The sequence below is a fragment of the Serratia sp. JSRIV006 genome (genome assembly GCF_019968685.1).
Lineage (GTDB): Bacteria > Pseudomonadota > Gammaproteobacteria > Enterobacterales > Enterobacteriaceae > Chania > Chania fonticola_B.
This window is the reverse complement of the sequence record NZ_CP074137.1, coordinates 3,504,926-3,561,964: the sequence shown is the minus strand read 5'-3', so window position 1 is coordinate 3,561,964 and position 57,039 is coordinate 3,504,926. Positions and strand designations below refer to the sequence as shown.

The window sequence follows — 57,039 nt, the reverse complement described above, 5'->3', positions numbered from 1 at the left end:
TCGTGGTATTAACCAACGAATCACCAGGGCAGCCTAGCGCTAACTGGGATATTGAAATCATTGATAACGCCAAATTTGCCGCCGACAACGTGGAAGAAATGGCAAAAGCGATGGGCGGCAAGGGTGGGTATGTCATTTATGTCGGCAGCCTGACCGTGCCACAGCATAACCTGTGGGCAGATTTGTTTGTTAAGTACCAGAAAGCGCATTATCCGGAAATGTTTGAAGTGACTAGCCGTATGCCCGTCGCCGAGAGCATTGATGACTCACGCCGCACCACACTGGATCTGATGAAAGCGCATAGCGACCTGAAAGGGATTGTGGCCTTCGGTTCACAAGGCCCAATTGGTGCAGGCCGTGCAGTGAAAGAGAAGCGGGCGAAAAACAATGTCCACGTATTCGGCATGATGATCCCCTCTCAGGCAGCCTCGCTGATTAAAAGTGGTGATATCGCCATGGGTGTCACTTATGACCCAGGTTCTGCTGGATATGCATTGACCGCCGTTGCTGACAAAGTGCTTAAAGGTGAGAAGATCGAAACAGGCATGGAGATCCCTGGGGTGGGTAAAGCGGAAGTTGATCAGGATAAACACCTGATTCAGTTCCACAATGTACTGCGAGTTACCAAAGATAACGTGGATTCCCTGTATTAATTCCCCCGCATGACCGCAGAGCCGGATGCCTTGTCCGGCTCTGCAACCATTGCTCGCCTGGCGTAAGAGGATGTATGCAGCCATTTATTACCCTGGAAAATATCAGTAAAACCTTTTATGGCGTCAAGGCGCTGAATAAGGTGGCTATGACCCTGTTACCGGGTGAGGTACATTGCCTCGCTGGGCAGAACGGTTGTGGCAAATCAACACTGATCAAGATTATCTCCGGTGTTTACCAACCCGATAGAGATGCCGCCATTATTATTGATGGCAAAACCTATTCAACCCTGACACCTATTGAGTCTGTCCGCCTGGGGATCCAGGTCATTTATCAGGATTTATCCTTATTCCCGAATCTGACCGTGGCTGAGAATATCGCCATGAACCATTATCACCATCAGCTGTGGGTGAATAAACGTCAGATGCGTGAGACCGCCGAACGCGTCATTAACAGCATTGATGCCCACCTTAATCTGGACGAATTGGTTGAGAATTTATCCATCGCCCAGAAACAGTTAGTCGCTATCTGTCGTGCACTGGCACAAGATGCCCGCCTCATTGTGATGGATGAGCCAACCGCGTCGCTGACCCGGCAGGAAGTCAACGGCTTGCTACGGGTGGTGCATGAGCTGAAATCACGCAATATCTGTGTGGTATTTGTGAGTCACCGGTTGAGCGAAGTGCTGGAGATTTCAGACCGTATTACCGTGCTGAAAGATGGCCAGTGGGTTGGAACCTACCCTGCGGCTGAAGTGGACAACCAGCGGCTTGCCTGGCTGATGACGGATATGAAATTTGATTTTCAGGTGCTACCGCCTTACAGCGAAGCACGCCCTGTCGTGATGGCAGTGGAAGCGCTTTCCCGTGGCAATCAATATCAGGATATCTCACTGGCTTTGCATCCTGGCGAAATTGTCGCGCTGGTTGGTTTGCTCGGGTCTGGCCGCACAGAACTGTGCCTCAGTCTATTTGGTTTAACCAAACCCGAGTCGGGCAGCATTCGTATCAATGATAAGCCAATGCGGTTCGCCAGTAACCGCGATGCCATTGCCGCCGGTGTGGGCTATGTCTCGGAAGACCGGATGAGCACCGGGCTGATTATGGAGCAATCAATCCGCGACAATATCAGTGCCACGGTATTACACCGGCTTAAAAATGCCTTGCACCTGATGCGGGCCGAGCGAGTCGACACGCTGGTCGAAGACATGGTGAAACATCTGTCGATCAAAATCGGTAATAGCGACCTGCCGGTCAATACGTTATCCGGTGGAAATGCCCAGCGTATTGCCATCGCCAAATGGCTGGCAACCGACCCGCAAATACTGATCCTCGACTCGCCGACCGTTGGGGTCGACATCGCCAACAAAGCAGGCATTTATAATATTATCAATGCATTGGCGGCGCGGGGGATTGCGGTATTAATGGTTTGTGATGAGATTGATGAAGCTTACTTTAATAGCCACCGTATTCTGGTTATGCGGTCTGGGCGGCTTGTGAAGGAGTTCTTGCCGAGTAACTGCAGCGAAGCTGCCATTGCGGAGGTAGTCAATGGCTAATCCCCATGCACTCAATAAGCCTGATGTAGGCAAAACAGGATTATTTAATAAAGAGCATCTGAAACGCCATGAAGTTATGTTGGCTTTTACCCTATTGATTATTTCGACTTATCTTGCTTTCACCAGCCCAGAATTTTTGACGCTCGCCAATATTTATGACTTGATAAATAACTACGCCATGCTGACCATTTTGGCGTGCGGGTTTTTTATCGTCTTGATTTCTGGCGGTATTGACATTTCATTCCCGGCGATGACCATTATCTCGCAATATGTCATGGTGACATTCATTGCGAAGTTTGGCGGTAATTTCCCGGTGGCTTTCGCGTTGGCAGGAGGCATCGGATTGTTGCTGGGGTTGATCAATGCGCTCTTGGTTAATCGCCTGCGGGTACCGTCCATCATTATTACCATTTCCACGCTGAATATCTTCTACGGGTTGCTGCTGTATCTCAGCCGGGGTGTCTGGCTGTATACCTATCCGGAATGGTTCGAACATGGGCCAATGCTGTTCTCCTTCACCGCCGCTGACGGCTATGACTATGGCCTTTCGCTGCCCATTTTGACCTTGCTGGCGACGATTATTGTCACTGCTTTGGTGATGACACGCACCAGCATTGGCCGGCAAATTTATGCGTTGGGCGGTAATCAGGAAGCGGCATCCCGCATGGGGTTCAGCATTGTAAAGCTGCAACTGTTTGTTTATGGCTATATGGGGTTTTTATCCGGTATCGCCGGTGTGGTGCAGTCCTATACCGTCTTGACGGTGGCACCGGATTCGTTGCTCGGTTATGAACTCACCGTGCTGGCGGCGGTGGTGCTGGGCGGTACCAGTATTGTCGGTGGACGGGGGACCCTAACCGGCACTCTGCTCGGGGTGATCTTGCTGGCAATATTGCAAAATGGTCTGAATTTACTGGGTATTTCGTCGTACTGGCATAGCGTGGTGATCGGTCTGGTGATAGTCATCAGTATCAGTGTGACAGCCTGGGGCCAACGTCATAAGGTAGGGATATAACCATGTCGAAAACAACTCAACGTGATCATACCGAGCGCTGGTTGGTGGCACTGCTGGTGCTGGTGGCGGGCGTGTTCAGTGTGCTGATCCCACAGGTATTCTGGTCTGCGGCCAATTTCCAATCCATCGCCTCACAGATCCCCGTCGTGGGGATATTGACGCTGGCAATGGCGATCACCATGCTGACCGGTGGCATCAACTTATCCATTATTGCCACTGCGAACGCCAGTGCGCTGGTGATGGCCTGGGTGTGTACCCATCTTGAGCCAACGTTCAGTTCATTGATAGTGATGCTGTTGGCGGGGGGGGCGGTTGCCTTGGTGGTGGGGATCATCAATGGGGTGCTTATCTCGGTGGTTCGGGTATCCCCAATTTTGGCGACACTGGGCATCATGACCTTGCTCAAAGGGATCAATGTGCTGATCTCCAAAGGCTCGGCGATTTCTAACTTTCCGAGCTATGTACTGGCATTGGACCGCAGCTATTTTCTTGGGGTTCCAGTCCCGCTTTACCTGTTTGCCGTGGTGGCGTTGCTGCTTTGGCTTATGTTGGCCAAGACCCCGCTGGGCCGTCAGATATACCTGTCCGGCTCCAACGAGAAAGCCACCTTTTACTCTGGGATTAACACCCGCCGCACGCTGATTTGGGTTTATGTGATTTCCTCGTTACTGTGCGCCGTCGCGGCGTTGCTGATGATGTCGAAACTCAACTCGGCCAAAGCCTCCTACGGCGAGTCACTGTTGCTTATCACTATCCTGGCGACGGTATTGGGTGGGGTAAATCCTGACGGCGGATTTGGTAGGGTCTTCGGCATTGTGTTAGCGCTGTTCCTGCTGCAAATGCTGGAGAGCGGGCTAAATATCATGGGCGTCAGTAGCTATATCACCATGGCACTGTGGGGGTCGCTACTGCTGGCGTTTATCTTTGTCAAAGGTGCGAAGGTCCCGGCATTGCGTTTCTTAAGGCAGAACAAGCCGTTGTAGTGATAGTGCAAGTTCACCAAATAGGTTCGATAGCCTCAGAAGCAGCCCACTACATCACTGTATGTTGGGCGCTCCTGTTTAACCATGGCTTGCTGAACGATAGATCCGCTGGGGTCTGCCCACCTTGCCGTAAATAATCTCCGCCACTAATTGATCGTTGGCGCTAAAAAACTCCAGGTAGCGCCGAGCGGTGGTGCGGCTCAGCCCAATTTGTTGTGCCACGCTTTCTGCCGTATGACGCACCTGCGGATCTTCGAACAAATCGCGGATCTTTATCAGCGTCAGCTCATCAATGCCGGTGGGCAACGCGGCCTGATCGCCACCGCGGGCGTAGGTGTTGAACATTTCATCAATGCGGCGTTGGTTGACCCGCGCCTTGTCTTTCAGCGCTTCGCGCCGTTGGCTAAAGCGTTGCAGGGTTTGCGCCAGGCGGTCATAGGCCAGGGGTTTGATCAGGTAATCGAACACGCCATAGCGCAGCGCTTCGGCCACGGTGTCCATATCGCTGGCGGCGGTGATAAACACAATGCCACCGCCGTAGCCTTGTAGCGTCAGTTCGCGCAGTAGTTCTATGCCTTGGCCGTCTGGCAGGAAATTATCCAGCAGGATCAGATCGGGTTTGAAACGCTCGGTCATCGTGCGTGCCTGTGCCAGGGTACCCGCCAGCCAAATCTGCCGGCATCCGCCATTCTGCTTGATGAATTCCGCATGCATTTCTGCCAACGGCGTTTCATCCTCAACAATCAGAATATTTAGCCACTCCATGTTAATTCCCCGTTGCTTAATTACGTTGCTAATTAAATCTCAGCGAGATGGTTATTTAATTAAACACTATGTCGCTAATAAAAACTATAAAAATAATTAAGTAAATAAAAACCATTAAACAACTTATTTACTGCGGGTAGATTGTGAAATAGGTCAATAATCAGGGCGTTATTTGTGTTTAACATGGCGCCATTAAATACCCCGTTCGTGTTATGGACCATTTCAACTCGATGGTTTTTAAGGTTTTTATTACACCTTAATGTTAACTGTAATGGGATTTTGTATTTCAAATGTTATTGATAAGTTATTTTAGAGAGACTGACATGCTGGGCGATACCGTATTTACTCGGGTGAAAAGATCGGATCACAAAAATATAGCCTCAATTAATGCTTTTTTGCGTAGTAACGATCTGAATATTGATACCACGGTCGAGGTTTTTATCACCGTGACCCAGGGCGAGCAATTGGTTGCCTGCGGAGGTATCGCCGAAAATATTATCAAATGCGTGGCCATCAGCCCGCAAATGCGCGGTGAAGGCCTGGCGTTATCATTGGCGACCGAACTGGTGAATCTGGCCTATGAGCGCCATCACACCCAGCTGTTTATCTACACCAAAGTGCAGAATGAGACGCTGTTTCGCCAGTGTGGTTTTTATCCGATTGCCAGCGTGCCGGGCATCGTGGTGCTGATGGAAAACAGCCCGTGCCGCCTGAAGCGTTACGCCGCGCAACTGGCCAGCGAGCGCCAGCCGGGCGACACCATTGGCAGCATCGTGATGAATGCCAACCCCTTTACCCGTGGCCATCAATATCTGGTGCGGGAAGCCGCCGCCCAATGTGACTGGCTGCATCTGTTCCTGGTGAAGGAAAACACCTCACGCTTCCCGTATGAAGATCGCCGCGATCTGGTACTGAAGGGCACCGAGGGGATCACCAATTTGACGGTGCATGAGGGGTCTCAATACGTGATCTCCCGTGCCACTTTCCCTTGCTACTTCATTAAAGAGCAGGGGGTTGCCGACGACTGTTACACCGAAATCGATCTGAAAATCTTCCGCCAGTATCTGGCCCCCGCGTTGGGCATCACGCATCGATTTGTCGGCAACGAACCGTTCTGCGCCGTAACGGCGAAATACAACCGCGACATGCGTTATTGGCTGGAAACTCCGGCGCTGCCTAGCCCACCGATCGATCTGGTGGAAATTGAGCGCTTGCAGTACCAGGGCACGGCGATCTCTGCCTCCTGGGTGCGCAAGCTGCTGGCCGCGGGAGACTTCCACGCCGCAGCGCCTTTGGTGCCGAAAGACACGCTGTACTACCTGCAGGATCTGCAGGCACAGCGCCGGGCCAAGCCAGTACCGCAAGAATTTGAGTCCGCACAATCAGGTGAACAATGAAAATAATCCGAGAAGCAATGGCCGGCACGCTGGAATCCAGCGATGTCATGGTCCGTATCGCGCCAGCAGAAGGCCCGGAACACGATCTGCTGATTGCCAGCAGCGTGGAAAAACAGTTCGGCGATGCCATCCGCCACACCCTGTTGCAGGTTTTGCAGCAGTATGACGTGCCGCCGGTGCAGGTGATTGTCGACGATAAAGGCGCACTGGACTGTGTGCTGCGTGCACGGCTGGAAACCGCGCTGATGCGTGCCAGCGAAACCGCCGCACTGCCTTGGGAGGAACGCCGTGAAAACGCTGAATAAACACCGTATGCGCCGCAGCATGCTTTTCGTACCGGGGGCAAATGCCGCCATGGTCAGCAACGCTTTTATCTATCAGGCCGATGCGTTGATGTTCGATCTCGAAGACTCGGTGATCCTGCGTGAGAAAGACGCGGCCCGTCGCCTGGTGTATCACGCGCTGCAACACCCGCTGTATCAGGAAGTTGAAACCATTGTGCGCGTTAACGCCTTGGATTCGGCCTATGGCCTGGCGGATCTGCAAGCGGTGGTGCGCGGCGGGGCGGATATCGTCCGTCTGCCAAAAACCGACACCGCGCAGGACGTGGTGGATATGGAGCGTGAAATCGCCGCCATTGAACGTGCCTGTGGTCGCCCGGTCGGCAGCACTGGCCTGCTGGCGGCGATCGAGTCCGCACAGGGCATCACCAACGCGGTGGCGATTGCGCAGGGTTCCCCAAGGTTGATCGGGATTGCGCTGGGTGCCGAAGACTATGTGCGCAATCTGCGTACCGAGCGCTCCCCTGAAGGCATTGAACTGCTGTTTGCCCGTTGTTCACTGTTGCAGGCCGCCCGCTCAGCCGGGATCCAGGCGTTCGATACCGTCTATTCCGATGCCAACAACGAAGCGGGTTTCTTACAGGAAGCGGCGCTGATCAAACAGCTGGGCTTTGACGGTAAATCCCTGATTAACCCACGCCAGATCGAACTGCTGCACAACCTGTATGCACCAACCGCCAAAGAAGTGGCCCATGCCCAGCGAGTGGTCGATGCGGCAGAAGCGGCAGAAAAAGAGGGGCGCGGCGTGGTTTCGCTGAACGGCAAGATGGTCGATAGCCCGGTGATTGAACGGGCCCGTCTGGTACTGCAACGCGCAGCGCTTTCCGGCGTGCGTGAAGAACCGAACCACAGCGAGGAAGCATGATGAAACGCCAACAACGCCTGATGACCTTGAACAATCACGCCGAGATGCGGCTTTATCAGGAAGCCTCCAAGGCCAACCTGCAGGCGCGTAAACCGCGCGATATCAAACGTTGTGAGTCGCTGGAAGTGGCGATCCGCCGCAGCGGCCTGCAGGACGGCATGACCATCTCTTTCCACCACGCATTCCGTGGCGGCGATCTGGCCCTCAACCAGGTGATGGATGTGCTGGCGAAGATGGGCTTCCGCAACCTGACGCTGGCCTCCAGTTCACTGACCGATTGCCATGCGCCGCTGGTCGGCCATATCCGCAACGGGGTGGTGAGCCGTATTTATACCTCTGGCCTGCGTGGGCCGTTGGCAGATGCCATTTCGCGCGGCTTGCTGAAAGAGCCGGTGCAGGTTCACTCGCACGGTGGCCGGGTCAACCTGGTCGAGTCGGGTGAATTGCAGATCGACGTTGCCTTCCTCGGGGTGCCTACCTGCGATGAGTTCGGCAATGCCAACGGTTATACCGGCGATGCCTGCTGCGGTTCGCTCGGCTATGCCAAGGTGGATGCCGCAGCGGCCCGTAGCGTGGTGCTGCTGACCGAAGCGATCGTGCCATATCCGCATCATCCCGCCAGCCTGGCACAGGATCAGGTCGATCTGATCGTACAGTTGGAGCGAGTAGGGGATGCGGACAAAATCGGGGCCGATGCCACGCGTATGACCTCCAACCCGCGTGAGCTGCTGATTGCCCGTCGTGCTGCCGAAGTGATCGTCGATTCCGGCTACTTTACCGAAGGCTTTTCCCTCCAGACCGGCACCGGTGGCGCTTCGTTGGCCGTAACCCGCTTCTTGGAAGACAAGATGCGTGCCCGTGGCGTCCGCGCCGGTTTTGCACTGGGCGGCATCACCTCCACCATGGTGGATCTGCATGAGAAAGGCCTGATCGGCAAACTGCTGGACGTGCAGAGCTTTGACCGTGCGGCGGCCATGTCATTGGCTCGCAACCCAAACCATATTGAGATCAGCGCCAATCAGTACGCCAACTTCAGCTCCAAGGGTGCGTCGGTTGATCGCCTGGACGTGGTGGTGCTGAGCGCGCTGGAAATTGACACCGGCTTTAACGTTAACGTGCTGACCGGCTCCGACGGGGTGATCCGTGGCGCTTCCGGTGGCCACTGTGATACCGCAGCGGCGGCGCGGTTGGCGATTATTGTCGCACCGTTGGTGCGTGGCCGCATTCCTACGCTGGTTGAGCAGGTGACCACCTGCGTTACACCGGGCTCCAGCATCGACATTCTGGTGACCGACCACGGTATTGCCGTAAACCCGGCTCGCCCAGAACTGGCGCAGAGATTACGTGATGCTGGCCTGCAGGTGGTCACCATCGAATGGCTGCGTGAGCGTGCGCTGGTACTGACCGGCGAACCGAAACCGATCGCCTTTACCGACAACGTGGTGGCCGTGGTGCGCTATCGCGACGGTTCGGTGATTGACGTCGTACATCAGGTCGCGGAGTAACGCCATGGCTTACATCTCCCCCGAATTGGCCGCCAGCCGCGCCGTAAGTTTGCCCGAACTGCTTTCCAGCCGTGAATGCCGGCAGGCACGGCAACAGGCGTGGCTGGCGCGCCATCCTACCGCCACGCTGGTGGTGCTCACACTCGTGGTGCCGGGGGCGGTGAAAGACAGCCCCATGACGCGGCGCGTGTTCAATCTGGGCAGGCAGGCCTTGCAGCAGATGTATCGCCAGCAAGGCTGGCTTTGTTTGCAGCAGAAGACCCTGGCACTGCCCACTGGCTGCGAGGGCTATCTGGCGCTGCAAGCCGATGCCCGCGCGGTGAAAGAGGCCACCATCCAACTGGAAATCCAGCAGCCGATTGGCCGCCTGTGGGATATCGATGTACTGACCCCGCAAGGGAAGATCCTGTCGCGGCGTGAACTTGGTCTGCCTGAACGCAGCTGTCTGCTGTGCAATCAGCCAGCCAAGATTTGCGCCCGCCAGCAGAGCCACAGCACCGAACAACTGCTCACTGCAATGGAAAGGATGCTCAATGATGCACTCCCAGCCTGACTGGCAGCCGACGGTTACAGATCTTTCGCACAGCCAGCGCTTTGCTCGCGACGCCTATCGGGCGCTGTTGGTGGAGGTCAACCTGACGCCGAAACCGGGGTTGGTCGATCGCCACAACAACGGCGCGCATCGCGACATGGATATTGGCCATTTCTACCGTAGCTCAAGGGCGATTGGCCGGTGGCTGCCCTATTTTATCCGCCAGGGTATGGCCGACGCCGCTTTGCCCGCCGAGCAGCAGCTTGCACGCCTGCGCCCATTGGGCATGGCCTGTGAAGAACAGATGTTCCACGCCACCGGCGGCATCAACACCCATAAAGGCAGCGTGTTCTCGCTGGGGCTGTTGTGCTGCGCCTTTGGCCGCTTACAGCAACAACAACGGCAAATTGACGCCCAAAGCCTGTGTGGCGAAGTGGCCGAGATGTGCCGTGGGTTGGTTAGCCGGGAGCTGCAACGTAACAACGCGGGCCAGACGGCAGGGCAACGGTTATTTGCCGAGTTTGGCCTGAGCGGTGCCCGTGGTGAGGCTGAATCCGGCTTTCAGCGGGTGAGCGGCGGTGCGTTACCGCTGTATCACCAGAGGATCGCCAGTGGTTGTGGAGAACAGGTCGCGCTGCTGGACAGCCTGCTGTGGCTGATGGCGCATAACGATGATACCAACGTCGCCTCGCGGGGCGGCATTAAAGGGCTGCGCTGGTTACAACACTACGCCAGCCAGTTATTGGCACAGGGAGGGGCAGGTACGGCGCAAGGAATTGCCCGTTTGCGGCAGTTCGACGTTGCGTGCATCGCCCGCAATCTTAGCCCCGGCGGTAGTGCCGATTTATTGATAGTCACCTGGCTGTTGGCGCAGTTGCCGCAGGCGGGGGCTTAAAAAAATAACGAAGCCTTCAGGAGAAGTGTCCATGTCCGAAACCAAAGAGAAAATCTGGAAAGCGATCGCCCCGTTGGTGGTGCTTGCCGTCCTGTTAATGATACCCACGCCGGAGGGGATGCCACCGCAAGCCTGGCGTTACTTTGCCATCTTTGTGGCGATGATTGTCGGTATGATCCTGGAGCCGATCCCGGCCACGGCGATCAGCTTTATTGCCGTGACCGTCAGCGTGCTCAGTTCCAACTGGGTGCTGTTTGGTGCCGAAGAGCTGGCCAATCCCAGCTTTAAAGCCGGTAAAGAGGCGCTCAAATGGGGGCTGGCCGGATTCTCCAGTACCACCGTCTGGCTGGTGTTTGGGGCCTTTATCTTCGCGCTGGGCTACGAGGCCACCGGGTTAGGGCGCCGCATCGCGCTGTTCCTGGTGAAGTTCATGGGCAAACGCACCCTGACGCTAGGCTACGCGGTGGTGATCATCGATATCATGTTGGCGCCGTTTACCCCGTCCAATACCGCGCGTACCGGCGGCACCGTATTCCCGGTGGTGAAGAACCTGCCGCCGCTGTTTGATTCCTTCCCTAACGATCCTTCCTCACGCCGCATTGGTGGTTACCTGATGTGGATGATGGTGGTGGGGACCAGCATCAGTTCCTCCATGTTTGTGACCGGCGCGGCACCTAACGTGTTGGGCATCGAGTTCGTCAACAAGATTGCCGGGATCAATATCACCTGGATGCAATGGTTCCTGGCCTTCCTGCCGGTTGGGCTGTTGCTGCTGATCGTTGCTCCGTTGATTTCCTACTACCTGTATAAGCCAGGTGTAACCCACAGCAACGAAGTGGCTGGCTGGGCCAGTACGGCACTGGGGGAAATGGGTAAACTGACCCGCAAAGAATATACCTTGATCGGTCTGGTGTTACTCAGCCTGTGTCTGTGGGTGTTCGGCGGTAAAATTTTGGATGCGACCACGGTGTGCTTGCTGGCGGTATCGCTGATGCTTGCCCTGCACGTGGTCAGTTGGAAAGACATCACCAAATACTCCAGCGCCTGGAATACCCTGGTTAACCTGGCAACCTTGGTGGTGATGGCCAGCGGCCTGAGCCGTTCCGGCTTTATTGACTGGTTTGCCACCACCATGAGCACCCATCTGGACGGTTTCTCACCGAAAATGACGGTGATTCTGCTGGTGCTGGTGTTCTACTACGCGCACTACCTGTTTGCCAGCCTGTCGGCCCACACCGCGACCATGTTGCCGATGATCCTGGCGGTAGGTAAAGGCTTGCCGGGCGTGCCGATGGAACACCTTTCCATCCTGCTGGTGCTGTCTATCGGTATCATGGGGGTATTGACCCCGTATGCCACTGGCCCAGGGGTAATCATCTACGGCTGTGGCTATGTGAAGTCGAAAGACTACTGGCGTCTTGGCGGTATCCTCGGCGTGGTGTATATCGCGGCGCTGCTGTTGATCGGCTGGCCAATTCTTAGCCTGTGGTATTAAGTTAATCGGCGGCCATCCACGGATGGCCGCTGTTGCAATCCCTTCCCCCGTGACGCCCGTCACACACTTTCATGTCGAACGCCGTCATTATACAAATCCAACGTTAACTTATTCAAAATAATCATATTTAGGGAGCCTCTGCGGATGAGAAAAAAAACGTTATTACTTTGCCTGCCTTTGCTGTTCAGCGGCACCGCCTTTGCCGAGAACGACGGTTATCAACTGGAGCAGGTGCTGGTGATGAGCCGCCATAACCTGCGCGCTCCGCTGGCGAACAACGGTAGCGTGCTGGCCCAGTCCACGCCGAAAGCCTGGCCACAGTGGGATACGCCAGGTGGCTTGCTGACCACCAAGGGCGGCGTGCTGGAAGTGTATATGGGCCACTATTTCAACGCGTGGCTCAAGCAGGCGGGCATTTTGCCGCAGGAAGGTTGCCCAGCCGCTGACAGCGTTTACGTGTATGCCAACAGCCTGCAACGCACGGTAGCCACCGCGCAGTTCTTTACCAACGGCGCATTCCCAGGCTGCGACATCAGCGTGCATCATCAGGAGAAAATGGGGGAGATGGATCCAACCTTCAACCCGATTATCACCAACAGCAGCGAAACCTTTAACCAGCAGGCGTTGAGCGCCATGAATGCCGAGCTGGCATCGCTGAAGCTGGACGCCTCCTACAAACAGCTCGAGCAGATCATCGACTACAAAGATTCTCCCGCCTGCAAGATCGACAAGCAGTGCAACCTGGCCACTGAACCGAATAAAATGAGTGCGGTACCGGGGAAAGAGCCAGGCGTTTCTGGCCCGCTGAAAGTGGGTAACTCGCTGGTGGATGCCTTTATGCTGCAGTATTACGAAGGCTTCCCGATGAAAGAGGTGGCCTGGGGCAAGATTGTGACACCGCACCAGTGGCAGCAGTTGGCCAAGCTGAAAGATGGCTATCAGGATTCGCTGTTCACCTCGTCGGTCGTCGCCCAGAACGTTGCCAAACCGCTGCTGACCTACATCAACTCGGCGCTGATTAGCGAGCGCAAGGCGGATTCACCGAAGCTGACCGTGCTGGTGGGGCATGATTCCAACATCGCTTCCTTGCTGTCAGCGATGAAGTTCAAGCCGTATGCGTTGCCGAAGCAGTATGAGAAAACCCCGATTGGCGGCAAGCTGGTGTTTCAACGCTGGCATGATGGCAAGGGCGATCGCGATCTGTTGAAGATTGAGTATGTCTACCAATCCACCGAACAGTTGCGTAATGCCGAACCGCTGACGCTGAGCACCCCGCCGCAGCGCGTCACCCTGGCGCTGGAAGGCTGTCCGGTAGATAAAGACGGCTTCTGCGCCTGGAGCGACTTTGAAAAAACCATGAAGGACGTCTTGCAATAACCGTGCTGCCGGGGCGAACCGTTTCGCCCCGGCCTGCCGCGCGGTATATACTGTCTCAACGGACCCCTTGTCACGGATGAAACGTGCTCTCTTCTTTTATTCTCAATGCTGAATTATTACCGGTTGACGGTTTTGCTGGCCTGATCGCGCAGTGTCACTTCTCTGTCGCGGATTATCACGACGATCTGTTTGCTGCCGCCGGTATCGATTTCCCTGAACATGTCGCACCCGCAGTCGCCAAGCGTAAGGCGGAATATCTTGCCGGGCGCTATCTGGCGCGCTGGGTGCTGGCAGAGTTGGGCCATCAGGATTTCACTTTATTGCGCGGGGAGAAACGTGAACCGCTCTGGCCCGCCGGAATTGCCGGGGCGATCAGCCACAATAATGATACGGCGCTGTGTGCCGCTCAGCATGAGGATGGGGCAGGTGGCGTGGGCATTGATGTGGAAACGCAGATGCCATCTGTACGAGCAGAAGAGTTGTGGAGCGGCATCGTCAATGAGAACGAATGCCAGTGGTTACGCCAACGGCCACAGCCCTTTAATCTGCTGTTGACGCTGGTATTTTCCGCCAAGGAAAGCCTGTTCAAGGCGCTTTACCCGCAGGTACGCTGCTACTTTGATTTTATGGATGCGCGGATCGTCGGGTTGGATATGCAGGCGCAGACCTTTGAGCTGGAGTTGCTAACAACGTTGACGCCACGATGCCAAGCAGGCCGCCGGTTTAAAGGACGTTTCTGGCCGCGAGGTGACGCCGTAACAACGTTTATTTGTTTTTAAAATCAGCGTTTTAATACCTACGGCGTCGTAGCAGATGGCGCGCACCTTCCAGCACCAGCAACATGACCGCCAGCCAGATCGGGATATAGGTCAGCCATTGGTTGGCGTTAATGGTTTCCCCCAATAGCAGCGCGACGATCACCAGCAACACCGGTTCTACATAGCTCAGCAGGCCAAACAGGCTGAAGGGGAGCAGGCGGCTGGCAAGGATATAGCACACCAGCGCCAGAGCGCTGATAATGCCCAACAGCGGGATCTGCAAATACAGCAGCGGTTTGGCCGTCAGTGCCGCCAGCGGTTCTGAGCCACCAAGGGCAAACAGCGCGGCAACTGGCAGCATCAGCGTCAGTTCACACCACAACCCGCCTAGATGATCGGTGCCCAAGCGGCGACGCAGAATAAAGTAAACCGGATAACCTAGCGCGACGACCAGCGTTGACCAGGAAACCCCGCCCACCAGGATCAGCTCATTACCCACGCCGACCAATGCGCATAGGGCCGCCATTTTTTGCAGCACAGACAGGCGATCGCGGAAAAACACTCGCCCTGCCAACACCATGGTCAGCGGCAGCAGGAAATAGCCGAGTGAGACATCCAGCGCCATCCCGTGCAGCGGTGCCCACAGGAATAGCCACAGTTGCACGCCCAGCAGGGAAGTGGTGAGCAGCAACAACAGCACGCGTTGCGGACGCTGCCGTAGCCAGTGCAGCATCTCTTTCACCCGCGCCCAGTCGCCGGAAAACAGCATAAACAGCGTCAGAAACGGCAGCGTCAGCAGGGTGCGCCAGCCATAGATTTCCTCGCCGTCGAGTGGGGTTAGCATTGAGGTGTAGTAATACATCACGCCGAACAGCAGGGAAGCGACGACGGAAAGTATGATGCCTTTGATCACCAGCGTTCCTGATTATTAATGGAATTTCCTGCGGCTACTCTAAGGCAATTTAGCTCTAACAACAATGGATTACGCCGGACTGGACAACAACGGCCAAGCGGTTAGAATTACACCTGTGTATTTATCCAGGTAATGACGATGACAATCGATCTGTTTGAAGATGCGCTGCCGCCGCCCTGGCGTGAGGAAATCGCGCCGGGGGCGGTGGTATTGCACGGCTTTGTTCGCGATCACGGGCCGGAACTGCTAGCGGCGGTCAACGGCGTGGTGGCACAGGTGCCTTGGCGGCATATGACCACGCCGGGCGGCTTCACCATGTCGGTGGCCATGAGCTGGTGCGGCAACGGCTGGAACAGCGATAGCAATGGCTACCGCTATTCGCAACGCGATCCCGGTACTGGCAAAAGTTGGCCAGAAATCCCGGCAATTTTGCTGGCTTTGGCCGATGAAGCGGCCTTGCAGGCCGGGTTCGGTCATTACGTCCCGGACTCCTGCCTGATGAACCGCTACGATCCGGGCAGTAAGCTTTCACTGCATCAAGATAAAGACGAGCATGATTTTACGGCACCGATTGTTTCGGTATCGCTGGGGTTACCGGCCGTTTTTCAGTTTGGCGGCCTGCAACGCAGCGACAGAACGCGGCGCATCCCGCTGGCCCACGGTGATGTGGTAGTCTGGGGTGGCCCGTCGCGATTATGTTTCCACGGCATCATGCCGGTGAAAGAGGGCTATCATTCACTGGTGGGGTCACACCGCATCAATATCACCCTGCGCAAAGCGCTTTAACGCGGGTTCCTGGCCTAAACTGGCCACCAGATAATCGATAAACACTCGCAGCTTGGGGGGCAGATGCTGAGTTGGCGCATACAGCAGCCACAGATCGCCATGATAGCTGCTGAGGAAATCCCACTCTGGCAACACCTGCACAATCTCACCGCTGGCTAGCGCCTGGTGGGCGGTAAAGTAAGGCAGGCTGCCGATACCGATATGCTGTTTCACCGCATCCAACCGAACCCCGGTGTGGTTGGCGGCATAGCGACCCCGCACATTGACCGAAACCGTCTTGCCATTGCGGCGAAAACGCCAACGTGCGTCGCTGGGCGTCTCCCCCAGATAAATACAGCTATGCTCCGTCAGGTCTCGTGGGTGACGCGGCGTGCCCTGTTGGGCCAGGTAATGCGGAGTGGCGCATAGCAAATGTTCGATGGTCATCAACGGGCGGCCGATCAGGCCCGGTGACGGTCGGTCGGTGATGCGCAGCGCCAGATCGACCCGATCGTCGATCAAATCCATATAACGGTCCTCCAGCCGCAGATGGACATCCACCTGCGGATAGCGCCGTAAGAACTCTGGCATGTGAGGGTGCAGGACAAAGTGCCCGACGGCTTTCGGTACGCTGATGCTGATTGTGCCTTCCGGCTCCGAGCTGTTCTGGTCGCTGATGGTCAACACTGAGTTGGCGGCATCCAGCATGCTGCGGCAGCGCTGAAACACGGCCTCGCCTTGCTCACTCAGGCGCAGTTTGCGGGTGGTGCGGTGCAACAGCCGTACGTTCAGCGCTTGTTCCAACCTGGCAACGCTGCGGCTGGTGGCAGAAGGCGAGCTGCCTAACTGGCGGGCGGCGGCGGAGAAGCTGCCGCTTTCCACCACCTGAACAAAAACGGCCATTTCAACCAGCAGTGTGGTGGAAAGATTTGTGCTCACGGCGCAAAGGTCCATTGTAAAGAAGACGGATTATCAGCCGATTATGGCACGAATATAATAACGGCGTTAACCAGGAGAGAGCCCATGACCGAACGACTTTATTATTATCACGATGATTTGCAGCTCCAGGCTCAGGTATTGTCCTGCACGGCGCAAGAGGATGGCAGCTATGCGGTGCAGTTGGATGCCACGCTGTTTCACCCACAGGGCGGCGGGCAGCCGAGCGATAGCGGCACGATCGGCGGTGTAGCGGTATTACGTGTTGCTGCGCAGGGCGATCAACTGCTCCATTATCTGGCCGCCCCCCTGCCTTGTGGTCCGGTGACGCTGGAAATCGACGGGGAGCAACGCCACTTACATACCCGCTGGCATTCTGCCGGGCATCTGATTGGCTGGCTCGGGGAAAACCGGGGCTGGCAGCCGGTGAAAGCGCACCACTGGCCGGGGGAAGGGCGTATTACCTTTGCACCGGGTGCACAGGCAACGGAACTGCAACCAGAATATTTGCAACAACGGCTGACGGACTTGATCGCCGCCGACTTGCCACGCAGGCAGCAGGAACAGCAAGGCGTCCGTCAGGTTGGGTTTGGCGATCTGCCTGCTTATGGCTGCGGTGGCACCCATGTGCGTTCGCTGGCGGAGTTGGGCAAGGTGCAAATTACCGCCGTCAAGATCAAGAAAGGGCAGTTGATTGTGCAGTATCAGGTGGATTGATGGGGCGTACAGGCGTGCCCAGCCACGGCTTGGCGCGTTACTGCTTTTTTCATCATTAGTTAGCTAAATTAGTTCGTTCAACTCCGTGCCGTTTTGGTTTGTTATCTAACCCATAACAAACCGACATAAAGAAGGCACGGCACCCATGTTTAATTTTCCTTTCAAGACGTTAACCAGCGGACTGGCAGTGGTATTAGGCGCTGCGGCTGCGGCGAGCCCGGCCATCGCGGCGGTGCAGGGCGGCACGCTGATCTATCTGGAGCAGCAGGCCCATACCAATCTGTATCCCCCTTCAGGTGGGTTTTACCCCAACGGCGGTATCCTTAACCAGATCACCGACAAGCTGACCTACCAGAACCCAAAGACACTGGAGATCGAACCCTGGATCGCCGAGTCCTGGTCCAGCAACCCCGATAAAACGGAATATACCTTCAAACTGCGCCCCGGAGTGACCTTCTCCGACGGGACACCGCTGGATGCCAACGCGGTAGCCAAGAACTTTGATACCTACGGCTTGGGCAATAAAGCGCTGCGCTTGCCGGTTTCCGAGGTGATCAATAACTATGACCACAGTGAGGTCATCGATCCGCTGACGGTCAAATTCTATTTCAAGCGCTCGTCCCCAGGATTCCTGCAAGGTACGGCGACCATCGGTTCCGGGCTGGTGTCGCTCAGCACGCTGAACCGCCAATACGATGAACTGGGTGATGCGCGCCATATTATCGGCTCTGGCCCGTTTGTGGTGAGCGGTGAAACCTTAGGGCGGGAGGTCGATCTCAGCGTACGTCAAGACTATAGTTGGGGGCCCGCCAAGCTGCCTCAGCAAGGGCGGGCCAATCTGGATGCCATCAAGGTGATCGTCACCCCGGAAGACAGCGTGCGAATTGGCGCGTTGCAGGCCGGGCAGGCGGACTTTATTCGCCAGATCCAGGCTTACGATGAGAAGCAAACCCAAGACCAGGGTTTTACGATCTATGCCGCGCCAACCCGTGGCGTAAACGACAGCATTGCCTTCAGGCCAGACAATCCGCTGGTGGCCGATATCCGCGTGCGGCAAGCGCTGCTGCATGCCACCGACAGCAAACAGATCGTCGATACGCTGTTCTCCGCCAACTATCCACAAGCCAAATCGGTGATCGCCTCCTCGGCAGCCGGTTTTGTCGATCTCTCCGATAAATTGACCTTCGATTTGGCGAAGGCCAACCGCCTGCTAGATGACGCCGGTTGGCAAAAGGGCAGCGATGGTCTGCGCCAGAAAGACGGTAAAAAGCTGTTGTTAACGGTGTACGAGTCGCTTCCGCAGCCGCAAAACAAGGCGGTACTGCAACTGGTTTCGCAGCAATGGGGCAAGGTAGGGGCACGACTGAATATCTTGGCAGGCGATGCTGGCAGCCGGGTGGCAGATAACCTCGATCCGCAAAAGACCCCGGCTTCGGTGGTCGAAGTGGGCCGTGCCGATCCCGATGTGATTAAAAGCCAGTTTTATCCCACCAATCGTGATGGCCTGTTGCAGCAGGGGGGCACCAGCCAGAACAGTCAATTTATCGACAATTCGCTGAACCAACTGCTGCTGGGGATCGCCTCTGAGGTGGATCCGGCCAAGCGCTTGCAGATCGCCGGTGAGGCTCAAAAGTATCTGCTGGATCAGGCCTATGTGATCCCGTTCTTTGAAGAGCCGCAGGTCTTTGCCGGTGCTCCCTATCTGAAAGGCGTCAACTTTGAAGCCGTGGGTCGGCCAAGCTTCTATGGCGCGTGGTTAGAGAAACGCTAAGCCCGAGCTGCCTGCACCCCTCACCCCAACCCTCTCCCCAAAAAGGAGAGGGAGCCAGTTCAGCGTGGTGGTCAGGTGCGGAGTAAATCGAGGTACGGACAGTTCTGCCAATATGAGCACCAGTATAAAACGTGGCACGGATTGTCCCCTCTCCCTGTGGGAGAGCCGTGGGTCGGCCAAGCTTCTATGGCGCGTGGTTAGAGAAACGCTAAGCCCGAACTGCCTGCCCCCCTCACCCCAACCCTCTCCCCAAAAAGGAGAGGGAGCCAGTTCAGCGTGGTGGTCAGGTGCGGAGTAAATCGAGGTACGAACAGTTCTGCCAATATGAGCACCAGTATAAAACGTGGCACGGATTGTCCCCTCTCCCTGTGGGAGAGGGTTGGGGTGAGGGGGCCCAACGCCATATTCGAGGAGATAAAGATGCTGAAATACCTGAGTGGCCGAACCGGGCAGGCGTTGCTGGTGCTGTGGGCGGCATTTACCCTGTCGTTTATCTTGCTACAGGTACTGCCCGGTGACGCGATCCTGATTAAATTCCAGAACCCGGATATGGGGCTTAGCCCGGATCAGATCGCCGACATGCGCGCCGCCTACGGTGCCGATGTGCCCCTGTGGCAGCAATATCTGCATACGTTGGGGAATTTCCTGCGCGGTGATTTGGGCTATTCGATCCAGAACGGCGTGCCGGTCAGTGCTTTGCTGGCTGCCAATCTGCCCGCCACCCTGCAATTAGCGGTGCTGGGTTTCACGCTGGCCTTGCTGTTGGCGCTGGTCATTGCCTTTGTCTCCAATCTGATCGGTTTTGGCTGGCTGAAATCGGCGCTGCAATCGCTGCCTGCGCTGTTTGTATCGGTTCCCACCTTCTGGCTTGGCATCGTGTTGATCCAGATCTTTTCATTCCGGCTGAAACTGGTGCCGATCATCAATCCAGGGGAGTGGATTGGGCTGCTGTTGCCGATCGCCACCCTGGCAATCCCAATCTCTGCTCCGTTGGCGCAGATCCTGATCCGCAGCATCGATAGCGTGCAAACCCAGCCGTTTGTGGCGGTGGCGCGAGCCAAAGGGGCTAGTCGTAGCGGAGTGCTGTGGCGGCATGTGGCGCGTAACGCGATGCTGCCAGTGCTGACCATTGCGGGCATTCTGTTTGGCGAACTGATCGCCGGGGCGTTGATCACAGAAACCGTATTTGGCCGCAGTGGCCTGGGGCAACTGACGCAGCAGGCGGTCGTGAATCAGGACGTGGCGGTGTTACAGGCGGTAGTGATGATCTCTGCCGCCGCCTTTGTCTTCCTCAATCTGCTGGTCGATCTGCTGTTCCCGCTGCTCGATCCCAGATTGAAATCCTATGCAGGAGCGACCCGATGAGCAGTATTCCGTTGGAAAAATCCGTGATGCCGGAACGCGATCTGTCCGGCGGGGAAACCGAAGGTAGTTTACCCACCGCCAGGCGCGCTCAGCGGCGTTATCCGCTCAGCCTGGGGCTGGCCTGGGCCGTGCTGGCGATCGCTGTGCTTTGGGCGATCGCCCCTGAGATCTTTACTGCGTACAGCGGCACGGAAGGAATTGCCGGAGCACAGCGTCTGGCACCGGGTGGTGAACATTGGCTGGGCACAGACCCACTGGGCCGCGATCTCTACGCCCGGATCGTGTATGGCGCATCGCACACTTTATCCGCAGCGTTGGTTGCCGTGGCGTTGGGGCTGGTTGTGGGAACGTTGCTGGGCGTAGTCGCCGGGGCTTTGGGCGGCATCGCCGATGATGTTGTGATGCGCTTGGTTGATGTTTTGCTGTCGATCCCTGGGCTGCTGCTTTCTTTGAGCGTAATTATCCTGCTGGGTTTTGGCACGGTGAATGCGGCGCTGGCGGTGGGGATCTCGTCGGTGGCCAACTTTGCGCGTCTGGCTCGTGCGGAGGTGCTGCGGGTGCGGCACAGTGACTACGTTGAGGCGGCTTACGGTAGCGGCGGACACTTTTGGGCGGTGCTATGGCGCCATATTCTGCCTAATTCACTGACCTCGGTGATTGCATTCTCTGCCCTACAGTTTGGCAATGCCATTCTGGCGATCGCCACCCTGAGCTTCCTGGGGTACGGCACGCCACCGCCCACGCCGGAGTGGGGCTTGCTGATCGCCGAAGGGCGTAACTACATCTCAACGGCCTGGTGGCTGACGACCTTCCCCGGCCTGATGGTGGTTGCCGTGGTGCTGGCGGCCAACCGAATCAGCCATGCATTAGGGAGCGCGCGCCGATGACCCCACAGACAACCGTTTCACCCGCGCCACTGCTGGAACTGGATAACGTTTCTATCGCCTATAGTAACCAGCGGGTGGTGCACAACGTTTCTTTTACCATTCAGCCGGGGGAGGTCGTTGCCCTGGTGGGGGAATCGGGATCGGGTAAAACCACCACGGCCCAGTCGATAATCGGCCTGCTGGCGGAAAATGGCCGCCTGGAGCAGGGGGCCATTCGGCTTAATGGCACCGATATTACGCACTGGACACCGCGCCAGTTGGATGCGGTGCGTGGCGCGCAGATAAGTCTGATCCCGCAAGATCCCGCCAGTTCGCTGAACCCGGTTAAAACCATCGGTGAGCAGGTTGCCGAGATCATCAATATTCACCAGCGTCTGCCACGCAAGCTGGTACAGCTTCGGGTAGTGGAGTTACTCACCCGTGTGGGGCTGACTCATCCTGAATTGCGCGCGCGCCAATATCCGCATGAGCTTTCCGGCGGCATGAAACAGCGGGTGCTGATTGCCATCGCCATTGCGTTACGGCCCGCGTTGATTATTGCCGATGAACCGACCAGCGCGCTGGACGTCACGGTGCAAAAACGCATCCTCGATCTGATCGACGAACTGCGTCAGGAGTTTGGCACGGCGGTGCTGTTTGTCACCCATGATTTGGGCGTGGCGGCGGAACGGGCCGATAGGCTACTGGTGTTTCGTCAGGGCAGAGTGCAAGAGCAGGGGCAAACGGCGGCGGTGTTGCAGGCACCGACGCATGAGTATACCCGCCGCTTGTTTGCCGATGTGCCTTCGCTGGCTTCCGTTGCTCCGCCAATTATCGTCCGTAAGGCGGAACCGGCGATCGTCGTCAACGAGCTGGTGAAGGATTTCCGTTTTGCTGGCAGAGGCGGGCAGGCGTTCCGGGCGTTGGATCGGGTGTCGTTCAGCGTGCAGCGCGGCACTACTCATGCGTTGGTCGGCGAGTCTGGCTCCGGTAAAACCACTTTGGCCCGCTGCCTGCTGGGTTTTCAGCGGCCGGATGCGGGGCAAATCATCATCGACGGCGTCGATTTTACCCGGCTGAAGGGCGAGGCGCTGCGCCAGTTTCGGCGACGTATTCAACTGGTCTATCAAAACCCCTTTGCTTCGCTCGATCCGGCGCAAACCCTGTATCAGGCGATTGAAGAGCCGTTGCTCAACTTTGAGCCTGTCGCCAAAGCAGAGCGTTACCGGCGGGTGCGGGAATTGTTCGAACGAGTCGCTCTGCCTGCTGAACTTCTGACGCGCAAACCGCGTGAGCTTTCAGGGGGCCAACGCCAACGGGTTGCCATCGCTCGTGCTCTGATATTGCAACCTCGGGTGCTGGTATTGGATGAAGCTACCTCGGCGTTGGACGTCACCGTGCAGGCGCAAATCCTGCGCTTATTAGAGCAGCTACAGCAAGAGTTGGGGCTGACCTACCTGTTTATCTCGCACGATCTGGCTACGGTGCGGCAAATCTCGCACAGCGTCTCGGTGCTGTGCCGTGGGCAACAGGTAGATGCAGGCACTACCGCCGAGGTATTTGCCCGGCCCGGCAGTGACTATACCCGCCAATTGATTGCGGCCATTCCTGGCCGTGCGATGTACCAAACTTTGAAGGATGCCTCATGAGCGCTAAACGTCTCGGCTTTTTTACCCGCCTGCTGGATAACGGCAGTGCTCAGGAACGTTACCGGCTGGCCACCGAGCAGATTGTCCATGCCGAACGCGCCGGGTTCGATACCGCCTGGGTAGCGCAGCACCATTTTCATCAGGATGAGGGCGGCTTGCCTTCACCCCTGGTTTTTTTGGCTCAGGCTGCGGCGCATACCCGGCATATTCGTTTGGGGACTGGAGTGATCACCTTGCCGATGGAGTCTGCCGTTCGCGTGGCGGAAGATACGGCGGTGTTGGATCTGCTCTCTGGTGGCCGGCTGGAAGTGGGGCTGGCGGCAGGGGGAACCCCGTCTTCGTTTAGCGCTTTTGGTATTGATGCCGAGCGGCGTAATGCGGCGTTTAACGATAATTTACGCATTCTGCTGGACGCCTGGAGTGGTGAGGCGCTCGGCAACTCCGCCAACCGTCTTTATCCGGCTGCTCCCCAACTGAAAAAACGCGTCTGGCAAGCCACCTTCTCGGTTGACGGTGGGATCCGGGCTGGTAAGGCTGGAGATGGGCTGATGTTGTCACGCACTCAACCCAGGCCGTCAGATGCACCGGATACGCCACTCGATGAGCTGCAAAATCCGATTATTGATGCCTATCTCGCCGCGCTGCCGCCTGGTGTAGAGCCCCGCATCATGGGATCGCGCACCGCTTTTGTGACTGAAGATCAGAACCGTGCGCGGGATTTTGCTGCACAGGGGCTTAGCCGTGGATTGGAGCGCTTACGCGCCAGTGGGCATCAGGTACAGGATGAGTCGCTCGACGGTCTGATCCGCGCTTTTGACGTGCATCTCGGTACGCCAGAGCAGGTGATCGCCTCGTTGCAACGCGATAGCGCGCTGGCCCGTGTCACCGATCTGGCGTTTCAGGTGCACTCTATCGATCCGCCACACGCCTATATTTTGCGCTCCATTGAGCTGATAGCTCGCGACGTTGCACCGGCATTAGGCTGGCAGCGGCGCAATCCTGCCACGTTGGCTTATTCACATCACGCAGAGGAAAACGTATGACCGATACCCAGGATCATCTGACCAGACTGGCTGAAATCGTCCCAGACTCTCCTTTGGCACAGGCCAGAGCAACACGCCAGGCGGCAACCGACGGGATTGAGGCCAGCTATCAGAGGCTGTTCGCGCCACAGGATATGGGCGGTTTTGGGATTGCGGAACGCCTGCTGTTGGCTCAACGTATCAGTGAATGGCACGGCGATCGGCAATTGGCGGGGCATTATGCTCAACTGCAGCAGACTCCGCCCGCAGACGGCCCACGTTTGCAGGCCGCATTGGATCACGCAGAACGCCTGGCCTTCAAACCTGCCGGGGCAGAAGCCAAACACTTACAGGCTCTGCAACAGGCGGGGTGGTCATTGGATGACATCGTCACGCTTTCACAGCTGATCGCCTTTGTCAGCTTCCAGAGCCGTCTGCTGTACGGCTACCGCTTGCTGGCAGGATTGCCGATAGCGACCAGTGGCCGTGCTCCCGTTCGAGCTTCCGCCTGGCGCACCGCGAGTCATACAGCCAGTGGCCGCCATGCACCGCCTGCGTTCACCAGCCAGGAGTTGGGATGGGAGCCCTGGATTGCGGCTAAACCCTTGGAGGCGTTTGACGAACCGGGAAAAGCCTTGTTGACCAAGTTCGGTCACGCGGATTCTGACTATTTCCGTTTGTTGGCGCGCGATCATGCGGTGCTGGAACAGCGAACCATCACCGATAGGGCCATTTTCTACACCGTGGGTGGCCTGGCCCGCCAGGATAGGGAGTTGGCTGCGGCGGTGGCCAGCAAGGTGAATGGCTGTATTTACTGTGCCTCGGTGCATGCGCGTAAAGCGGTGCAGTTATCCAAAAGGGCTGAAGAGGTGCAGCGCCTGCTGGATGTCGCGCCGGGAGGGATCTTGAGCGAGGGGCAGGGTGAGGATTGGCGTACGCAAATAGACTTTGCCGCAGCGCTTTCGGCCACGCCACCGCAGGCCAATGCGGCTCAGCTGGTTGCGTTACGCGAACAAGGGCTAGGCGAACTGGAGTTGTTGGACCTGGTGCAGGCGACGGCCTTCTTTGCTTGGGCCAACCGGTTGATGCTGACACTCGGCGAACCTTATGACGATTGAGTCACCCAGTGGTTAAACAGCAAAAAGCCCGCTTAGTTGCCTAAGCGGGCTTTTCTAAATATGGCTCCTCTGACTGGACTCGAACCAGTGACATACGGATTAACAGTCCGCCGTTCTACCGACTGAACTACAGAGGAATCGTGTGAACGGGGCGAATAATAGCGGTGCCGATGGGGCTTGTAAAGCATGAAAATGCACAAATGTTCCGTTTGTCGAGGTTATGAGCAAATTGGCTTGTTTTCCAGCAGGTTAAACTTTATCACTGACAGACAGGCCGCTATCATTGCAGGGCGGGCACACTTTGTAAGTTAATCCCGAGTTTTTCGGGGTGCTGATATTTTAAAGGCTAAACCCAAGAAAATTCCTAATTATAGAGTGAGGGATTGAGCTTGTTCGCTAAGATATTTCCTGTAATTTTCATGGATTATTCCTAGCGATCGATGGGAAAATAAGTTTAAGGATTATCATCAAGTCCTGTATTTTTAATACAACAATCAGAGTGCCTCGGATAAATCTTTAGATTGCGCTGTCGCTATGGAAAAACATCCGGGCACGTGTGGAGTAAATCGCCAAAAAATGCGTTTTTAATAATATAAATATCTATTTTTAATCGTGGGGGATAGTCATTTTCATTAGGAAAAACGGGGGTTGCGATGATAGCGGCAGAGATTGTCAGATTTCCATGCATATCATTGTTTTTAATCTATTTTGTTTTATTTTTTGGCGTTTTTTTTACCAAGAGATCAGAATGAATGCTGCTGTATGCGGGAGTGTGTCTTTGTCCTTACTTGGCGACAAGCGCCGTTTTTGCCACGCAACTCGGCGTTCAGGCCCGCTTGCAGAGTTGCTGGATATAAAAAATACCAGTATTATTTTGCACTTCATAAACGTCGTGGGCAGGTTAAATCGCTGGCAAGTTGCAGGCGCCTTATTGCGCTATGCAGGTCACCGATGAAACCCGGTTAAGTATTCGTTAAGTTAATAGACCATGGCGAACGTTGCAAGAGTAGGGGCAATGAGCGGCCATAGTATAGTTCCAGTGAATGTTTGCTACTGAAGAGCCACCCCTATATCATTGCTGAAAAATGCTTGTATTATTTATCCAGGATATAGCCGATCTGGTCTGAGTTGACCTGTCGGTAACGGAATTTTTTGAAAGGAATTTTCGATGATAAGCACCCAAAAGAACCTCTGTTTAGGCGTAATACTGTGCAGTGGTTTGTTGCTGGCAGGATGCCAGAAAACCGCACAGACCCGTTGGCAAGAAACCCCACCAGCGACCACCGTACAAGCTCCCCCTCAACAGATCAGCGTGTCCCCACCGCCAGAACCCGCTGCCGCAGAAACCAAAACCAGCAAAATTGGCCTTTGCCAAAGCGAGTTGGCGTCACTCAAGCAGGTCAATCCGAAGGCTTACGCGGCCAAGCAGGCCAACTTTAACCGTCTGGTGAACAATGCCTCGGTTTATGGCGCGGTACGCGGCGATGTCAATGCGACAACCAAAGATACCCTTGATGCGTTGTACAAATACAAGACCAATCAGCTATGTGCCGAGATCGAACGTGACGTCCTGCAAGGCTTGATCCAGAGAGGGGAAAGCGTGAAATGAAACGCAGGATATATTGCGGTGCCTTGTTGACGTTGGCGTTGCCGCTAGGAGTAGTAAGGGCTGAGGAGGCGGTTACTCCCGATGCCCATGCGTTGAATTCACTGGACGCGATCACACGCCAGGTGGATGAGGCTCCGGCGCTCCTGTTTCTGACGCCTTCACAACTGGATACAGCAGAACCTGCAAGACCCAAAAGTAGTAAGCCTGCCAGCAGCAAACCTAACGCACTGGCAAAGTCGGCGGATGAGAGGGGTAGTGAGCGTATTCGCGAAATGAAGACGCTGCAGGCAACCATCAATCAGCTGAAAGCCAAAGTCACCAGCCAGGAAGCGGCTCTCGAGCAGTTGCGTAAAACGCAATCTCAGTCAGCGGGCTCTTCTGCAGAGTTGGCGCGTCTGCAACAGGCCATTGAGCAAAGCCAGCGGGAAAATGCGCGGCTGCAGCAGCAGCTTGCCGCACAGGCCAAGGAAAGCGAGCGGCAGATGCAGCAAATGAAGCTGCAACAGCAGGAACAACGTAACAGTGCGCAATTGCAGCAACAGTTGGCAGCGCAAACCAAAGATAACGAACAAAAAGCGCAACAGATCAAACAACTGCAGCAAACGTTACAGCAAAACCAGCAGGCCATAGCCCAATTGCAGGATCAGCTGTCAGCGCGTAGCAAAGAGAATGAACAGAAGTCCCAGCAGGCAATGGCGAAGCTGCAGGAGCAACTGGCTGCGCAAACCAAAGACAGCCAGCAGAAAGCCGAGCAGGTGAAACAGCTGCAACAGGCTGGTGCCAAGTTGCAAGAGCAGCTAACGGCGTATGCTAAAACTAACGATGAAAAAGCCCAGCAGGCCAAGCAGCTGCAACAAAATCAGCAGGAGGTGGCGAAACTGCAAGCACAGTTGGCTGCCCAGGCCAAAGACAGTGAACAAAAAGCCTTGCAGGTAACACAGCTGCGAGAACAACTGGCGGCGCGCAGCAAAGAGAATGAGCAGAAGACCCAGCAAGCAATGGCGAAGCTGCAAGATCAACTGGCCGCACAGACCAAAGACAGCGAGCAGAAAGCCGAACAGGTGAAGCAGCTGCAACAGGCGAGCGTCAAGCTGCAAGAGCAGCTAACGGCGTATGCTAAAACTAACGATGAAAAAGCCCAGCAGGCCAAGCAGCTGCAGCAAAACCAGCAGGCGTTGGCGAAGCTCCAAGAGCAGTTAGCCACCCAGACCAAAGACAGTGAATACAAAGCCCAACTGGTCAAACAGCTGCAAGAACAGCTGACGACACGCAGCAAAGAGAATGAGCAGAAGACCCAACAGGCGATGGCGAAGCTGCAAGAACAGTTGGCTGCTCAAACCAAAGACAGTGAGCAGAAAGCCGAACAAATTAAGCAGTTGCAGCAGGCCAGCGCCAAGCTGCAAGAGCAACAGATCGCGGCTCAAACCAAAACTACCGATGAAAAAGCGCAGTTGGCTGCACAACTGCAGCAAAACCAGCAGGCGTTGGTGAAGCTGCAGGAACAGTTGGCTGCCCAGACCAAAGAGCGTGAGCAAAAGGCGCTGCAGGTAACACAACTGCAAGATCAACTGGCGGCGCGCAGCAAAGAGAATGAGCAGAAGACGCAGCAGGCGATGGCAAAGCTGCAAGAACAGTTGGCTGCTCAAACCAAAGACAGCGAGCAGAAAGCCGAACAGGTGAAGCAGCTGCAACAGGCGAGCGCCAAGCTGCAGGAGCAGTTGACGGCACAAGCCAAAGTCAACGATGAAAAAGCCCAACTGGCTGCACAACTGCAGCAAAACCAGCAGGCGTTGGCGAAGCTGCAGGAACAGTTGGCTGCCCAGACCAAAGAGCGTGAGCAAAAGGCCCTGCAGGTAACACAGTTGCAAGATCAGTTGGCGGCGCGCAACAAAGAGAATGAGCAGAAGACCCAGCAAGCGATAGCGAAGCTGCAAGATCAACTGGCCGCACAGACCAAAGACAGCGAGCAGAAAGCTGAGCAGGTGAAGCAGTTGCAACAGGCGAGCGCCAAGTTGCAGGAGCAGTTGACCGCGCAAACTAAAGATAATGAGCAGAAAGCGCAGCAAGTGATGCAGCTGCAACAAAATAAGCAAACCGTCGCAGAGTTGCAGGCACAGCTAGCCATCCAGACCAAAGACAGCGAGCAAAAAGCCGAGCAGGTGAAACAGTTGCAACAGACCAGTAGCAAGCTGCAAGAGCAACTAGCTGCACAAACCAAAGCCAATGATGAGAAAGCGCAACAGCTGAAACAGCTGCAGCAAAACCAGCAAGAGCTGGCCAAGCTGCAGGCTCAGTTAGCTACTCAAGCCAAGGACAGCGAGCAGAAAGTGCAGCAGGTCAAACAGCTGCAGGAACAGTTGGCGGCTTCCAGTAAGGATAATGAGCAGAAAGCCCAGCAGGTGAAGCAACTCCAGCAAGGCCAGCAAGAGTTGGCCAAGTTGCAGACTCAACTGGCTGCCCAGGCCAAGGATAGCGAACAAAAAGCGCTACAGGCCAAGCAGTTGCAGGAGCAATTGGCGCTTAATAACAAAGATTTCGTGCAACAAGCTCAGCAAATGAAGAAATTGCAGCAAGAGCTGCTGACGATGGCGAAACTGCAAGATCAACTGACCGTGCAGACCAAAGACAGTGAACAGAAGGCGCAGCAGATAAAGCAGCTGCAAGAACAGTTGACGGTGTATGGCAAAGACAACGATCAGAAGGCTCAGCAGGTTAAACAACTCCAGCAAAGCCAGCAGGAATTGGCGAAGTTGCAGGAGCAGTTAGCCGCTCAGACCAAGGACAGTGAGCAGAAAGCGCAGCAGATTGCCCAGTTGCAGCAGGCCAGTCAGCAGTCGAACACCAAGCTGCAAGAGCAGTTGGCCGTACAAACTAAAGACAGCGAGCAGAAAGCGCAGCAGATCGCTCAGTTGCAGCAGGCGAGTCAGCAGGAGAGCGTTAAGCTGCAGGAGCAGTTAGCGGCTCAGACTAAAGACAGCGAGCAGAAAGCTCAGCAGATCGCCCAGTTGCAGAAGGCGAGTCAGCAGGAGAGTGCGAAGCTGCAGGAACAGTTGGCCGCTCAGACTAAAGACAGCGAGCAGAAAGCGCAGCAGATCGCCCAGTTGCAGAAGGCGAGTCAGCAGGAGAGTGTCAAGCTGCAAGAGCAATTAGCCTCTCAGGCTAAAGACATCGAGCAGAAAGCGCAGCAAATCGCCAAGTTGCAGCAGGCGGGTCAGCAAGAGAGTGCCAAGCTGCAAGAGCAATTAGCGGCTCAGACTAAAGACAGCGAGCAGAAAGCGCAGCAGATCGCCCAGTTGCAGCAGGCGAGTCAGCAGGAGAGCGCCAAGTTGCGGGAGCAGTTAGCGGCTCAGACCAAAGACAGCGAGCAGAAAGCGAAGCAGATCGCCGAGTTGCAGCTGGCGAGTCAGCAGGAGAGTGCCAAGCTGCAAGAGCAGTTGGCGGCACAAACCAAAGACAATGAGCAGAAGGTGCAGGAACTTGCCCAGCTACAGCAAAAGCTGACTGCAGCCGAGAAAAAGCAAACGGCTGGCACGTCCGTGGTCACGGAGCCGAAAACGCAGGTGGAAAAACGCGATTATGCGATCGGTACCGCGTTGGGTAATGACATCCTGGATTTGCTCAACAGCAAAAAGACCCAGGGTGTAGACGTGAACCGCCAACTGGCGCTGGCAGGTGTCACTGATGTCATCAATGGCCAGACCAAACTGGCCAAAGAACAGATTGCCAAAGCCTTGTATGAAAGCGAATTGGAGCTGAGCAATCAGCATAAAAAGATCAAACAGCAGAACGAAAAACAAGGCAGCAGCTACATCGATAAGTTCAAGAAGCAGCCACGCGTCGTACAGTCTAAGCAAGGCTTCTATTACCGCATCGATTATGTTGGCGATAGCGTGATTGGTGAGGGTGATACCGTTGCAGTAGTGGTTAAAGAGAGCTTGACCGACGGTAAAGTGATCAAGGATATGGATCTGGCTGGCACTTCAATTTCGCAGCCGCTGAGCGCGTATCCACCGCTGTTCCGCGAAGCGCTAGGTAAGTTGAAGAACCACGGTAACATGACGCTGGTGGTGCCACCTGAACTGGCCTATGGCGAGAAAGGCATGGCACCGGATATCCCACCGGGCGCGACCATGGTCTATAACGTACGCATCCTGGATGTGATACCGGCCTCCGAGCAAAAAGCTCCGTAACCCTATAACTAACCCGCCAGACGATTGGCGGGTTTTTTTTAGCTGAACCACGCTGGGGACTGGCAATGCCCCAGTGTGGTGCAGAACCCGGCTTTACCTTTTCACCCAATCCCGCCATATCGTTACCTTTCATTATTTTTTAATCACTTAGGCTGATAATGCACTGCTTGTTCTGCCTGGCCCGTTTTTTGCTGTAGTTGCAGTCGTTGATATTGAATGCAGTTAACCGCAGCTAGGAGCCACGATGAATTTCAGACGCCTGAAGTATTTCGTAAAGATCGTCGATATCGGCAGCCTGACTCAGGCGGCAGAGGTGTTGCATATTGCGCAGCCTGCGCTGAGCCAGCAAGTTGCCACTCTGGAAGGGGAACTGAAACAGCAATTGCTGATCCGTACCAAGCGCGGAGTGATGCCCACGGAGGCCGGCAATATTCTTTATGCGCATGCGCAAACCATCCTTCAGCAGTGCGAGCAGGCCCAGCAAGCGGTGATCAGCAGTGGGGAGACGCTGGTTGGACAGGTGGCGGTCGGCCTGGTGCAAGGCAGTGCGGCCTCGCAGTTGGCGCTGCCGCTGTTGCAAGCGGTACGCGATCGGCATCCTGGGATTTTGCTGAGCCTGAATGAGAATATCGGCAGCGCGTTGAGCCAACAGGTGGCGACGCAGGCTCTGGATATGGCGGTGATGTACGGGCAGAACATGCCACCGAACCTGAACGTTACGGCGTTGGCGAAAGAGGATTTGTATCTGGTCGCGGCAAGAAGTATCCCTCATCCGGGCAACAGCATCGATTTATCGGCGGTGAGCAGGTTTAATCTGTTCTTGCCACGTGAGGGGGATTTGGTGCGTGACCTGGTCGATGAGGCTCTGGCGCTGCGCCAACTCACGCCGAATGTGATTGGTGAGATCGAATCACACAGCATGCTTTGCGCCGCTATCGCTAGCGGAATGGGGGCGACGATCCTGCCAGAATCGATTGCCAGGGCGACGATCGGCCCGGCCAAGGCCTGGATGATCCGCCTCAATGCTCCGGCGCTTTCGGTACCGCTGGCGTTAGTGGTTTGCGGCCAAAAGCCGCTCACTGCGGTGGCGGGAGCGGTGAGGGAGATCCTGCTGGAAATTACCGCCAGCCATCATCAGCCGACGCGAATGCTGGCTTTGGCGCTGTAGGGGCGCCGCGTGCGGCGCCCAGCCTTTGGGTTAGCGGAACGGCGGCTCGTTGAAGGTGCGCAGTTTGCGTGAATGTAGATGTTCACCTTCAGCCCGCAACAGGTCGATGGCACAAATCCCGATCTGCAAGTGCTCCGAAATCGCACCCTCGTAGAAACGGTTGGCTTGGCCCGGCAGTTTAATCTCGCCATGCAGCGGTTTATCAGACACGCACAGCAGAGTGCCATAAGGCACCCGGAAGCGATAACCCTGCGCCGCGATGGTGGCGCTTTCCATATCGACGGCGACGGCGCGGCTGAGGTTAAAGCGCAGTGCGGAAGCCGAATAGCGCAGCTCCCAGTTACGATCGTCGGTGGTGACCACCGTCCCGGTACGTAACCGCTGTTTTACCGCTTCCCCAGGCATACCGCTTACCGTTTTGGTGGCGTCATACAGCGCACGCTGAACTTCCGCGATGCTTGGAATTGGGATATCCGGTGGCAGCACCGAGTCTAATACATGATCGTCACGCAGGTAGGCGTGGGCTAACACGTAGTCGCCAATTGACTGGCTTTCCCGCAGGCCGCCGCAGTGGCCAATCATCAGCCAGGCATGGGGACGCAGCACGGCCAGGTGATCGCAGATGGTTTTGGCATTGGAAGGGCCGACACCAATATTGACCAGCGTGATCCCCTGGCCATCGTTGGCGATCAGGTGATAGGCGGGCATTTGGTGGTTCTTCCAGGCTAGATCGGACACCGTCTGCTCTGGATTTGGCGTTTCTGGCGTAACAAAGTGGCCACCGGCGCAAGAAAGCGCGATATAGGGGCTGGCCGGATCGGCGATCTGGCTACACGCCCAGCGGATAAACTCATCGACATAGCGCGTGTAGTTGGTAAACAACACAAAGTGCTGAAAATGTTCCACCGGCGTGCCGGTGTAGTGCCGCAGACGGGCCAGTGAGAAATCGGTCCGCAGCGCGTCAAAATGGGAGAGTGGAAAATGGTTGGCAAAAGGGGACAGGCCGTCTGCATTTTCATCGCCAATCTGCGCCAGCTCGGTAGTGGGGAAATGCTTGGTAAGCCCGGCACTCATGGTTCTGTCCAAGGCCAGATCGGAGCCGTCGATCACATAAGGGAAGGGGATCTCCTGTTGAGAAGGAACCACTTCGATCACGGCGGCATATTCACTGGTCAGCATTGCCAACTGTTCGGCAAGATAAGGGCGGAACAACTGCGGCCGGGTGATGGTGGTGGTGTAGCTGCCAGGCCGGGTAAAACGGCCATAGGCCCGAGTTCTTGGATGGTCGGGATGTTCACCATCCCAGCGTACTCGCAGCTCCGGGTAGGAAAACAGCCCCGAGGCACGGGCCTGCGATTCTGGCAGGGTGCCATCCGCGATAAATTGTTTGATGGCAGCGCGCAAGGCGTTGACCGATGCGTCATACAGTACTTCGAGTTGGTCGAGGGCTTGCAGGGCAGTCAGCGACTTTTTTTCAGGGGTATTCATTGTTTTTCCTCGGTTCTTGCGATACCTCAGCATAGCGTAAAGCGTTGGCCGAATGAATCTATCTGCTGCTGCACTTGCGTGGAGTAGGGGCGCATCATGTGCGCCCGCTCATATGATGACTCCGAACTAAAAACTAAAGCGTAACCAGGCAAACAGCACGTTGCCGTTGTTGTAGGTACCGGGGATATAGGTGAACTGAACGGTTGCCTGCTTGTAGCCAGCGGAAAACAGCGGCAGCACGATCGGCAATGGAATGTAGTTGCCGAAATCTTCACGTGCGGTGATCCCCGCCGTCACACCAAACCCAAGGCGAAAATCTTGATTCTGATCCAGATACCAGCCCTTTTCCCAGCCATAGCCGACAATCGGCTGCCACTCATTGTGGGAGTCTTTAAACATCATCGCGTACAGGGCACTCCAGTCACCTTCTTCGTTATAGCGCGATATCCCAAAGCCGCCGCCCCACGGCATCTCATTGTAATGATCCGTCTCGTCGTACATAAAACGGGCGTGCCAACTGATAAACGGCAGATAAAGATCGTGGTATTGCGGGTCCTCCCAGGTTTGTGCGACACCGCTGGTTAAAGAGTTCCACCAGCCCGAGACCCGCCCGGTGCTGGGTTCCGGTTCTGCTGCATGAGTTGGCGTGGTTAGCAATAACAGCCCTGTCCAGACCACTGCAAGAAACATCCGCATAGCGTGCTCCTGTGATGGGTAATGACCCATATTATTCTGTTTACGACGCAATTTTTCTCTTTATAGGTATCGCACTAGCAGTAATGCGCTGACAAGTTAAAGTCTAGCCGATGGCTGGCGCTTTTCTGGTAATCGCGAAAATTCATTGGCTGGTTTGTGGAGGGGATGAAGAGAAGGGAGGTGATGAGGGGCGCTGCACAGAGCGCCCGCTTAGCGAAATTACAAACCGCGTTGGTCCATCAAAACAGCCAGATCAACCAGACGATGAGAGAAAGCCCATTCGTTGTCGTACCATGCGAGGATCTTCACCAGATTGCCGCCGATGACCAGCGTAGACAGCCCGTCGATAATTGATGAACGTGGGTCACCCTGATAATCGCTCGATACCAAAGGCTCATCGCTGTAACCCAAGATATCTTGTAAGGGGCCTGAGGTTGCCGCTTTGCGAAATGCCGCGTTCACTTCTTCTACCGTCACATCACGTTTGAGCGTGACGGTCAGATCAACAATAGACACCACGGGCACAGGTACGCGCAGTGAATAGCCGGTCAGGCGTCCGTCCAACTCCGGGATCACTTTACCGAGCGCTTTAGCCGCACCGCTAGAATAAGGCACGATAGAAAGCGCAGCGGCACGGGCTCCGCGCAGATCTTTTTCCGGTTGATCGTGCAGGGCCTGGCTGTTGGTATAGGCATGGGTGGTGTTCATCAAACCATGTTCAATACCGAAGCTTTGGTGCAGAACCAGCGCTGCTGGTGCTAAACCGTTAGTTGTACAACTGCCGTTGCTGACCACTTTATGCAAGGCGGGATCGTATTTCTCATGATTGACGCCCATCACGACCGTGATGTCATCGTCTTTACCGGGCGCAGATAAAATCACCCGCTTTGCGCCGCCCTTGGTGATATGTACTTCGGCTTTGGCTTTGTCGGTGAAGAATCCGGTGGCTTCGATAACTAAATCAACCCCCACGCTGCTCCACGCAATTGCGCCCGGATCGCGTTCGGAGAAGACGTGAATGGTTTTACCATCCACCAATAACTGCCCTTCAGAGGCTTCAACACTGGCGGCCAAGGTGCCCTGCAGCGAGTCGTATTTCAGAAGATGAGCCAGGGTTTTGCTGTCGGTCAGGTCATTGATTGCCACCACCTGAAAGTCATTGCGACCCAGCGCGGCGCGCAGTACGTTTCTGCCAATGCGACCAAACCCATTAATGCCTACTTTGACCATGATGTGCTCCTCGGTGAGTTATCTGGTTCCAAAATAGTGCGTGGATCATTTGGCGTAAATGACAAATAACAATCAATTTAGGACATAGTGCGAGCGTGAAAACGCTCTCGATAATCTGAGGGTGTGAGTTGTAAATTTCTTTCAAACACGCGACGCAGGTTGAGGCTGTTGCCAAAACCCGTGGCGGTGGCGATTTGTTCAAGCTTATCCGAGCTTTGTTCCAGGTGTTGCCGTGCTACGTCGAGGCGGACTTCTTCCACATACTTGGCGGGGCTGATCCCGGTTTCACGGGTGAAAACGCGGGTAAAATTCCTTGGGCTCATGGCCACGTGCTCCGCCAACCTTTCAACAGATAAATCGCCGGACAGATTTTGCAGTATCCACGTTTGCAGGTCACGAATTGGGCCAGGCGAGCTGGCTTGGCTGAGCAGAAAACGGCTGAACTGAGACTGTCCTCCGGGGCGGCGCAGGAACATCACCAAGTCTTGGGCGACATCGCGCGCTAACGTGAAGCTGTGATCGTCTTCCACTAAAGCCAGCGTGAGGTCGAAGCCCGAACTGACGCCAGCGGAGGTCCAGATATTGCCGTCTTGAAGATAAATCGGGCCTTTCTCAACGTGGACACTGGGGAATTGAGCTTGCATCGCTTCCAGGAGCCGCCAGTGCGTGGTGGCACGGCGGCCATCAAGCAGACCGGCCTGAGCCAATAGCCACGCACCGCCGCAAATCGATACGATCCGCCGTGCATACGGCGCAGCCTGACGCAGCCAATTGACGACGATATCGCTTTCCTCAACGCTCATACCTTTGCCGGTGATCATAATGGTGTCACGCGGCAGGGTGGGATCAAGGTCAGTCAGACGGTGATCGGCCAGCAGATTTAGCCCCGACCCCCCATGGATCACGCGGTGCGCCTGGGTCGTGGCAATCGACACCTGATAAGGTGGATGCGCGGCATCCGTCGGCCTCAAGCGGTTGGCTTGCATCAGGATATCGGCAATGCCCGTAGGCTCGAATAACATGCCCCCTTCGGGGACGATAATCAAAAAGGTGTGCATGTCCTTAAAATACAAATTAGACAAAATAAGTCAAGTGAGGGGGCTGACTAGATTGATCGGTAGCGGGGGCTCTTGGGGCCAATGAAAAAGCAAAAAGCCCGCTTAGTTGCCTAAGCGGGCTTTTCTAAATATGGCTCCTCTGACTGGACTCGAACCAGTGACATACGGATTAACAGTCCGCCGTTCTACCGACTGAACTACAGAGGAATTGTGTGAACGGGGCGCATCATATCCAGCCGTGCAGATCGTGTCAACGCAAAATTGATTCTGGGGGTGCGACAGCTCATCATCTGAGCAAACTCAGTCCCGTTGTGGCTCGCTGTCCGCATATCAACGCTGCAAACGTGCCAGTGGGTTTTGTTTGTAGAAGCGGCAGAAATGCTCGTACAACTCAGGAAAGCGGTTGGCCAGCAGTTCAGGGGCACTGAAGAAGTACTCGGACAGCACGGCAAAGCACTCTGCCGGATCGCTGGCGGCGTAGGCATCCATGCTGGCTGCTTCTTCACCCACCATATCGATTTCATCCTGCAGGTTTTCCATCGCGGCGTGTAAATCGTATTCCCAGGCGGCGATATCGCGCAGCGGGATTGGGGGCACGCCGGTAGCGGTGCCGCCATTACGCATATCCAGTTTGTGCACCGCTTCATGGATCACCAGGTTGAAGCCGGAAAGGTCGAAGGAGTCTTGCACGTCTAGCCAGTTGAGTACGATAGGCCCCTGTTCCCAGCTTTGGCCCGCTTGTACCACCGGCCCGGAATGCACCAGACCAATATCATCCTGCCATTCATCTTCCACCACGAACGGGGTTGGGTAGAGCAGGACTTCGTTAAAACCGTCCAGGCATTCTGCCCCCAGTTCCATCACCGGCAACGCAAACAGCAGGGCAATACGCGCCTGCATCAGGGATGTCACTTCCAACCCTTGTAAAGGCACGATGCGTTTATTTTGCAAAATCTGGCTGGCAACCGCCACCAAACGCCGCTGCTCTTGCTCATCCAAAGGTGAGAGCAGGGGAATGGACAGGGCTTCCTGCCAGTCGGCAAACGTTTCCGCCTGCGCTTGATTTGCTTTCCACGGCCATTTAATCATTGCGTTGCTCTAAGGGTCACTGGAACATTCGGCTGGGGCTGATAATGTCAACATGCCGCAAAAGGGGGCACTATAGCAAGCGTTTCACGCAGAGCTGCCGGAGTGGCTGAACGCGACGGCCTTGCAAACCGTCTCAAGGCTACCCGCTATGCGGATTAAAACCTTGCTCTGCGCTACTATTCAATCACTTACGCTTAACTTTGTCTGTGACCAACGTCCCGAAGAATGGAAACGATAAATAAGCAATTTTATACCAATGGGTTTAATAGCGCTCAAGCGGTGATCCCCGCAGTAGCGCGGGGATCGGCATGCGCTACTTGGCCGCGGCTTCCTCTGCCTTTAGTATTTTGTGTAACTCATCCTTGATATGTAGCTTCTCTTTTTTCAAGCGAACCACCTCGTCAGAGTAGCCGTTGCCTGCAGGCCCTTCTAACCTGGAGATTTGGTGGTCGAGTTGGTTGTGCTTATCAAACAATGACTGGAAGCGGGGATGGCTTGATTTCAGGTGCGATATTAACTCACGGTATTCTGGAAACATACTCAAGCTCCTTTGAGTCAAACTGTACACTGGAGGGCTTCTCCACTTTCACTGTAACCCAGCGTGGATTTATTTAAAATGGCGCTAGCTAGCAAAAATAGATCCTGCTGTGCAGATTGATGACAGCGTGGCAATGTCGCTGAATGGGGATAGGGCGAGCATGCGCGACCGCTTAGCTTTCTGCGTGATTTTGCCAAATACCCGTGCGTAACGTTGCCGGAGAGAACTCAACGTTTCTGCCGCGCCAGCCCAGTGCCTGGCGAAAACGCCATGCACTGGTGATATCAAATCGCCAGTAGCGCTCGGCTCCTTCGACGGCTTCGTTTTCCGCCTGCCATAAGATCTGGGTTTCCCCTTGTAAATGTAGAATGTCCCCGCGTGCAAAATCGATAAACAACAGCGCCGCCCTCGGCTGTGCCAGCAGGTTTCCTAGCGTATTCATATAACGGTTACCGCGAAAATCCGGTATCCACAGGGTTTCTCCAGCCAGATGGATGAACCCCGGTTTACCGCCGCGATGCGAGATATCTACGCCACCTTGCGCTGAATCACCGTGGGCATAGCTGGCCACAAAGCAGGTATCCGCCTGTTGGATCAGTTGTCGGGCCTGATCGTCTAACGAACTCAACTGCTCAATGGGGGCGGCAACGCTCGGCTCGGCGAACAGCTCTCGCCGTTGAATGTACTGCGGACAGTTGCCAAAGCTTTGTTGCACCACAATCTCCAAGCGGTTTTTATCCGTGCGGCTAATGATGCCGTTGACCCGGTTGCGCCTGCGGTTACTGAAATCTAACCCTAATGCGCCGACAGGCTGCCCGGGATAGAGCGATGCCTGAGCGGGATCGTCCGCCCGGCGTGGCGAAACGATCCGCAAATGTGTTTCATCTGGCGAGCGCAAAAAGCCGGCAGGCCCACTGAACACCGTAGCAACCGGCCACTGCCGCTCATCCAGTGTGGCAACAAACAGGTAGGGCAGGTGAGCGAAGAACTCGCGATGTTGATCGGGCATGGCGGTATAGATATTCCCGCTCACCGCATCAAAACCGGCCAGATCCTGCGCCAACTGCTCATCGGGATGAAACATGGAGGGAGACATGTTATTGGCCTACAGCCTGGTCAGGCAGGGGTAACGCAGGCATGGGGAAGAACCCGGGTAGCGCGGCAATACGATCTAGCCAACGCTGGATTGCCGGGAAGGACTTGAGGGAAAGTCCACCTTCTGGGGCGGCCGCCACGTAGCTGTAACAGGCCAGATCGGCAATCGTTGGCAAAGACGTTGCCAAAAACTCGCGTTCTGCCAAATGTTGCTCTAACTGGGGTAGAAAGCGTGCGCCGATGGCTTGTGCAGACGGGTAGTTCTCTGGCGCAGAAAATTGCACCACCATCCGACAGGATGCGGGGCCATAGCGCACCTCTCCGGCCGCTTTGGAAAGCCAGGCTTGAACTTGGGCTGCTGCCAACGGATCTTCTGGCAACCAGTGGCTATCCGGCGCATAGCGTTTGACCAGGTACACCATGATGGCGTTGCTGTCGCTCAATACCTGCTCATCGGCCAGCAATACCGGGATTTGTCCAACGGGATTAAGCCTCAGGAACGCCTCGCTGCGGCGCACCGTGGCCGGGGCTTCGCAATACTCATAAGGCAGATCTAGCATCCGCAATAGCAACTCGACGCGGTGGCAATGGCCAGAGGCCGGAGTGCCGTATAGTTTCAACGTTTGCATGGTGAGTCTCCTTTATGGTCTTGCTGACCAGAATACTCTTGCGCCAGATGATGGGTATCCGGGAAGATGGCAATTGATAATTTCACTTGGCGGAATAATCTATGGATCGTTTGGACGAGTTGGCGATTTTTGTGGCGGTGATCCAGCAGGGGAGTTTGGCCGGTGCGGCCCGCAAGCTGCGCCGTTCCGCTCCGGCGGTAACCCGAGCTATCGCTGCTTTGGAGCAGCGGTTGGGGGCGCGGCTGGTGGAACGCACTACCCGGCGTCTGGCACCTACGGAGGCCGGTTTGCGTTTAGCCGAACGCGCGCGTGCTCTGTTGCATGACTATCAAGGTGCGCTAATGGATACCGCAGAGGCTCAACTGAGCGGACTGCTGCGTATTACTTCGCCGGTACAGTTTGGGCGCAAGCATGTGGCACCGATGGTGATGGCTTTTCTCGAACGTTACCCGCAAATCCACATCGACATGCAGTTAAATGACCGCAATCTGGAGCTGATCGATGAAGGGCTGGATGTGGCGGTGCGCATCGGGCATTTGCAGGATTCCTCCAAGGTGGCGCGTAAGCTTGGAGAGGTGACACGCATCGCCGTGGCTAGCCCAGCCTATCTGGCGCAACGAGGGGAGCCGCTGGAACCGGCGCAGTTGAGCGATCATGACACTATTGTCGGCACTTTACGTCCGACGTCAGGTGAATGGCGCTTTGGGCCTGACGAAAACGGTGAGCGAGTACGTTTGACGCCACGCTTGTTGTTGAACGAGGTGGAAACTCAACTGTTGGCGGTGCGGGCAGGCAAGGGGATCGCAAGGCTACTGTCTTATCAGGTGGCGGACGATCTGGCCAATGGTACGCTGGTGCGGCTGCTGGCCGCCTACGAGCCCATGCCAGTGCCAGTGCAACTGGTGGCGAATAACGTGCAATACATGCCGCTGAAGGTGCGTACCTTTTGGGATTACGCTTATCAGCACCTCAGCCAAATTGCGCAAATACAACCGTCTCGCCCGTAGGGGCGAGGCATGCTGCGCACACTTATCTTTTATCCTCAATTTATTTTCGAGTTTCATGGATGAAACTTTAAAATAACCTCTAAATGTTTAACCAGTGAAACTTATTGCCGGAAAAAATAAATTTATCTCGCCGAACACGCATTGCCGCATGCGCTGTCTTGACAATATTTTAACATGTTGCTAATAGTTAACTCACATCTTAAATAATAAACAAAGTTTAATATATGAAACTTTTAGCGGGCAGTTACGATAACGCAACGACGGTGGCTGATGAAAACGAGATCCTGCTCTCATTTCAATCACGCAGTCAGCGAGTTTACCAACAGCAACGCCATGAGTTGAATATGGCTTATGGGGATGCGCCGCGTGAAGTTTTTGACTGGTTTTATTCAACTGAAGAATATAAAGGCACGATAATATTTATTCACGGCGGCTATTGGCAGTTTTGTGATAAGCAGGATTTTGCTTTTATTGCCAGCATGCCATTGTCATTAGGTTTTGATGTGGTACTGGTGGAATATACCCTGGCGCCAGCGGCTAACTTGGCCGATATTTGTCAGCAAATTGGGGGCGCGCTGGATGTCATCGAGCGGCGGCTGAAGCCGCGTGGCGATAAACCGGTTTATCTCACAGGTCATTCTGCCGGTGGACATTTGGCAGCATATTGGCAACACCATCCGCGGGTGCAGGCGGTGTTTCCCATCAGCGGCATTTTTGAGTTACAGCCGCTGCTGGCGAGCTACGTAAACCAGCAGCTAAAGCTGACCACCCAGCAGATAGAGGCCTTAAGCCCGGCGCGTAATATACCGCTATCTTTGAAGCCCATGGTGCTGTTTTACGGCGCGGCGGAACTGCCGGAGCTGATTGGGCAATCGCTTTATTATTATTCCGCATTGCGGGCGCAGGGGCTGCCGGTTAGCCGTTATGCGCTCCCCGGTGCTAATCATTACAGTGTGCTGGATGCGGTCTTTGCCGCTGATGGCGCTCTGCACCGTTTCCTGCTTACCGATGGAGAGTATCTTGATGCGCACAGTCATTGAAACCGGCCTGCCGGAGATCGGGCAACCTTTTTCCTGGGCGACCAAAGGCGGCGGGATGTTATTCACCGCCCATGGCCCGGTCCACCAGGATGGCACTATTGAAACCGGCGATCCGGAAAAACAAATTACGCTGACGTTTGATAATTTAGCCACCACGCTGAAGGCCGCCAATAGCCATAGCGATAATGTATTACAGGTTATTGTTTATCTTACCGATGTTAATGACGTTAAACTGCTCGATAAAATCTATCAACAGTATTTTAATTATCCGTATCCCAACCGCTCAACGGTGATTGTTGATAAATTGGTGGTGCCAGGAATGAAAATAGAAATCACCGTTAGCGCCACAGCGTAATTAAATCTTCATAAAATAATATTCACCTGCTGATTCATTACATAATGAGTTAAGGATAATCTATGTTCGCACATATTACCCCGTCAACGCCCGATCCTATTATGTCACTGATGGAAGCCTATATGCAGGATGCTAATCCGCAAAAGGTTAACTTGGGTATAGGCCTGTATTACGACCATCAGGGTAATATTCCCTTGATGCAGGCCGTACATATTGCCGAACAGCGTTTACTGGAACAACAGCGGCCACATACTTACCCGCCAATCGAAGGTTCTGCACTGTTTGCCCGCCAGATCCAGACGCTGCTGTTTGGTGAACCGGCGGACCGTATTGCTACGGTACAAAGTGTGGGTGGCTCTGGCGCACTGAAACTGGGTGCCGATTTTATTTATCACTATCTGGCGCGCCGCGAAATCTGGGTTTCCGATCCTACCTGGGCCAACCACTGGGCGATCTTCGAAGGGGCTGGCTTGAAGGTGAATACCTACCCGTATTTTGACGATGCGTCTGGCCAACTGCGTTTGGAAGCCATGCTCGACATGCTTTCCACTTTGCCGGAGGGGGCAGTGGTATTGCTGCATCCGTGCTGCCATAACCCCACCGGCACCGATCTCAGCCCGGCGCAATGGCAAAGGGTGATCGATGTGGTGCAACAGCGTCGGCTACTGCCTTTCTTTGACATCGCGTATCAAGGCTTTGGCGATGGGCTGGACGAAGACTGCTTCGCGCTGCGGGCGATGTTGAAAACCGACGTGGATTTTCTGGTCAGCAACTCCTTTTCCAAGAACGTGGCGCTGTATGGCCAGCGTTTAGGGGGGCTATCGGTGCGCTGCGCTACGGCCGAGGCGGCGGCGAACGTAAAAGGTGCATTGAAGACGCTGATCCGCCGCAGTTATTCCTGCCCACCGACTCACGGTAGCCAGATTGTGGAAACCCTGATGGCAGACCCGCAGCTATACCAACAGTGGGCCAGTGAGTTGACCACCATGCGTCAACGCATCAAACAGATGCGCGTTGGCCTGGCTGCTGGCCTGGAGCAGGGCGGTACCACGCTGGACTACACCCGCATTCGCGATCAAAAGGGCATGTTCAGCTACACCGGGTTGAATGAACGCCAGCTCGGTCAACTGCGGCAGCAATATTCCATTTATCTGGTGGCGCCCGGCAGGATGTGTCTGCCTGGCCTGAACCAGCAAAACCTGGACTATGTGACCGCCGCCATCCTTGACGTTACCCGTACCGCATAGAAAAGGTGAGCAACCATGAAAGATGCGAAACGTTTTGACGCTATCGCCCAGCGGCAGGATGGGCTGAAAAAGCACCTGACCGCCGGGCAGATGTCGATGCTGGCGATCGGTGGGGCCATCGGTACCGGCCTGTTTCTGGGGAGTGCTTACGCGATCCAGATGGCTGGGCCAAGCGTATTGCTGAGCTATTTCATCGGCGGGGTGATTGCGCTGCTGCTGATGGGATGCCTGGCGGAAATGACCTCCGAGCACCCAACCCCAGGATCGTTCGGCGATTATGCAGAGTTCTATCTCAGCCCGCTGTTTGGCTTTCTGGTGCGCTATTCCTATTGGTCTTGCGTGGTGTTGGCGGTGGGCACCGAGGTGACCGCCATCGGCATGTATATGCAGTTCTGGTTCCCAGGTACGCCGATCTGGCCGTGGGTGCTGTTGTTCTCGGCGGCGGTGATCGTCGTCAACGTGGTTGGGGTCAAGTCTTTTGGCCAGGTGGAGTACGCCCTCTCTACCGTCAAGGTGGTGGCCATTTCAGCGTTTATCATGATTGGCATCGGCATCCTGGCGTTTTCCGCCAACCCGACCTTCGGCATCCGTAACTTCACCGACAACGGTGGCTTCTTCCCGTTCGGGGTGAAAGGCATGTGGTTTGCGGTGATCGTATCGATATTCAGCTATCTGAGTATTGAGATGATCGCGGTTGCCGCAGGGGAAGCGAAAAACCCGGTGGTTGCCGTGAAAAGCGCGTTTAAAGGCACTATTCTGCGGTTGTTTATCTTCTATATGATGTCGATAGCGCTGATGCTGGCCATCGTACCGTGGCGGCAGTCTGGCACTGGTGAAAGCCCGTTCCTGGTGGCGATGAACGTGATCCATCTACCTGCCGCCGCCGGGATCTTTAACTTTGTGGTACTGATTGCTGCACTGTCTGCCATGAACAGCCAGCTGTATATCACCACCCGCATGATGTTTTCACTGTCCCGTGCCGGGCAGGCTCCGGCGGCGCTGGGGCGGCTTAGCAAACGGGGGATTCCGGTCAATGCGTTGGCGCTCTCCTGCGTGGGGATTATTGTCTCTATCGTGCTGAGTATTGCCGCTCCAGAGCAATCGTTCGCGGTGATGATGTCGATCTCGGTGTACGGTGCCTGTTTCACCTGGCTGATGATCTTTGTTACCCACCTGTTCTTCCGCCGCCAGCATACGCAGACGCACCTCAAGTTCCGCATGTGGGGTTATCCTTACTTTACCTTGGCGGGGGCGCTCCTGATGGCTGGCTTGATGATAACCACGTTGTTCACGGACTTCTTTAGAATGACGCTGTGGTTTGGCATTCCCTTCACCGCGCTGCTAGTCGCCATCTATTTTTACAGTCGACGAGGGCAGGCATCGGTTGCAGCTGAAGCACCGGTACAGAGTTTGGAGTAATGTTGACCGGGCTGCGGCCCGGCCAAGCACTAAAGCTGGCTTTTGGGGATGATGTGGTCGCCGAAGTTCAGACGTTGGCGGCCTGGCTCTGGTTCAGAGAGAGGGGCCACTTCTTTCAGGCTGTTTTTGCAGCGTAGGACCAGCTCTTGATACTGGAGTGTGCCAGTGCGTTTCCAGGCTAATTCCTGTTCGGTCAGTTCGCGGATCACCCTTGCCGGGCTGCCAATCACCAGTTGGTTGGCGCCAATCTCCGCGGCGGCCTTGACGAAGGAACCCGCGCCGACGATGGAGTTCTCACCAATGACCGCACCGTCCATGATGATGGCATTCATGCCGATCATCGCGTTACGGCGTACGCGGCAGCCATGGAGTATGGCGCTGTGGCCGATATGCCCATCTTGTTCCACTATCGTGTCCTGCAGCGGGAAGCCGTGCATCACGCAGTTATCCTGCACGTTGGCACCGTCTTCGACCACAATGCGCCCAAAGTCGCCGCGCAGGCTGGCATTGGGGCCGATGTAGACGCCTTTGCCGATAATCACGTCGCCAATCAGGACCGCAGTGGGGTGAACATAGCTGCTGGGATCGACCACCGGCGTCAAGCCGTCAATCTGATACACGGGCATAGCGCAAACTCCTCAAAATGTAGTGGGATCGCGCGGCAGTCCGCCAAAGCGGCGATAGTAACCGGCACTGGGTGCAGGTAAGGTGCCGATGGAGGTTTCTGCCAAAGCGCTGACATATTCCGTCGCGGCGCGATCCACTCGCTGATAGATATTGATGCACAGGTTGCGGGCGATTTGGCCCTCCCATTGAGCGGGTAACAGGGCATCTGGCAGCAGAGGATCTTTCAACACCACGCGGCGGAAAAAGTGGATTAATAATAGCTTAATCTGAAAGCATCGCAGGGGCGTCAGTTCTTGTTCGTCGGCTTCGCGCAGTAAGGCCATCAACGGGCGGAAGGAGACGATAAACTCATGGTAGTAACCGGCCACCTCGCTCAACGACCAGCAGTTGGCGACCATTTGGCGCAGCGTCTGTTCGGAACGGTTATAGGGATAGTCGGCACGGAAGTAGATCACCTGTTCACTGGCGTTGAGCTCGCCGAGCAGGGCGGCGACGTCGGTTTGCGCATGAGTGGGGGCGGCCATCAGGTTATTGGCGATCTGGCCAAAGCCCAGCCAGCCCAGATCTTTTTTCAGCCGCGCACGCTCGGTTTTTTCCGCACTTTCCAACAGCAGTAGCTCCCACTTGCCGTCCCACTGTGGCTGTTCGCTGAGGTAGATTTTGGATTCGGCATGGCGAAACTGGCGCATACCCTGTTCGGTAACGCGGTAATAGCTGCGCCGCCCGATCTTCTCTACGTCCAGCCAACCCTCTTTTTGCAAACGAAACACTGAGGTACGCACGAAACGATCGCCGAAGCCCAAGGCTTCCAGCAGTGCGCTCAAGCTGCCCAGCCACACCTCACCACCGCGATGGCTCAGCGCATCACCGTAGAGTGAGATGATCAGCGAGGTGCCGCTGATCGGTTGGGCACTTAACGCATGGCGGATAAAGTCGTCCAGTTTATGTTCCATATTTTTCCCTGGGTAAGCCTTTGCTGAGACACGACATTAGCATAAACGACAAAGGCTTGCCCCTCACCCCAACCCTCTCCCACAGGGAGAGGGAGCTGATAGCCCCTGCCCGTTTGGAAGTAAAGCGATAATCTAAGCTAACTCGAACAGTTCAGAGAGGGAGCTGGTAGCCTCTGCCCGTTTGGAAATAAAGCGATAATCTAAGCTAACTCGATCGCTTCCTAATCCCAAGTGGGTCACTCTACTTTCAAGCACACTCGATCGCCTTCTCATTCATGGTGGGTCACTCTACTTTCAAGCATACTCGATCGGTCCCCTCTCCTTTGGGAGAGGGTTAGGGTGAGGGGAAAAATCACCTTGGTCGCAGATCGATCACCCGCTGGGCCTTGCCTTCCGAGCGAGGAATATCGCCACAGTTGGCAATGCTGACGTCGGTGCTGACCCCGACTATCGATTTGATATGGTGACGCAGTTGGTGGCAGATATCGCAACGCTGCTGGTGGCTGAGCATAAGCGCCGACTCTTTCAGTTCCACCCGTACCGCCAAGGTATCCAGATGCCCGGCACGGCTCACCTGCAGTTGATAATGCGGCGACAGATGCTCGAACTGCATAATCTGTTCTTCCACCTGTGACGGGAACACGTTCACGCCGCGAATGATCAGCATATCGTCGGAACGGCCGGTGATTTTGCCCATCCGGCGCATGTTGCGGGCATCCCCTGGCATTAGGTGGGTGAGGTCGCGCGTGCGATAGCGGATCACCGGTAGCGCCTCTTTGGTCAGCGTGGTGAAAACCAGTTCGCCATGCTCGCCGTCAGTTTGTGTCGCGCCTGTCTCCGGGTTGATGATCTCTGGCAGGAAGTGGTCTTCCCAGATGGTCGGGCCGCCGCCGCTTTCGGCACACTCCATCGCCACGCCTGGCCCCATCACTTCGGAAAGGCCGTAGATATCCAGTGCCTTGATCCCCATGCGTGACTCGATTTCATGGCGTAGAGATTCTGTCCAGGGTTCTGCACCAAACACGCCCAAACGCAGGGAGCAGTTGCGTGCATCGCCGCCCATTTTGCGTTCCAACTCGTCGATCAGCGTCAGGCAGTAGGATGGAGTCACCATGATCACGTCGGGTTTGAAATCCAGGATCAGCTGCACCTGCTTCTCCGTCTGGCCGCCGGACATCGGGATCACCGTCGCACCCAGGCGTTCTGCGCCATAGTGTGCACCCAGCCCGCCGGTAAACAGGCCGTAACCGTAGGCAACGTGGATTTTGTCTTTGGCCGTGGCCCCGGCAGAGCGCAGGCAGCGGGCGACAATATCGGCCCAGTTATCGATATCCCGCTGGGTATAACCGACTACCGTCGGGCGGCCTGTGGTACCAGATGAAGCATGAATGCGTACCACCTGTTCCATCGGCACGGCAAAGGTGTCGAACGGATAGTTGTCACGCAGATCCTGCTTGGTGGTGTAGGGGAACAACGCCAGATCGCTCAGTTGCTTCAGATCGCTCGGGTGAACGCCGGCCTGATCGAACTTGCGCTGATACATAGGTACGTTGTTGTAGGCATGGTGCAGGGTCCATTGCAGGCGTTCCAGTTGTAATGCTTCGATTTCGTCGCGTGAAGCAAATTCAATCGCGTCGATGGGCCGTGGATTTGTAGTCATCTTTTTAGCCTCGCAGGTGTTAGACACGCTCAATAATCATGGCAATGCCCTGACCGACGCCAATGCACATGGTGCACAGTGCGTAGCGGCCAGCGCGACGTTCCAGCTCAAACAGGGCGGCCAGCGCCAGGCGCGCACCGCTCATGCCCAATGGATGGCCAAGCGCGATGGCACCCCCGTTGGGATTGACCCGTTCGGCATCATCCGGCAGACCAAGCTGGCGCAATACCGCCAACGCCTGTGCGGCGAATGCTTCGTTAAGTTCAATGACGTCCATCTGCGCCAGGCTTAACCCGGCAATTTCCAGGACTTTGCGGGTCGCGGGCAGCGGGCCGATCCCCATCAATCGTGGCTCCACGCCGCAGGTGGCGGTGGCGACAATGCGTGCCCGTGGCGTCAGACCTTGCTGCAAGGCCATGGCTTCGGAAGCGACAATCAGCGCCGCCGCACCGTCGTTGACGCCAGAGGCATTGCCAGCCGTGATACAGCCCGGCTGACGGAACGGCGTTTTCAGTTTCTGTAACTGCTCCAACGTGGTTTCTGCACGCGGATGTTCGTCTTCGCTGAACTGAGTAATGGCCCCTTTTTTGCCGCTGAGGCTCACCGGGATAATTTCCTGTGCCAGGATCCCCCGCTGTTGTGCCAGAGCGGTGCGCTGCTGGCTGCGCAGGGCAAAGGCATCCTGATCGGCACGACTGATGCCAAACTGTGCCGCGACGTTTTCGGCGGTTTCCGGCATGGAGTCGGTACCGAAAGCTTCATGCATCAGTGGGTTAACAAACCGCCAGCCGATAGTGGTGTCAAACAGCTGTGCCTGGCGGCTGAACGCGCTGTCTGCCTTACCCATTACCAGCGGGGCACGGGTCATGGATTCGGCTCCTCCGGCCAGGACCAGGTTGGCCTCTCCGGCCTTGATGCTGCGGGCCGCCATTGCCAACGCATCCAACCCTGAGCCGCATAGCCGGTTGATGGTGGCACCGGAAACGTTTTGCGGCAGCCCGGCCAGCAGCGCCGCCATACGTGCCAGATTGCGGTTGTCTTCCCCGGCCTGATTGGCGCAGCCGAGGATCACGTCATCCACCCGCGACCAATCCACATTAGGGTGGCGCTCTAGCAGAGCACGCAGCGGTAGGGCAGCTAAATCGTCAGCCCGCACGTTTGCCAGTGCGCCGCCGTAACGGCCAATCGGCGTGCGGACGCCGTCGCAAATAAAGGCCTGGTTCATGGCTGCTCTCCCAAAATGCTGTGGCCCAACCGATGGGCGCGGCCACGGAACCAGGCGACGGTTTTCCCCAGTTGGTTAACGATCTCAACGTCGTATAATCCGGTGGTTTTACCCTGATGGCGCACTTCCGCGCATGCGGTTAGGCGGTCGCCTGCCAGCGCAGGGCGGATAAAATCGATGGTGCAGCCAGAAGCGACCGCCGCCAGCCCCTGACTGTTGCAGGCATAAGCAAAGGCGGTATCTGCCAGGCTGAACAGTTGGCCACCGTGACAGGTCTGGTGGCCATTGAGCATCTGTGGGCCGACGGTCATGCTGACTTTGGCCATGCCGGCATCCACGGCATCGATGCGCATATCCATTGCCTGTGCGCAGGTATCTTGGCTAAACATCTGTTCGGCGCAACGCTGGGCCAGCGCGCGGGGAGTGTTGGCATTCATCAGCATTTGGCTCCTGAATAATGGGAGGCATAACGGCGCAGCAGCGGCATTGGGCGATAGCGGGGTTCCGCGTAATAACGTTGCAGGTTTTCCAGCGTGGTGAGAATTTGTTGCCAACCGAGCTTGCTGCCCCAAGCCAACGGACCTTGCGGGTAGTTGACGCCAAACCGCATGGCATCGTCGGTATCGGCGGCATTGGCCACGCCTTTATTCACCACGTCCAGGGCTTCATTAGCCAGCATGGCGACGGTGCGCATCACCAGCAGGCCCGGATAATCAGGCAGGCGGATCACCTGTTTACCCAGCGATTGCAGCAGGCGGATGACCTTGGCCGTGTGCGGCACCGCGTTCTGCTCGGCGCTGCTGATGGCGATAACGGGGGCGTGCTGATAGTTGACGGACAGGTCGAACAGAACCACGGGCGATCCGATTTCTTCGGCGACTTGGCTTGCCGTTTTACCATTTGTTAACATAAATGTAACTTCATCGACCCGCGCAAACGGACTGGTCTGGCCAGAATGTTTGATCGCCGCCGCATTTCCCGTCAGCAACTGTGCAAACTCACCGATGGCCGACCAGTCGCCGTGCAACGTGACGGAATGAGGCAAGTCAGCCGTTACCGCCGAAGCAAAAGTTGCTGACGGTACGGCCTGCTCACTGCCATAGCGGTAGAAACCCCGGCCACTCTTGCGGCCCAAATGCCCGGCAGCCACCAGTTCCTGTTGCACCAGCGAAGGAGTAAAACGGCTGTCCTGATAGAAAGCGTGATAGACCGACTCGGTGACGGCATAGTTGACGTCTTGACCGATAAGGTCGGTTAGTTGCAATGGTCCCATGGCGAAACCACCGGCATCACGCAGTACGGCGTCAAGGGTGGCCGGATCGGCAATCTGTTCTTCCAGCGCGCGCAGGGTTTCGCCGTAGAAAGGTCGGGCTACGCGGTTGACGATAAAGCCTGGCGTAGAACGGCACACGACGCTGTGTTTACCCCAATGCTGAGCCAAGACTTGCAGGCAGCTCAGCGTTTCCGGGCTGGTTTCCAGCCCTCCGACGATCTCCACCAGTTTCATTAGCGGAGCCGGGTTGAAGAAGTGCAGGCCCGCCATGCGCTGCGGGTGCTGAAGCGCGCTAGCGATGGCGGTAATAGAGAGTGAAGAGGTATTGCTGGCAAACAGCGTATCGGTGGAGCATATCGCCTCCAGATCGCGAAAAAGGCTCTGTTTGATCGCCAGCTTTTCCGCCACCGCTTCGATCACCAGGCTGCAGTCGGCCAGATCGCTCAACGAGCCAGTCAACTGAATATGTCCCAGCAGGGTTTCGGTGCTGTGGGCATCGGCTTTACCTGCCTCGACCCGTTTGCGTAGGCGTTGCTCGAGCTGTTCCAGCGCGCGGGAGGCAGCGGGCAGGGCGATATCGAACAGCTTGACCTGATGCCCTGCCGCAGCGGCTACCTGGGCAATACCGATCCCCATGGTTCCAGCACCAATCACGGCCACCGTTGCGGAGGTGGCTAGGGTATTTATCGCCATCTTCTCTCTCATGGCTATTTCCCGCTGAAGTTCGGTGAACGTTTGGCGAAGAAGGCGCTGACGCCTTCGCGATAGTCTTCACTACGGCCACCCAGGCGCTGTAAATCGCGCTCTAAATCGAGCTGCTGGTCGAGCGTATTGCTGGCCGAGCTGTACATGGCTTTTTTAATCAGCCCCAGGCCGTAGGTAGGTTGGGTAGCAAGCTGTTTGGCCATGCTCTGGGTGTGGCCGGCCAGCTCGGCGGCAGCCACGACCTGCCAGATCATTCCCCACTCCAGCGCCTGCTGAGCGCTGATTTTGTCCCCCAGCAGCGCCATACCCATGGCTCGCGCATGCCCGGCCAGGCGGGGCAGATACCAACTGCCGCCGGAGTCTGGCACCAGGCCCAGTTTGCAGAAGGATTGGATGAAGTTGGCGTTGTCGGCGGCCACCACGATGTCGCAGGCCATTGCCAGCGCGGCACCCGCTCCGGCAGCAACGCCGTTAACCGCGCAGACGATCGGCTTGGGTAGCGCGCTCAGGCGGCGGATCAGCGGGTTGTAAAAACGTTCTACGGACAGCCCAAGATCCGGAGGAGCCTGATCCACACTGACGTTACGATCGTTCAGATCCTGCCCGGCGCAGAAGCCACGCCCGGCACCGGTGATCAGCACGCAACGCACGCTGTCATCGCGTTCGGCTACGGTCAGCGCCTCGCTGAGCTGGTGGTGCATTTCATCGTTAAAGCTGTTGAGCCGGTCGGGGCGATTCAGGGTAATGGTCAACACCCCGGCTTCGATGTGGCTAAGAATTAATGCGTTTTCCATAAATCAGCGCCCTTGATAGTTCGGTGTGCGTTTTTCGAAGAAGGCGGCAATGCCTTCCCGGCGATCTTCGGTAGCGGCCAGAGTGACGAACTGCTGGCGTTCCATCTGCAAGCCTTGGCTTAGGCTGGTTTCCTGTGCCTGTTTTAGTGCCTGTTTGGCCGCGCGCAGCGCCAGCGGTGCCTGTTGGCTGATGCGGTGGGCCAGTTGTTGAGTACGCTCCAGCGTTAATGCGTCGACACAAACCTCGCTTACCAGCCCGGCTTGCAGTGCGCAGCGGGCGTCGATGGCTTCACCGGTCAGCACCATTTGATAGGCGCGGGACTTGCCCACGCTGCGGATCAGGCGTTGGGTACCACCGGCGCCGGGGATCAGGCCTAAAGTGATTTCCGGCAGGCCGAAGCGGGCGCTTTCGCCGCAAAGGGTAATGTCGCAGGCCAGAGCGAGCTCACAGCCAGCACCGAGCGCGTAACCGTTGACCGCCGCCAGCAAGGGTTTGCTGAACTGAGCCAACCGCTGCCATAGCAAAGGGCGGTGATCGAGCTGGGTAGCGGCGACATCCTGCTGCTGTAATTCGCGCAGATCGGCACCGGCAGCGAAGAACCGGGCGGCACCGGCGATCACCACCGCACCGACGTCGGCATCGCTGTCGGCCTGTTCCAGTTGATAAACCAACTGCTCCAGGCAGGCAGTGCTCAACGCATTGCGGGCATCGGGGCGGTGCAGCGTCAGTGTGACCACGCGTTGCTGCTGTTCGCGCAGGATCCAAGGGGTTTCCATCGTCGGCTCCTAAACGTCAAAATCCAGCACCACGCCTTCACCGCGTGGCCAGGACTGGCAGCTCAAGACATAGCCTGCCGCCAGTTGATCCGGCTCCAGGCTGTAGTTGATCGCCATATCCACCTCACCAGCCTTCAGTTTGCATTTGCAGGTGGCGCAGACGCCGCCTTTGCAGGCGTAGGGCAAATCGGCCCCCTGACGTAATGCGGCATCCAGAATGCTGTCATCCTCGCTGCCGACGTCGATTTTGAGGCTGCGGCCATCAAGCCGGATCTCTACCTGAGTCGCGTTGCGGCTGCCTGCATTGGCAGGCCGGGCGACGATGCCGCTGGTGTTGAAACGCTCGCTGTGAATACGCCCGGCAGGCATACCGGCCAGCTCCAGCACGGTATGCGCGTCGTCCATCATCGCTTCCGGGCCGCAGATAAAGGCGTGGTCGAACTCGTTGAAGTCCACCAACGTGTTACCCAGCGCGGTCAGGTGGTCACGATCGATGCGGCCACTGAGCAGCGGGCTGTCGAGATTTTCCTGGCTAAAGAGATACAGCGGCTGGAAGCGCTGTGGATAACGGTTTTTCAGATCCGAGAGGGCTTCTTTAAACATCACCGAGCGGCTGGTGCGGTTGCCATAAATCAGCGTGAACTGGCTGTTGGGTTCCAATTGCAACGTCGCCTTGATGATCGATAGCATCGGCGTGATGCCGGAGCCAGCGGCGATCGCCAGATAGTTGCCCTGGGTTTGTGCCTGCGGCTGGTAGCCAAAGCGGCCCTGCGGCAGCATCACTTCCAACTCGTCACCCACCTGCAGGCTTTGGTTGATAAACGAAGAGAAACGCCCCTGATGGATCGCCTTGATGCCGATTTGCAATACGCCGTCCTGCGGTGCGCTACAGATGGAATAGCAGCGACGCAGTTCTTCGCCGTTGACCCGCGCCTTGAGCGTCAGGTGCTGGCCGGGGGTATAGCCGTAATGGGATTTCAGTTCGTCCGGGACGCGCAGCGTGATGGCTACGGCGTCCGGCGTTTCGCGCTCGATGGCTGCGACATTCAGGCGATGAAAGACCGTCATGGTTTTCAGTGCTCCTAAATACATTTGAAATAGTCGAACGGTTCCCGGCATTCGCAGCAGCGGTAAAGCGCTTTGCAGGCGGTGGAACCGAACTCGCTGATCTTTTCCGTGTGCTCGCTGCCGCAACGGGGGCACTGCACCGGGCCATGGGCTAAAGGCTTCTCACAGGTTTGCCCCTGTGGTGGTGCCACGCCGTATTCACGCAGGCGTTGGCGAGCATCTGCATTCATCCAGTCGGTGGTCCAGGCCGGGCTGAGGCTGATGGTGATCTTCACCGGGCTGAAACCTGCCTCGTTCAGCGTCTGTTCAATGGCGTTGAGCAGGTACTCGGTCGCCGGGCAGCCGGAATAGGTTGGGGTAAAGGTGATGTGCCAGCCTGCACCATCGCGCTCCACGTCACGTACCATGCCCAGATCGGTAATGGACAGTACCGGCAGTTCGGGATCGCTGATCTGCTGTAAGCAGTGCCAGATCTGCGGGATCTCGGCCGGTTGCAGTCGGGTGATATTCATCATTGCTTCTACCAGCTACAGTTCGGGTAAGCGCGTGGCAGAAACTGCATCTCTGCCAACATTGGGCCGAGGTGTTCAGTGTGCCGCCCTTGCTTGCCGCCGTGGCGAAATGCCTGCTCGGTGGGCAGCGCGAGCGTGGCCTGTTGCAGCGTATCGTTCACCATCGCCTGCCACGGTGCCTGCAATTGGCGTGGATCGACGGCAATACCCCGTTCGGCCAATTGCAGCTCAATCTCGTCGGCGTGGAACAGCTCGGCGGTGAAGCGCCACAGATCGTTTAATGACTGCTGGATCTTCTGGTGGCTGATTTCACTGCCGTCACCCAGGCGGATCATCCAGCCGTGGCTGAAACGCAGGTGATAATCCGCTTCCTTCAGCGATTTGGCGGCGATGGCGGCCAGTTGGCCGTCTTTGCTGCGGCTCAATTCCCGGTGCAGCAGCACGTGGTAGGTATCGAGCAAGAACTGGCGTACCAGCGTGTCGTTAAAGCCGCCGTTGGGCTGTTCTGCCAACAGCAGGTTGTGGAATTCACGTTCGTCGCGGCCGAAGGCCAGGCTGTCTTCGCTGTGCTGCGGGCCGGAAAGCTCGGCGGCATAGGCCAGAAAATTGCGCGCCTGGCCCAGCAGATCGAGGCCAATATTGGCCAGTGCCAGGTCGATCTCCAGCTCAGGAGCATGACCACACCAAGCGCACAGGCGCTGTGCCAGAATGAGCGGTGTATCGCCCAAGCGCAGGGCATAGCTGATTGTTGCTGCGTTACTCATCGTCATGGCCTGCCTCTACATGTTCTTGATGCCGTCGGGGATGGTGTAGAACGTGGGATGACGGTAGATTTTGTCGTCGGAAGGATCGAAGAATGCCGCCCGATCCTCCGCTTGAGAGGCGATCAGATGGCAGGATTGCACCACCCAGATCGAACAGCCCTCACTGCGTCGGGTGTAGGCATCGCGGGCGTTTTCCAGCGCCATCTGATCGTCTGCAGCATGCAGGCTGCCCACGTGGCGATGGGCCAAACCCTGCTTGCTGCGGATAAACACTTCATACAACGGCCATTCGGCGTGAGTCATTTTTCTCTCCTCGATTAAGCTGCATTTGCCGCGCGTTTGCTGGCATGTGCCATGGCACCATCCCGTACCCAACTGCCTTCGTCCCAGGCTTTACGCTTGGCTTGCAGGCGTTCGTGGTTGCACTGCCCACGCCCCTGGATCACGTCGTGCAGTTCTGCCCAGTCGATCTCGCCAAAGCGGTAATGTCCGCTGGCTTCATCCCATGCCAAATCGGCATCGGGGGCGGTCATGCCCAGGGCTTCCAGTTGCGGTACGGTGTTGTCGATAAACTTCTGCCGCAGCTCGTCATTGCTGTGGCGTTTGATTTTCCAGGCCATGCTCTGTGCGCTGTGGGGGGAATCGCTATCGTTGGGGCCAAACATCATCAGCGCTGGCCACCAGAAGCGGTTGATGGCGTCCTGTAACATGGCCTTTTGCGCTTCGCTGCCCTGGGCCATCACCATCACGGCTTCATAGCCTTGACGCTGGTGGAAGCTCTCTTCTTTACAGATTTTCACCATCGCCCTGGCATAGGGGCCGTAAGAGGCACGGCACAGAGCTACCTGATTGACGATGGCGGCACCGTCGACCAGCCAGCCGATCACGCCAATGTCAGCCCAGTTCAGCGTTGGATAGTTGAAGATCGAGGAGTACTTCATCTGACCGGCGAGCATCTTTTGGTAGATATCCTGGCGGGTGCAGCCGAGGGTTTCCGCCGCGCTGTACAGATAAAGACCGTGCCCGGCCTCATCCTGGACTTTCGCCAGTAACACCGCTTTGCGCCGTAGGGAAGGGGCGCGGGTCAGCCAATTGGCTTCAGGCAACATGCCGACCACTTCGGAATGCGCATGTTGGCCGATTTGCCGGATCAGGTTGCGGCGATAGGCATCCGGCATCCAGTCTTTGGCTTCGATGGAGATATCGGCGGCGATCTTGTCGTCAAAGTGCTGCTGAAATTGTGCGTCAGTTGTCATACTTGCCTCTTGGTGATTCATGTTTTTCACATTAAAACCAAAAATGTGAATCACTTTAACTAACCGTAAAGTTACAAGTTGATAACAGCAAGATCAAATGCAAATACTGTGATTTTGCGATGGCTATCACAATGTATTTTGTTATTTTGTTGATTTTAATGATTATTTGTTTTTCTGGGTTATCGATCAAGTTGGCGTTAACGCACCGGTTTGATGATTTTGTTTTGCTTTTGTTAAATTTTAACCTGGCGCAGAGTGGAAAATATGTGATACATCATTAATATTGATGGTGTCTATTTATGAATTCC

General features: G+C 56.1%; 53 protein-coding genes and 2 tRNA genes (1 of these 55 running past the window's edge). 29 read left to right on the top strand and 26 right to left on the bottom strand.

The features are described from left to right. The 4 genes from KGP16_RS16540 to KGP16_RS16525 all read left to right on the top strand — a co-directional run. Window positions 1-653, top strand: partial view of an autoinducer 2 ABC transporter substrate-binding protein gene (locus KGP16_RS16540; protein ID WP_223501541.1) — the 3' portion only. It extends 283 nt beyond the left edge of the window; 653 of the gene's 936 nt are visible here — the last part of the coding sequence; its start codon lies off the left edge, out of view; its stop codon occupies window positions 651-653. A gap of 74 nt (window positions 654-727) precedes the next feature. Beyond that, window positions 728-2,209: a sugar ABC transporter ATP-binding protein gene (locus KGP16_RS16535; protein ID WP_223500001.1), complete on the top strand. Its 1,482-nt coding sequence runs from the start codon at window positions 728-730 to the stop codon at window positions 2,207-2,209. Between the two features lie 76 nt (window positions 2,210-2,285). Continuing rightward, window positions 2,286-3,224: an ABC transporter permease gene (locus tag KGP16_RS16530; protein WP_037375581.1), complete on the top strand. Its 939-nt coding sequence runs from the start codon at window positions 2,286-2,288 to the stop codon at window positions 3,222-3,224. Between the two features lie 2 nt (window positions 3,225-3,226). Then, window positions 3,227-4,207: an ABC transporter permease gene (locus KGP16_RS16525; RefSeq protein WP_223499999.1), complete on the top strand. Its 981-nt coding sequence runs from the start codon at window positions 3,227-3,229 to the stop codon at window positions 4,205-4,207. 78 nt (window positions 4,208-4,285) lie between these two features. On the opposite strand, the gene dpiA is transcribed toward KGP16_RS16525, so the two are convergent. Continuing rightward, window positions 4,286-4,972, bottom strand: coding sequence for a two-component response regulator DpiA (gene dpiA / locus KGP16_RS16520; RefSeq protein WP_059201159.1), 687 nt, complete (start codon window positions 4,970-4,972; stop codon window positions 4,286-4,288). 323 nt (window positions 4,973-5,295) lie between these two features. On the opposite strand from dpiA, the gene citC reads away from it, so the two are divergent. From citC to KGP16_RS16475, 9 genes are all read left to right on the top strand, one after another. Beyond that, the gene (gene citC, locus KGP16_RS16515; protein ID WP_218519168.1) at window positions 5,296-6,369 is read left to right on the top strand and encodes a [citrate (pro-3S)-lyase] ligase; all 1,074 of its coding nucleotides are present in this window, start codon (window positions 5,296-5,298) and stop codon (window positions 6,367-6,369) included. Then, window positions 6,366-6,674, top strand: a complete 309-nt coding sequence (gene citD / locus KGP16_RS16510; RefSeq protein WP_021180301.1) for a citrate lyase acyl carrier protein — start codon at window positions 6,366-6,368, stop codon at window positions 6,672-6,674. The genes citC and citD overlap by 4 nt, the downstream gene beginning before the upstream one ends. A 7-nt stretch (window positions 6,675-6,681) precedes the next feature. Further along, on the top strand, window positions 6,682-7,575 hold the full coding sequence (citE, locus tag KGP16_RS16505; protein ID WP_371822713.1) for a citrate (pro-3S)-lyase subunit beta: 894 nt from the start codon (window positions 6,682-6,684) through the stop codon (window positions 7,573-7,575). After that, window positions 7,575-9,080, top strand: a complete 1,506-nt coding sequence (gene citF / locus KGP16_RS16500; RefSeq protein ID WP_021180303.1) for a citrate lyase subunit alpha — start codon at window positions 7,575-7,577, stop codon at window positions 9,078-9,080. The genes citE and citF overlap by 1 nt, the downstream gene beginning before the upstream one ends. Before the next feature lie 4 nt (window positions 9,081-9,084). After that, window positions 9,085-9,633 (top strand): citrate lyase holo-[acyl-carrier protein] synthase, encoded by a 549-nt coding sequence (citX, locus tag KGP16_RS16495; protein WP_094982591.1) that lies wholly within the window; start codon window positions 9,085-9,087, stop codon window positions 9,631-9,633. Continuing rightward, window positions 9,614-10,507 (top strand): triphosphoribosyl-dephospho-CoA synthase CitG, encoded by an 894-nt coding sequence (gene citG / locus KGP16_RS16490; protein ID WP_059201157.1) that lies wholly within the window; start codon window positions 9,614-9,616, stop codon window positions 10,505-10,507. The genes citX and citG overlap by 20 nt, the downstream gene beginning before the upstream one ends. Window positions 10,508-10,538: 31 nt before the next feature. Further along, window positions 10,539-12,002: an anion permease gene (locus KGP16_RS16485; protein ID WP_021180306.1), complete on the top strand. Its 1,464-nt coding sequence runs from the start codon at window positions 10,539-10,541 to the stop codon at window positions 12,000-12,002. 144 nt (window positions 12,003-12,146) lie between these two features. Continuing rightward, window positions 12,147-13,379: a bifunctional glucose-1-phosphatase/inositol phosphatase gene (agp, locus tag KGP16_RS16480; protein WP_115158120.1), complete on the top strand. Its 1,233-nt coding sequence runs from the start codon at window positions 12,147-12,149 to the stop codon at window positions 13,377-13,379. 83 nt (window positions 13,380-13,462) lie between these two features. Beyond that, a complete protein-coding gene (locus tag KGP16_RS16475) occupies window positions 13,463-14,158 on the top strand; it encodes a 4'-phosphopantetheinyl transferase (RefSeq protein ID WP_223499995.1) in 696 nt (231 codons plus the stop codon). 10 nt (window positions 14,159-14,168) lie between these two features. On the opposite strand, the gene rarD is transcribed toward KGP16_RS16475, so the two are convergent. Then, on the bottom strand, window positions 14,169-15,050 hold the full coding sequence (gene rarD / locus KGP16_RS16470; protein ID WP_223499994.1) for an EamA family transporter RarD: 882 nt from the start codon (window positions 15,048-15,050) through the stop codon (window positions 14,169-14,171). A gap of 138 nt (window positions 15,051-15,188) precedes the next feature. Here rarD and alkB point away from each other — a divergent pair, with 138 nt between their 5' ends. Then, complete coding sequence (gene alkB, locus KGP16_RS16465) at window positions 15,189-15,836, top strand: DNA oxidative demethylase AlkB (protein WP_021180310.1); 648 nt, start codon at window positions 15,189-15,191, stop codon at window positions 15,834-15,836. Here alkB and KGP16_RS16460 read toward each other — a convergent pair. Beyond that, on the bottom strand, window positions 15,798-16,754 hold the full coding sequence (locus KGP16_RS16460) for a LysR family transcriptional regulator (RefSeq protein ID WP_223499993.1): 957 nt from the start codon (window positions 16,752-16,754) through the stop codon (window positions 15,798-15,800). The genes alkB and KGP16_RS16460 overlap by 39 nt on opposite strands. An 84-nt stretch (window positions 16,755-16,838) precedes the next feature. Between KGP16_RS16460 and KGP16_RS16455 the strand changes: the two genes are divergently transcribed. From KGP16_RS16455 to KGP16_RS16425, 7 genes are all read left to right on the top strand, one after another. Then, window positions 16,839-17,468, top strand: a complete 630-nt coding sequence (locus KGP16_RS16455; protein ID WP_223499992.1) for an alanyl-tRNA editing protein — start codon at window positions 16,839-16,841, stop codon at window positions 17,466-17,468. Window positions 17,469-17,613: 145 nt separating this feature from the next. Then, the gene (locus KGP16_RS16450; protein WP_059201151.1) at window positions 17,614-19,239 is read left to right on the top strand and encodes a TIGR04028 family ABC transporter substrate-binding protein; all 1,626 of its coding nucleotides are present in this window, start codon (window positions 17,614-17,616) and stop codon (window positions 19,237-19,239) included. Between the two features lie 420 nt (window positions 19,240-19,659). Further along, window positions 19,660-20,604, top strand: a complete 945-nt coding sequence (locus tag KGP16_RS16445) for an ABC transporter permease (RefSeq protein WP_071680954.1) — start codon at window positions 19,660-19,662, stop codon at window positions 20,602-20,604. Continuing rightward, complete coding sequence (locus tag KGP16_RS16440; RefSeq protein WP_021805774.1) at window positions 20,601-21,491, top strand: ABC transporter permease; 891 nt, start codon at window positions 20,601-20,603, stop codon at window positions 21,489-21,491. The genes KGP16_RS16445 and KGP16_RS16440 overlap by 4 nt, the downstream gene beginning before the upstream one ends. After that, window positions 21,488-23,119, top strand: a complete 1,632-nt coding sequence (locus KGP16_RS16435) for an ABC transporter ATP-binding protein (protein WP_223499991.1) — start codon at window positions 21,488-21,490, stop codon at window positions 23,117-23,119. Before KGP16_RS16440 ends, KGP16_RS16435 begins: the two co-directional genes overlap by 4 nt. Beyond that, window positions 23,116-24,162, top strand: a complete 1,047-nt coding sequence (locus KGP16_RS16430; protein WP_059201148.1) for a putative FMN-dependent luciferase-like monooxygenase — start codon at window positions 23,116-23,118, stop codon at window positions 24,160-24,162. Before KGP16_RS16435 ends, KGP16_RS16430 begins: the two co-directional genes overlap by 4 nt. Beyond that, a complete protein-coding gene (locus KGP16_RS16425; RefSeq protein WP_223498009.1) occupies window positions 24,159-25,259 on the top strand; it encodes an alkylhydroperoxidase domain protein in 1,101 nt (366 codons plus the stop codon). Before KGP16_RS16430 ends, KGP16_RS16425 begins: the two co-directional genes overlap by 4 nt. Window positions 25,260-25,320: 61 nt before the next feature. Here KGP16_RS16425 and KGP16_RS16420 read toward each other — a convergent pair. Beyond that, window positions 25,321-25,396, bottom strand: a tRNA-Asn gene (locus KGP16_RS16420). Window positions 25,397-26,427: 1,031 nt separating this feature from the next. On the opposite strand from KGP16_RS16420, the gene KGP16_RS16415 reads away from it, so the two are divergent. The 3 genes from KGP16_RS16415 (at window position 26,428) to nac (ending at window position 32,226) form a co-directional block, all read left to right on the top strand. Continuing rightward, complete coding sequence (locus tag KGP16_RS16415) at window positions 26,428-26,868, top strand: hypothetical protein (protein WP_021805770.1); 441 nt, start codon at window positions 26,428-26,430, stop codon at window positions 26,866-26,868. Further along, window positions 26,865-31,058 (top strand): FKBP-type peptidyl-prolyl cis-trans isomerase N-terminal domain-containing protein, encoded by a 4,194-nt coding sequence (locus KGP16_RS16410; RefSeq protein ID WP_223499990.1) that lies wholly within the window; start codon window positions 26,865-26,867, stop codon window positions 31,056-31,058. The genes KGP16_RS16415 and KGP16_RS16410 overlap by 4 nt, the downstream gene beginning before the upstream one ends. 244 nt (window positions 31,059-31,302) lie before the next feature. Beyond that, complete coding sequence (gene nac / locus KGP16_RS16405; RefSeq protein WP_218519179.1) at window positions 31,303-32,226, top strand: nitrogen assimilation transcriptional regulator NAC; 924 nt, start codon at window positions 31,303-31,305, stop codon at window positions 32,224-32,226. Between the two features lie 30 nt (window positions 32,227-32,256). On the opposite strand, the gene KGP16_RS16400 is transcribed toward nac, so the two are convergent. The 9 genes from KGP16_RS16400 to KGP16_RS16360 form a co-directional block, all read right to left on the bottom strand. Continuing rightward, the gene (locus KGP16_RS16400) at window positions 32,257-33,714 is read right to left on the bottom strand and encodes an AMP nucleosidase (protein WP_021805767.1); all 1,458 of its coding nucleotides are present in this window, start codon (window positions 33,712-33,714) and stop codon (window positions 32,257-32,259) included. 126 nt (window positions 33,715-33,840) lie between these two features. Further along, a complete protein-coding gene (gene pagP, locus KGP16_RS16395; RefSeq protein ID WP_021805766.1) occupies window positions 33,841-34,410 on the bottom strand; it encodes a lipid IV(A) palmitoyltransferase PagP in 570 nt (189 codons plus the stop codon). Between the two features lie 219 nt (window positions 34,411-34,629). Then, window positions 34,630-35,640 carry a type I glyceraldehyde-3-phosphate dehydrogenase gene (gap, locus tag KGP16_RS16390; RefSeq protein ID WP_021805765.1) on the bottom strand — a complete coding sequence of 337 codons (1,011 nt, stop codon included), beginning with the start codon at window positions 35,638-35,640 and terminating at the stop codon, window positions 34,630-34,632. Window positions 35,641-35,717: 77 nt separating this feature from the next. Next, on the bottom strand, window positions 35,718-36,698 hold the full coding sequence (locus KGP16_RS16385; RefSeq protein WP_021805764.1) for a GlxA family transcriptional regulator: 981 nt from the start codon (window positions 36,696-36,698) through the stop codon (window positions 35,718-35,720). A gap of 131 nt (window positions 36,699-36,829) precedes the next feature. After that, a tRNA-Asn gene (locus KGP16_RS16380) sits at window positions 36,830-36,905 on the bottom strand. A 123-nt stretch (window positions 36,906-37,028) separates the two neighbouring features. Further along, complete coding sequence (gene mtfA, locus KGP16_RS16375) at window positions 37,029-37,787, bottom strand: DgsA anti-repressor MtfA (RefSeq protein ID WP_223499989.1); 759 nt, start codon at window positions 37,785-37,787, stop codon at window positions 37,029-37,031. 313 nt (window positions 37,788-38,100) lie between these two features. Next, the gene (locus tag KGP16_RS16370; RefSeq protein WP_021180872.1) at window positions 38,101-38,325 is read right to left on the bottom strand and encodes a YdcH family protein; all 225 of its coding nucleotides are present in this window, start codon (window positions 38,323-38,325) and stop codon (window positions 38,101-38,103) included. Window positions 38,326-38,497: 172 nt separating this feature from the next. Next, entirely contained in the window at window positions 38,498-39,421 is a 924-nt protein-coding gene (locus tag KGP16_RS16365; RefSeq protein ID WP_094983086.1) for a pyridoxamine 5'-phosphate oxidase family protein, read from the bottom strand. 1 nt (window position 39,422) lies between these two features. Next, entirely contained in the window at window positions 39,423-40,049 is a 627-nt protein-coding gene (locus KGP16_RS16360; protein ID WP_059201142.1) for a glutathione S-transferase family protein, read from the bottom strand. Window positions 40,050-40,150: 101 nt separating this feature from the next. Here KGP16_RS16360 and KGP16_RS16355 point away from each other — a divergent pair, with 101 nt between their 5' ends. From KGP16_RS16355 to KGP16_RS16335, 5 genes are all read left to right on the top strand, one after another. Then, window positions 40,151-41,056, top strand: a complete 906-nt coding sequence (locus tag KGP16_RS16355) for a LysR family transcriptional regulator (RefSeq protein WP_223499987.1) — start codon at window positions 40,151-40,153, stop codon at window positions 41,054-41,056. 224 nt (window positions 41,057-41,280) lie between these two features. Continuing rightward, a complete protein-coding gene (locus KGP16_RS16350) occupies window positions 41,281-42,096 on the top strand; it encodes an alpha/beta hydrolase (RefSeq protein WP_223499986.1) in 816 nt (271 codons plus the stop codon). Next, window positions 42,080-42,451, top strand: a complete 372-nt coding sequence (locus tag KGP16_RS16345) for a RidA family protein (protein WP_223499985.1) — start codon at window positions 42,080-42,082, stop codon at window positions 42,449-42,451. The genes KGP16_RS16350 and KGP16_RS16345 overlap by 17 nt, the downstream gene beginning before the upstream one ends. Window positions 42,452-42,513: 62 nt before the next feature. Next, complete coding sequence (locus KGP16_RS16340; RefSeq protein WP_218519183.1) at window positions 42,514-43,698, top strand: amino acid aminotransferase; 1,185 nt, start codon at window positions 42,514-42,516, stop codon at window positions 43,696-43,698. Between the two features lie 15 nt (window positions 43,699-43,713). Continuing rightward, on the top strand, window positions 43,714-45,117 hold the full coding sequence (locus KGP16_RS16335) for an amino acid permease (RefSeq protein WP_021180879.1): 1,404 nt from the start codon (window positions 43,714-43,716) through the stop codon (window positions 45,115-45,117). Window positions 45,118-45,146: 29 nt separating this feature from the next. Here KGP16_RS16335 and paaY read toward each other — a convergent pair whose 3' ends face one another. The 13 genes from paaY to paaA all read right to left on the bottom strand — a co-directional run bounded on the left by paaY (window position 45,147) and on the right by paaA (window position 56,731). Further along, window positions 45,147-45,743, bottom strand: coding sequence for a phenylacetic acid degradation protein PaaY (gene paaY, locus KGP16_RS16330; protein WP_223498007.1), 597 nt, complete (start codon window positions 45,741-45,743; stop codon window positions 45,147-45,149). Between the two features lie 12 nt (window positions 45,744-45,755). Continuing rightward, window positions 45,756-46,697, bottom strand: coding sequence for a phenylacetic acid degradation operon negative regulatory protein PaaX (gene paaX, locus KGP16_RS16325; RefSeq protein WP_179249048.1), 942 nt, complete (start codon window positions 46,695-46,697; stop codon window positions 45,756-45,758). 352 nt (window positions 46,698-47,049) lie between these two features. Then, a complete protein-coding gene (gene paaK, locus KGP16_RS16320; RefSeq protein WP_223499984.1) occupies window positions 47,050-48,357 on the bottom strand; it encodes a phenylacetate--CoA ligase PaaK in 1,308 nt (435 codons plus the stop codon). 19 nt (window positions 48,358-48,376) lie between these two features. After that, window positions 48,377-49,582, bottom strand: coding sequence for a 3-oxoadipyl-CoA thiolase (gene pcaF, locus KGP16_RS16315; RefSeq protein WP_223499983.1), 1,206 nt, complete (start codon window positions 49,580-49,582; stop codon window positions 48,377-48,379). Further along, entirely contained in the window at window positions 49,579-50,019 is a 441-nt protein-coding gene (paaI, locus tag KGP16_RS16310) for a hydroxyphenylacetyl-CoA thioesterase PaaI (RefSeq protein ID WP_024485592.1), read from the bottom strand. The genes pcaF and paaI overlap by 4 nt, the downstream gene beginning before the upstream one ends. Beyond that, window positions 50,019-51,548: a 3-hydroxyacyl-CoA dehydrogenase gene (locus tag KGP16_RS16305; RefSeq protein WP_223499982.1), complete on the bottom strand. Its 1,530-nt coding sequence runs from the start codon at window positions 51,546-51,548 to the stop codon at window positions 50,019-50,021. The genes paaI and KGP16_RS16305 overlap by 1 nt, the downstream gene beginning before the upstream one ends. Window positions 51,549-51,562: 14 nt before the next feature. Beyond that, the gene (gene paaG, locus KGP16_RS16300; RefSeq protein WP_223499981.1) at window positions 51,563-52,354 is read right to left on the bottom strand and encodes a 2-(1,2-epoxy-1,2-dihydrophenyl)acetyl-CoA isomerase PaaG; all 792 of its coding nucleotides are present in this window, start codon (window positions 52,352-52,354) and stop codon (window positions 51,563-51,565) included. Window positions 52,355-52,357: 3 nt separating this feature from the next. Beyond that, complete coding sequence (gene paaF / locus KGP16_RS16295; RefSeq protein WP_098930648.1) at window positions 52,358-53,131, bottom strand: 2,3-dehydroadipyl-CoA hydratase PaaF; 774 nt, start codon at window positions 53,129-53,131, stop codon at window positions 52,358-52,360. Between the two features lie 9 nt (window positions 53,132-53,140). Further along, window positions 53,141-54,199 (bottom strand): 1,2-phenylacetyl-CoA epoxidase subunit PaaE, encoded by a 1,059-nt coding sequence (gene paaE / locus KGP16_RS16290; RefSeq protein WP_098930650.1) that lies wholly within the window; start codon window positions 54,197-54,199, stop codon window positions 53,141-53,143. 14 nt (window positions 54,200-54,213) lie between these two features. After that, on the bottom strand, window positions 54,214-54,711 hold the full coding sequence (gene paaD / locus KGP16_RS16285; RefSeq protein WP_065683386.1) for a 1,2-phenylacetyl-CoA epoxidase subunit PaaD: 498 nt from the start codon (window positions 54,709-54,711) through the stop codon (window positions 54,214-54,216). An 8-nt stretch (window positions 54,712-54,719) separates the two neighbouring features. Further along, window positions 54,720-55,481 carry a 1,2-phenylacetyl-CoA epoxidase subunit PaaC gene (paaC, locus tag KGP16_RS16280; protein WP_059201131.1) on the bottom strand — a complete coding sequence of 254 codons (762 nt, stop codon included), beginning with the start codon at window positions 55,479-55,481 and terminating at the stop codon, window positions 54,720-54,722. Between the two features lie 9 nt (window positions 55,482-55,490). Beyond that, the gene (gene paaB / locus KGP16_RS16275) at window positions 55,491-55,778 is read right to left on the bottom strand and encodes a 1,2-phenylacetyl-CoA epoxidase subunit PaaB (RefSeq protein WP_021180891.1); all 288 of its coding nucleotides are present in this window, start codon (window positions 55,776-55,778) and stop codon (window positions 55,491-55,493) included. Window positions 55,779-55,792: 14 nt separating this feature from the next. Beyond that, complete coding sequence (gene paaA, locus KGP16_RS16270; RefSeq protein ID WP_021180892.1) at window positions 55,793-56,731, bottom strand: 1,2-phenylacetyl-CoA epoxidase subunit PaaA; 939 nt, start codon at window positions 56,729-56,731, stop codon at window positions 55,793-55,795. Window positions 56,732-57,039: the final 308 nt, after the last annotated feature.

What these genes read in the sequence shown, in the direction of transcription:
- dpiA (WP_059201159.1), bottom strand. Translation starts at nt 4,972, where the DNA reads ATGGAGTGGCTAAATATTCTGATTGTTGAGGATGAAACGCCGTTGGCA.
- paaB (WP_021180891.1), bottom strand. Translation starts at nt 55,778, where the DNA reads ATGACTCACGCCGAATGGCCGTTGTATGAAGTGTTTATCCGCAGCAAG.
- KGP16_RS16340 (WP_218519183.1), top strand. Translation starts at nt 42,514, where the DNA reads ATGTTCGCACATATTACCCCGTCAACGCCCGATCCTATTATGTCACTG.
- pcaF (WP_223499983.1), bottom strand. Translation starts at nt 49,582, where the DNA reads ATGAACCAGGCCTTTATTTGCGACGGCGTCCGCACGCCGATTGGCCGT.
- KGP16_RS16485 (WP_021180306.1), top strand. Translation starts at nt 10,539, where the DNA reads ATGTCCGAAACCAAAGAGAAAATCTGGAAAGCGATCGCCCCGTTGGTG.
- nac (WP_218519179.1), top strand. Translation starts at nt 31,303, where the DNA reads ATGAATTTCAGACGCCTGAAGTATTTCGTAAAGATCGTCGATATCGGC.
- KGP16_RS16335 (WP_021180879.1), top strand. Translation starts at nt 43,714, where the DNA reads ATGAAAGATGCGAAACGTTTTGACGCTATCGCCCAGCGGCAGGATGGG.
- KGP16_RS16410 (WP_223499990.1), top strand. Translation starts at nt 26,865, where the DNA reads ATGAAACGCAGGATATATTGCGGTGCCTTGTTGACGTTGGCGTTGCCG.
- citX (WP_094982591.1), top strand. Translation starts at nt 9,085, where the DNA reads ATGGCTTACATCTCCCCCGAATTGGCCGCCAGCCGCGCCGTAAGTTTG.
- KGP16_RS16530 (WP_037375581.1), top strand. Translation starts at nt 2,286, where the DNA reads ATGTTGGCTTTTACCCTATTGATTATTTCGACTTATCTTGCTTTCACC.
- paaX (WP_179249048.1), bottom strand. Translation starts at nt 46,697, where the DNA reads ATGGAACATAAACTGGACGACTTTATCCGCCATGCGTTAAGTGCCCAA.
- paaD (WP_065683386.1), bottom strand. Translation starts at nt 54,711, where the DNA reads ATGAATATCACCCGACTGCAACCGGCCGAGATCCCGCAGATCTGGCAC.
- citG (WP_059201157.1), top strand. Translation starts at nt 9,614, where the DNA reads ATGATGCACTCCCAGCCTGACTGGCAGCCGACGGTTACAGATCTTTCG.
- KGP16_RS16430 (WP_059201148.1), top strand. Translation starts at nt 23,116, where the DNA reads ATGAGCGCTAAACGTCTCGGCTTTTTTACCCGCCTGCTGGATAACGGC.
- paaE (WP_098930650.1), bottom strand. Translation starts at nt 54,199, where the DNA reads ATGACGGTCTTTCATCGCCTGAATGTCGCAGCCATCGAGCGCGAAACG.
- KGP16_RS16345 (WP_223499985.1), top strand. Translation starts at nt 42,080, where the DNA reads ATGCGCACAGTCATTGAAACCGGCCTGCCGGAGATCGGGCAACCTTTT.
- KGP16_RS16360 (WP_059201142.1), bottom strand. Translation starts at nt 40,049, where the DNA reads ATGCAAACGTTGAAACTATACGGCACTCCGGCCTCTGGCCATTGCCAC.
- KGP16_RS16450 (WP_059201151.1), top strand. Translation starts at nt 17,614, where the DNA reads ATGTTTAATTTTCCTTTCAAGACGTTAACCAGCGGACTGGCAGTGGTA.
- mtfA (WP_223499989.1), bottom strand. Translation starts at nt 37,787, where the DNA reads ATGATTAAATGGCCGTGGAAAGCAAATCAAGCGCAGGCGGAAACGTTT.
- KGP16_RS16365 (WP_094983086.1), bottom strand. Translation starts at nt 39,421, where the DNA reads ATGTCTCCCTCCATGTTTCATCCCGATGAGCAGTTGGCGCAGGATCTG.
- KGP16_RS16445 (WP_071680954.1), top strand. Translation starts at nt 19,660, where the DNA reads ATGCTGAAATACCTGAGTGGCCGAACCGGGCAGGCGTTGCTGGTGCTG.
- citC (WP_218519168.1), top strand. Translation starts at nt 5,296, where the DNA reads ATGCTGGGCGATACCGTATTTACTCGGGTGAAAAGATCGGATCACAAA.
- KGP16_RS16350 (WP_223499986.1), top strand. Translation starts at nt 41,281, where the DNA reads ATGAAACTTTTAGCGGGCAGTTACGATAACGCAACGACGGTGGCTGAT.
- KGP16_RS16525 (WP_223499999.1), top strand. Translation starts at nt 3,227, where the DNA reads ATGTCGAAAACAACTCAACGTGATCATACCGAGCGCTGGTTGGTGGCA.
- paaI (WP_024485592.1), bottom strand. Translation starts at nt 50,019, where the DNA reads ATGAATGCCAACACTCCCCGCGCGCTGGCCCAGCGTTGCGCCGAACAG.
- KGP16_RS16400 (WP_021805767.1), bottom strand. Translation starts at nt 33,714, where the DNA reads ATGAATACCCCTGAAAAAAAGTCGCTGACTGCCCTGCAAGCCCTCGAC.
- paaA (WP_021180892.1), bottom strand. Translation starts at nt 56,731, where the DNA reads ATGACAACTGACGCACAATTTCAGCAGCACTTTGACGACAAGATCGCC.
- citD (WP_021180301.1), top strand. Translation starts at nt 6,366, where the DNA reads ATGAAAATAATCCGAGAAGCAATGGCCGGCACGCTGGAATCCAGCGAT.
- paaG (WP_223499981.1), bottom strand. Translation starts at nt 52,354, where the DNA reads ATGGAAAACGCATTAATTCTTAGCCACATCGAAGCCGGGGTGTTGACC.
- pagP (WP_021805766.1), bottom strand. Translation starts at nt 34,410, where the DNA reads ATGCGGATGTTTCTTGCAGTGGTCTGGACAGGGCTGTTATTGCTAACC.
- KGP16_RS16455 (WP_223499992.1), top strand. Translation starts at nt 16,839, where the DNA reads ATGACCGAACGACTTTATTATTATCACGATGATTTGCAGCTCCAGGCT.
- KGP16_RS16370 (WP_021180872.1), bottom strand. Translation starts at nt 38,325, where the DNA reads ATGTTTCCAGAATACCGTGAGTTAATATCGCACCTGAAATCAAGCCAT.
- gap (WP_021805765.1), bottom strand. Translation starts at nt 35,640, where the DNA reads ATGGTCAAAGTAGGCATTAATGGGTTTGGTCGCATTGGCAGAAACGTA.
- KGP16_RS16425 (WP_223498009.1), top strand. Translation starts at nt 24,159, where the DNA reads ATGACCGATACCCAGGATCATCTGACCAGACTGGCTGAAATCGTCCCA.
- paaC (WP_059201131.1), bottom strand. Translation starts at nt 55,481, where the DNA reads ATGACGATGAGTAACGCAGCAACAATCAGCTATGCCCTGCGCTTGGGC.
- KGP16_RS16440 (WP_021805774.1), top strand. Translation starts at nt 20,601, where the DNA reads ATGAGCAGTATTCCGTTGGAAAAATCCGTGATGCCGGAACGCGATCTG.
- KGP16_RS16305 (WP_223499982.1), bottom strand. Translation starts at nt 51,548, where the DNA reads ATGGCGATAAATACCCTAGCCACCTCCGCAACGGTGGCCGTGATTGGT.
- KGP16_RS16535 (WP_223500001.1), top strand. Translation starts at nt 728, where the DNA reads ATGCAGCCATTTATTACCCTGGAAAATATCAGTAAAACCTTTTATGGC.
- citF (WP_021180303.1), top strand. Translation starts at nt 7,575, where the DNA reads ATGAAACGCCAACAACGCCTGATGACCTTGAACAATCACGCCGAGATG.
- KGP16_RS16415 (WP_021805770.1), top strand. Translation starts at nt 26,428, where the DNA reads ATGATAAGCACCCAAAAGAACCTCTGTTTAGGCGTAATACTGTGCAGT.
- paaK (WP_223499984.1), bottom strand. Translation starts at nt 48,357, where the DNA reads ATGACTACAAATCCACGGCCCATCGACGCGATTGAATTTGCTTCACGC.
- KGP16_RS16435 (WP_223499991.1), top strand. Translation starts at nt 21,488, where the DNA reads ATGACCCCACAGACAACCGTTTCACCCGCGCCACTGCTGGAACTGGAT.
- paaY (WP_223498007.1), bottom strand. Translation starts at nt 45,743, where the DNA reads ATGCCCGTGTATCAGATTGACGGCTTGACGCCGGTGGTCGATCCCAGC.
- paaF (WP_098930648.1), bottom strand. Translation starts at nt 53,131, where the DNA reads ATGGAAACCCCTTGGATCCTGCGCGAACAGCAGCAACGCGTGGTCACA.
- alkB (WP_021180310.1), top strand. Translation starts at nt 15,189, where the DNA reads ATGACAATCGATCTGTTTGAAGATGCGCTGCCGCCGCCCTGGCGTGAG.
- agp (WP_115158120.1), top strand. Translation starts at nt 12,147, where the DNA reads ATGAGAAAAAAAACGTTATTACTTTGCCTGCCTTTGCTGTTCAGCGGC.
- KGP16_RS16355 (WP_223499987.1), top strand. Translation starts at nt 40,151, where the DNA reads ATGGATCGTTTGGACGAGTTGGCGATTTTTGTGGCGGTGATCCAGCAG.
- KGP16_RS16385 (WP_021805764.1), bottom strand. Translation starts at nt 36,698, where the DNA reads ATGCACACCTTTTTGATTATCGTCCCCGAAGGGGGCATGTTATTCGAG.
- citE (WP_371822713.1), top strand. Translation starts at nt 6,682, where the DNA reads ATGCGCCGCAGCATGCTTTTCGTACCGGGGGCAAATGCCGCCATGGTC.